The sequence below is a fragment of the Kitasatospora sp. NPDC096077 genome, assembly GCF_040303245.1.
Classification (GTDB): domain Bacteria; phylum Actinomycetota; class Actinomycetes; order Streptomycetales; family Streptomycetaceae; genus Kitasatospora.
The window spans coordinates 57,672-115,342 of record NZ_JBEOSV010000016.1; the positions used below are offsets into that span (position 1 = coordinate 57,672).

Annotated in this window: 44 protein-coding genes and 1 pseudogene (2 of these 45 cut by a window edge); 37 read left to right on the plus strand and 8 right to left on the minus strand. The window is 73.2% G+C overall.

What is annotated here, in order from left to right; translation table 11 throughout:
* Positions 1-2,099 carry the 3' portion of an ATP-dependent DNA helicase gene (locus tag ABTZ03_RS16590; protein ID WP_350513672.1) on the plus strand. It extends 43 nt beyond the left edge of the window, so 2,099 of the gene's 2,142 nt are visible here — the last part of the coding sequence; its start codon lies off the left edge, out of view; its stop codon occupies positions 2,097-2,099.
* Between the two features lie 154 nt (positions 2,100-2,253).
* Here ABTZ03_RS16590 and lexA read toward each other — a convergent pair whose 3' ends face one another.
* On the minus strand, positions 2,254-2,949 hold the full coding sequence (lexA, locus tag ABTZ03_RS16595; RefSeq protein ID WP_350513735.1) for a transcriptional repressor LexA: 696 nt from the start codon (positions 2,947-2,949) through the stop codon (positions 2,254-2,256).
* Positions 2,950-3,477: 528 nt separating this feature from the next.
* Between lexA and nrdR the strand changes: the two genes are divergently transcribed.
* The 15 genes and pseudogenes from nrdR to ABTZ03_RS16675 all read left to right on the plus strand — a co-directional run.
* Positions 3,478-3,975, plus strand: a complete 498-nt coding sequence (gene nrdR, locus ABTZ03_RS16600) for a transcriptional regulator NrdR (RefSeq protein WP_350513673.1) — start codon at positions 3,478-3,480, stop codon at positions 3,973-3,975.
* 245 nt (positions 3,976-4,220) lie between these two features.
* The gene (locus tag ABTZ03_RS16605; protein WP_350513674.1) at positions 4,221-7,103 is read left to right on the plus strand and encodes a vitamin B12-dependent ribonucleotide reductase; all 2,883 of its coding nucleotides are present in this window, start codon (positions 4,221-4,223) and stop codon (positions 7,101-7,103) included.
* Positions 7,104-8,134: 1,031 nt separating this feature from the next.
* Positions 8,135-8,896, plus strand: coding sequence for an SDR family oxidoreductase (locus tag ABTZ03_RS16610; RefSeq protein ID WP_350513736.1), 762 nt, complete (start codon positions 8,135-8,137; stop codon positions 8,894-8,896).
* 133 nt (positions 8,897-9,029) lie between these two features.
* Entirely contained in the window at positions 9,030-9,266 is a 237-nt protein-coding gene (locus ABTZ03_RS16615; protein ID WP_350513675.1) for an RNA polymerase subunit sigma-70, read from the plus strand.
* A 3-nt stretch (positions 9,267-9,269) separates the two neighbouring features.
* On the plus strand, positions 9,270-9,833 hold the full coding sequence (locus tag ABTZ03_RS44250) for a Clp protease N-terminal domain-containing protein (protein ID WP_400926063.1): 564 nt from the start codon (positions 9,270-9,272) through the stop codon (positions 9,831-9,833).
* Positions 9,834-10,127: 294 nt separating this feature from the next.
* Positions 10,128-11,939 (plus strand): ATP-binding protein, encoded by a 1,812-nt coding sequence (locus ABTZ03_RS16630; protein WP_350513676.1) that lies wholly within the window; start codon positions 10,128-10,130, stop codon positions 11,937-11,939.
* On the plus strand, positions 11,939-12,421 hold the full coding sequence (locus tag ABTZ03_RS16635; RefSeq protein WP_350513677.1) for a roadblock/LC7 domain-containing protein: 483 nt from the start codon (positions 11,939-11,941) through the stop codon (positions 12,419-12,421). The genes ABTZ03_RS16630 and ABTZ03_RS16635 overlap by 1 nt, the downstream gene beginning before the upstream one ends.
* A complete protein-coding gene (locus ABTZ03_RS16640; protein ID WP_350513678.1) occupies positions 12,418-12,786 on the plus strand; it encodes a DUF742 domain-containing protein in 369 nt (122 codons plus the stop codon). The genes ABTZ03_RS16635 and ABTZ03_RS16640 overlap by 4 nt, the downstream gene beginning before the upstream one ends.
* Entirely contained in the window at positions 12,767-13,504 is a 738-nt protein-coding gene (locus ABTZ03_RS16645; RefSeq protein ID WP_350513679.1) for a GTP-binding protein, read from the plus strand. Before ABTZ03_RS16640 ends, ABTZ03_RS16645 begins: the two co-directional genes overlap by 20 nt.
* The gene (locus ABTZ03_RS16650; protein ID WP_350513680.1) at positions 13,501-14,739 is read left to right on the plus strand and encodes a cytochrome P450; all 1,239 of its coding nucleotides are present in this window, start codon (positions 13,501-13,503) and stop codon (positions 14,737-14,739) included. Before ABTZ03_RS16645 ends, ABTZ03_RS16650 begins: the two co-directional genes overlap by 4 nt.
* A gap of 219 nt (positions 14,740-14,958) precedes the next feature.
* The gene (locus ABTZ03_RS16655; protein WP_350513681.1) at positions 14,959-16,173 is read left to right on the plus strand and encodes a cytochrome P450 family protein; all 1,215 of its coding nucleotides are present in this window, start codon (positions 14,959-14,961) and stop codon (positions 16,171-16,173) included.
* A 354-nt stretch (positions 16,174-16,527) separates the two neighbouring features.
* Positions 16,528-17,913 (plus strand): ABC transporter substrate-binding protein, encoded by a 1,386-nt coding sequence (locus ABTZ03_RS16660; protein WP_350513682.1) that lies wholly within the window; start codon positions 16,528-16,530, stop codon positions 17,911-17,913.
* A gap of 196 nt (positions 17,914-18,109) precedes the next feature.
* Positions 18,110-19,132, plus strand: a complete 1,023-nt coding sequence (locus ABTZ03_RS16665) for a carbohydrate ABC transporter permease (RefSeq protein WP_350513683.1) — start codon at positions 18,110-18,112, stop codon at positions 19,130-19,132.
* Positions 19,129-20,055, plus strand: a complete 927-nt coding sequence (locus ABTZ03_RS16670; RefSeq protein WP_350513684.1) for a carbohydrate ABC transporter permease — start codon at positions 19,129-19,131, stop codon at positions 20,053-20,055. The genes ABTZ03_RS16665 and ABTZ03_RS16670 overlap by 4 nt, the downstream gene beginning before the upstream one ends.
* 163 nt (positions 20,056-20,218) lie before the next feature.
* Positions 20,219-21,727, plus strand: a pseudogene (locus ABTZ03_RS16675) (DUF4153 domain-containing protein); the annotation flags it as partial.
* On the opposite strand, the gene ABTZ03_RS16680 reads toward ABTZ03_RS16675, so the two are convergent.
* Complete coding sequence (locus tag ABTZ03_RS16680; RefSeq protein WP_502894489.1) at positions 21,645-23,693, minus strand: MFS transporter; 2,049 nt, start codon at positions 23,691-23,693, stop codon at positions 21,645-21,647. The pseudogene ABTZ03_RS16675 and the gene ABTZ03_RS16680 sit on opposite strands and share 83 nt — an antisense overlap.
* A 499-nt stretch (positions 23,694-24,192) precedes the next feature.
* Here ABTZ03_RS16680 and ABTZ03_RS16685 point away from each other — a divergent pair, with 499 nt between their 5' ends.
* The 3 genes from ABTZ03_RS16685 (at position 24,193) to ABTZ03_RS16695 (ending at position 26,483) form a co-directional block, all read left to right on the plus strand.
* Complete coding sequence (locus ABTZ03_RS16685; protein ID WP_350513686.1) at positions 24,193-24,744, plus strand: TetR/AcrR family transcriptional regulator; 552 nt, start codon at positions 24,193-24,195, stop codon at positions 24,742-24,744.
* Positions 24,745-25,007: 263 nt separating this feature from the next.
* Complete coding sequence (gene rnhB, locus ABTZ03_RS16690; RefSeq protein WP_350513687.1) at positions 25,008-25,706, plus strand: ribonuclease HII; 699 nt, start codon at positions 25,008-25,010, stop codon at positions 25,704-25,706.
* A 99-nt stretch (positions 25,707-25,805) separates the two neighbouring features.
* Positions 25,806-26,483: a hypothetical protein gene (locus tag ABTZ03_RS16695; RefSeq protein ID WP_350513688.1), complete on the plus strand. Its 678-nt coding sequence runs from the start codon at positions 25,806-25,808 to the stop codon at positions 26,481-26,483.
* Positions 26,484-26,623: 140 nt separating this feature from the next.
* On the opposite strand, the gene ABTZ03_RS16700 is transcribed toward ABTZ03_RS16695, so the two are convergent.
* Both ABTZ03_RS16700 and ABTZ03_RS16705 read right to left on the minus strand, forming a co-directional pair.
* Positions 26,624-27,280 carry a hypothetical protein gene (locus tag ABTZ03_RS16700; protein WP_350513737.1) on the minus strand — a complete coding sequence of 219 codons (657 nt, stop codon included), beginning with the start codon at positions 27,278-27,280 and terminating at the stop codon, positions 26,624-26,626.
* Between the two features lie 443 nt (positions 27,281-27,723).
* Complete coding sequence (locus ABTZ03_RS16705) at positions 27,724-29,919, minus strand: RecQ family ATP-dependent DNA helicase (protein ID WP_350513689.1); 2,196 nt, start codon at positions 29,917-29,919, stop codon at positions 27,724-27,726.
* A gap of 229 nt (positions 29,920-30,148) precedes the next feature.
* Here ABTZ03_RS16705 and ABTZ03_RS16710 point away from each other — a divergent pair, with 229 nt between their 5' ends.
* Positions 30,149-31,648, plus strand: a complete 1,500-nt coding sequence (locus ABTZ03_RS16710; RefSeq protein ID WP_350513690.1) for a DUF4192 domain-containing protein — start codon at positions 30,149-30,151, stop codon at positions 31,646-31,648.
* A 31-nt stretch (positions 31,649-31,679) separates the two neighbouring features.
* Here the strand turns inward: ABTZ03_RS16710 and ABTZ03_RS16715 are convergent, their stop codons facing one another.
* Positions 31,680-32,993 (minus strand): alpha/beta fold hydrolase, encoded by a 1,314-nt coding sequence (locus ABTZ03_RS16715; protein ID WP_350513691.1) that lies wholly within the window; start codon positions 32,991-32,993, stop codon positions 31,680-31,682.
* A gap of 728 nt (positions 32,994-33,721) precedes the next feature.
* Between ABTZ03_RS16715 and ABTZ03_RS16720 the strand changes: the two genes are divergently transcribed.
* The 8 genes from ABTZ03_RS16720 to ABTZ03_RS16755 all read left to right on the plus strand — a co-directional run bounded on the left by ABTZ03_RS16720 (position 33,722) and on the right by ABTZ03_RS16755 (position 44,330).
* Positions 33,722-35,845: an amylo-alpha-1,6-glucosidase gene (locus tag ABTZ03_RS16720; RefSeq protein ID WP_350513738.1), complete on the plus strand. Its 2,124-nt coding sequence runs from the start codon at positions 33,722-33,724 to the stop codon at positions 35,843-35,845.
* A 137-nt stretch (positions 35,846-35,982) separates the two neighbouring features.
* Positions 35,983-36,741, plus strand: coding sequence for an NUDIX hydrolase (locus tag ABTZ03_RS16725; protein ID WP_350513692.1), 759 nt, complete (start codon positions 35,983-35,985; stop codon positions 36,739-36,741).
* Between the two features lie 140 nt (positions 36,742-36,881).
* Complete coding sequence (locus ABTZ03_RS16730; RefSeq protein ID WP_350513693.1) at positions 36,882-37,169, plus strand: hypothetical protein; 288 nt, start codon at positions 36,882-36,884, stop codon at positions 37,167-37,169.
* 198 nt (positions 37,170-37,367) lie between these two features.
* Positions 37,368-38,942 (plus strand): ATP-binding cassette domain-containing protein, encoded by a 1,575-nt coding sequence (locus ABTZ03_RS16735; RefSeq protein WP_350513694.1) that lies wholly within the window; start codon positions 37,368-37,370, stop codon positions 38,940-38,942.
* A gap of 3 nt (positions 38,943-38,945) precedes the next feature.
* Positions 38,946-39,851: a hypothetical protein gene (locus ABTZ03_RS16740; RefSeq protein WP_350513695.1), complete on the plus strand. Its 906-nt coding sequence runs from the start codon at positions 38,946-38,948 to the stop codon at positions 39,849-39,851.
* Between the two features lie 159 nt (positions 39,852-40,010).
* On the plus strand, positions 40,011-40,940 hold the full coding sequence (locus ABTZ03_RS16745) for a FadR/GntR family transcriptional regulator (protein ID WP_350513696.1): 930 nt from the start codon (positions 40,011-40,013) through the stop codon (positions 40,938-40,940).
* A 596-nt stretch (positions 40,941-41,536) separates the two neighbouring features.
* A complete protein-coding gene (locus tag ABTZ03_RS16750) occupies positions 41,537-43,186 on the plus strand; it encodes an RNA polymerase sigma factor (protein WP_350513697.1) in 1,650 nt (549 codons plus the stop codon).
* A gap of 229 nt (positions 43,187-43,415) precedes the next feature.
* Complete coding sequence (locus ABTZ03_RS16755; RefSeq protein WP_350513698.1) at positions 43,416-44,330, plus strand: S1 family peptidase; 915 nt, start codon at positions 43,416-43,418, stop codon at positions 44,328-44,330.
* Positions 44,331-44,642: 312 nt separating this feature from the next.
* Here ABTZ03_RS16755 and ABTZ03_RS16760 read toward each other — a convergent pair whose 3' ends face one another.
* Positions 44,643-44,876: a DUF7455 domain-containing protein gene (locus tag ABTZ03_RS16760; protein WP_350513699.1), complete on the minus strand. Its 234-nt coding sequence runs from the start codon at positions 44,874-44,876 to the stop codon at positions 44,643-44,645.
* A gap of 538 nt (positions 44,877-45,414) precedes the next feature.
* Between ABTZ03_RS16760 and ABTZ03_RS16765 the strand changes: the two genes are divergently transcribed.
* The 6 genes from ABTZ03_RS16765 to ABTZ03_RS16790 all read left to right on the plus strand — a co-directional run bounded on the left by ABTZ03_RS16765 (position 45,415) and on the right by ABTZ03_RS16790 (position 52,485).
* Entirely contained in the window at positions 45,415-47,526 is a 2,112-nt protein-coding gene (locus ABTZ03_RS16765; protein ID WP_350513700.1) for a DNA gyrase/topoisomerase IV subunit B, read from the plus strand.
* 163 nt (positions 47,527-47,689) lie between these two features.
* Positions 47,690-48,175: a DUF1453 domain-containing protein gene (locus tag ABTZ03_RS16770; RefSeq protein WP_350513701.1), complete on the plus strand. Its 486-nt coding sequence runs from the start codon at positions 47,690-47,692 to the stop codon at positions 48,173-48,175.
* A gap of 30 nt (positions 48,176-48,205) precedes the next feature.
* A complete protein-coding gene (locus tag ABTZ03_RS16775) occupies positions 48,206-49,381 on the plus strand; it encodes a sensor histidine kinase (RefSeq protein ID WP_350513702.1) in 1,176 nt (391 codons plus the stop codon).
* Positions 49,378-50,079, plus strand: coding sequence for a response regulator (locus ABTZ03_RS16780; protein WP_350513703.1), 702 nt, complete (start codon positions 49,378-49,380; stop codon positions 50,077-50,079). The genes ABTZ03_RS16775 and ABTZ03_RS16780 overlap by 4 nt, the downstream gene beginning before the upstream one ends.
* Positions 50,080-50,209: 130 nt before the next feature.
* Positions 50,210-50,815: a DUF485 domain-containing protein gene (locus ABTZ03_RS16785; protein WP_350513704.1), complete on the plus strand. Its 606-nt coding sequence runs from the start codon at positions 50,210-50,212 to the stop codon at positions 50,813-50,815.
* Complete coding sequence (locus ABTZ03_RS16790; protein ID WP_350513705.1) at positions 50,812-52,485, plus strand: monocarboxylic acid transporter; 1,674 nt, start codon at positions 50,812-50,814, stop codon at positions 52,483-52,485. Before ABTZ03_RS16785 ends, ABTZ03_RS16790 begins: the two co-directional genes overlap by 4 nt.
* Positions 52,486-52,549: 64 nt before the next feature.
* Here the strand turns inward: ABTZ03_RS16790 and ABTZ03_RS16795 are convergent, their stop codons facing one another.
* On the minus strand, positions 52,550-53,239 hold the full coding sequence (locus ABTZ03_RS16795) for a response regulator (RefSeq protein ID WP_350513706.1): 690 nt from the start codon (positions 53,237-53,239) through the stop codon (positions 52,550-52,552).
* The gene (locus ABTZ03_RS16800) at positions 53,239-54,825 is read right to left on the minus strand and encodes a sensor histidine kinase (RefSeq protein ID WP_350513707.1); all 1,587 of its coding nucleotides are present in this window, start codon (positions 54,823-54,825) and stop codon (positions 53,239-53,241) included. Before ABTZ03_RS16800 ends, ABTZ03_RS16795 begins: the two co-directional genes overlap by 1 nt.
* A gap of 219 nt (positions 54,826-55,044) precedes the next feature.
* Between ABTZ03_RS16800 and ABTZ03_RS16805 the strand changes: the two genes are divergently transcribed.
* From ABTZ03_RS16805 to ABTZ03_RS16815, 3 genes are all read left to right on the plus strand, one after another.
* On the plus strand, positions 55,045-55,854 hold the full coding sequence (locus ABTZ03_RS16805; RefSeq protein WP_350513708.1) for an ABC transporter ATP-binding protein: 810 nt from the start codon (positions 55,045-55,047) through the stop codon (positions 55,852-55,854).
* Positions 55,844-56,716 (plus strand): ABC transporter permease, encoded by an 873-nt coding sequence (locus ABTZ03_RS16810; protein WP_400926161.1) that lies wholly within the window; start codon positions 55,844-55,846, stop codon positions 56,714-56,716. Before ABTZ03_RS16805 ends, ABTZ03_RS16810 begins: the two co-directional genes overlap by 11 nt.
* 117 nt (positions 56,717-56,833) lie before the next feature.
* A protein-coding gene (locus ABTZ03_RS16815; protein ID WP_350513709.1) for an ABC transporter substrate-binding protein crosses the window boundary here: on the plus strand, positions 56,834-57,671 show its 5' portion. It continues 221 nt past the right edge of the window; the window shows 838 of its 1,059 coding nt (coding positions 1-838); it begins with the start codon at positions 56,834-56,836; its stop codon lies off the right edge, out of view.

The window sequence follows — 57,671 nt, forward strand, 5'->3', positions numbered from 1 at the left end:
CGACGGTCCTCGGCGACGAGGCCGAGGAAGCCGTCGCCGTCCCGCGCTCGCGGATCCCCGAGCTGCTGCACGCCGCGGTCGAGTCCGTCGGCGGCGTCGAGCGCCCCGGCCAGCTGCGGATGGCCGAGGCCGTCGCCGACGCCGTCGACCACGCCGAGCACCTGCTCGTCCAGGCCGGCACCGGCACCGGCAAGTCCCTCGCCTACCTGGTGCCCGCGCTCGCCCACGGCGACCGCGTGGTGGTCGCCACCGCCACCCTGGCGCTGCAACGCCAGCTGGTGGAGCGGGACTTGCCGCGCACGGTCGAGGCGCTGCACCCGGTGCTGCGCCGCCGCCCGCTGTACGCGATGCTCAAGGGCCGCTCCAACTACCTGTGCCTGCACCGCGCCAACGAGGGCACCCCGAGCGACGAGGGCGAGGGCCTGTTCGACCCGGTGGACGCGCTCGGCGGCCCCTCCGGCAAGCTCGGGCAGGAGGTGCTGCGGCTGCGCGACTGGGCCGACGAGACCGAGACCGGCGACCGGGACGACATGAGCCCCGGCGTCTCGGACAAGGCCTGGGCGCAGCTGTCGGTCAACTCCAAGGAGTGCCTGGGCGCGACCCGCTGCGCGTACGGGCAGGAGTGCTTCGCGGAGCAGGCGCGGGAGCGCGCCAAGCTCGCGGACGTGGTGGTCACCAACCACGCGATGCTCGCGATCGACGCGATCGAGGGCGCCCCGGTGCTGCCCGAGCACGGGCTGCTGATCGTGGACGAGGCGCACGAGCTGGTCAACCGGGTCACCGGCGCGGCCACCGCCGAGCTCACCGTCGGCGCCGTCAACCGGGCGGTGAAGCGGGCCGCCCGGCTGGCCAACGAGAAGGCCGTCGACCTGCTGCAGGCCGCCGCCGAGAACTACCACGGCCTGATGGAGACCGCCCAGCCCGGCCGGGTCGAGGAGCTGCCCGAGTACCTGGCCTACGCGGTCACCGCGATCCGGGACGCCGCCCGGCAGGTGATCAGCTCGCTCGGCGAGACCAGGGACAAGGGCCTCAGCGACGAGGACGCGGTGCGCAAGCAGGCCATGGCCTCGGCCGAGACCGTGCACGAGACCGCCGAGCGGCTGCTGGAGGACTCCGAGTACGACGTGATCTGGATCGAGCGCAGCGACCGCTACGGGCTGGGCACCGCCTCGCTGCGGGTCGCGCCGCTGAGCGTGTCCGGGCTGCTGCGCGAGGGCCTGTACAAGGAGCGCTCGGTCGTGCTCACCTCGGCCACGCTCAAGCTCGGCGGGGACTTCAACGGGGTGGCCGGCTCGCTGGGCCTGCCCAAGGAGACCAGGCTGCCGGACGGGCGCACGCCCGGCGACAACCCGGAGTCCGGCTCCGGCTCCGGCTCCGGGCTCGGCGAGGAGGCCGTGCCGTACTGGCGGGGGATCGACGTCGGCTCGCCGTTCAAGTACCCCAAGCAGGGCATCCTGTACGTCGCCAAGCACCTCGCCGACCCCGGGCGCGATCCCGAACGGCCGGACATGCTGGACGAGTTGGCCGAGCTGATCGGCGCGGCCGGCGGGCGGACGCTGGGTCTGTTCTCCTCGATGCGCGGCGCCCAGACCGCCGCCGAGGCGATGCGGGAGCGGCTGGACCACCGGATCCTGCTCCAGGGGGAGGACACCCTGGGCGAGTTGATCCGCGAGTTCGCCTCGGATGCCACCACCTGCCTGTTCGGCACGCTCTCGCTCTGGCAGGGCGTGGACGTGCCCGGTTCGGCCTGCCAGCTGGTCGTGATGGACCGGATCCCGTTCCCGCGGCCGGACGACCCGCTGATGAGCGCCCGCCAGAAGGACGTCGAACAGCACGGCGGGAACGGCTTCATGGCGGTCGCGGCGACGCACGCGGCGCTGCTGATGGCACAGGGCGCGGGCCGGCTGGTGCGCGCGGCGGACGACCGGGGCGTGGTCGCGGTGCTGGATCCGCGGGTGGAGACCAAGCGGTACGGGGGCTTCTTCCGGTCCTCGATGCCGGACTTCTGGTACACCACGGACCGCAACCAGGTGCGCCGCTCGCTGGCGGCGATCGACGCCTCGGCGTCGCCGGTGCGGCCGGTGGTGAAGCGGGGCTGAGCCGCTGCCCGGGCGGGGCCGAGGCGTCGCCCGGGAACGCCCGGAGGGGCTCCCCGCTGTCGCGGTGGAGCCCCTCTCCGGTGGTGCGGGCGGCGGTGGGTGCGGCCTGGACGCGCTGCGGAGGCCGCGCGACGGCCTCCGGCGGCCCTCGGGGTCAGAGCCGGCGCAGGACCGCGACGACCTTGCCCAGGATGGTGGCGTTGTCGCCGTTGATCGGCTCGTACGCCGGGTTGTGGGGCATCAGCCAGATCCGGCCGTCCTCGCGCTTGAGCCGCTTGACGGTGGCCTCGCCGTCGATCATCGCGGCCACGATGTCGCCGTTCTCGGCGACCGGCTGGCGGCGCACGGTGACCCAGTCGCCGTCGCAGATGGCCGCCTCGATCATCGAGTCGCCGCGCACGGTCAGGGCGAACAGCTCGCCCTCGCCGACCAGCTGGCGGGGCAGCGGGAAGACGTCCTCGACCGTCTGCTCGGCCAGGATCGGGCCGCCGGCGGCGATCCGGCCGACCAGCGGCACGTAGGAGGTGGAGGGGCGCCCGGCCGTCTCGGCGGTGTTGGGGCGGGCCACCTCGACGCCGCGGACCTCGTAGGCGCGCGGGCGGTGCGGGTCCCGGCGGAGGAACCCCTTGCGCTCCAGGGCCATCAGCTGGTGGGCGACCGAGGAGGTGCTGGACAGGCCCACGGCCTGGCCGATCTCGCGCATGGACGGCGGGTAGCCGCGGCGCTGGACGGAGTCCCGGATGACCTCGATCACCCGGCGCTGGCGCTCGGTGAGGCCGGCCTCGTCGGTCCGGATGCCGGGGGGGCGGCCGGGCAGCGAGCGGGCCGGGGAGGGGTGGGAGTCGTCCATCGTGGGGGAGTGCTCGATCGGCTGGTCGGGGACGCGGCCGGCGGTGGAGACGGCCGGGCCGGAGAGGCGGTGGTCTTCGCTACGGTCCATGCTGATGTCCACGCTCTGCTGATTCGTGGTGCGCTGCCCCACCTTGAACTGGGAGTGTTCCTGCACCGGGATGGTGTTGGTTTCGATGGTGTTCACGGCGGCCCCTCTCGACGGCTGTCCTCTCCCTTTTCCAGCCCAACGCACCTCCTATCGAAAGGTTGCGCCAAACACACGTTCGAGTGAATTATTCGGGAGTTGGCTGACTCGATCAAGGCTTTGTTGTACATCGAGTAAATGTTCGACCGGATGTCGACCCCGGAAGTCTAATCGGCACCGACACGCCAGGGGTGTCACCTCCCCCTGAGGCCTAGATGTAGTGGCTAGAGTCCTCGTCGTGCCCAGTACTAGTGGTCGCGCCCCGTGATCGGCTTGCCGAGGCGGGGGGCGCATCGCATAGACTCGACAAGTCCGCACGTCCTGCCAGGGAGGGATCCCGAGGTGCACTGCCCGTTCTGCCGGCACTCCGACAGCCGCGTTGTCGACAGCCGGACCACCGAGGACGGCAGCTGCATTCGCCGGCGTCGTCAGTGCCCGGACTGTGGCCGCCGTTTCACCACGGTGGAGACGGCCGCGCTCATGGTCGTCAAGCGCAGCGGCGTCACCGAACCCTTCTCCCGGCAGAAGGTCATCACCGGGGTCCGCAAGGCCTGCCAGGGCCGCCCGGTCACCGAGGACGCCCTCGCCCAGCTCGGCCAGCGGGTCGAGGAGTGCGTGCGCGCCAGCGGCAGTGCCGAGCTGACCACCCACGACGTGGGGCTGGCCATACTCGGCCCGCTCAAGGAGCTCGACGTGGTCGCCTACCTGCGCTTCGCCAGCGTGTACCAGGCGTACGACGGACTCGAGGACTTCGAGGCCGCCATCGCGGAACTCCGCGCCGAGCGACCCGACCCCGAGGCGGACGGCACCTGCGTGCCCGTCGCCGCCGCCGCGCCCTAGGAGGCGCGCCCGGGCCCCGAGGGCCCACCCGTACCGAAACACCACCACACGCAGAGGCCCCCCTCGGGCCTTCCGCGCCACAGCGGCCCCGCGTGGGCCCCCGCGTGCCCGGAATCCGGGCACAGAACACCACGAACCGTGCGAAAGCGGGCGGGGTCTCCGCCTGCCCGCACACCGGAAGAACGAACCAGCGGTGCCCGGACTTTTCAGGGCACTTCGGGCGTTTGCCCAGGAGGAGGAGAGAAGTGACAGACACCACGAGCGGTTCCGCACGCGGGTCGAAGTCCGAGAAGGCCGCGGCCAAGGGCGCCAAGGCGCCGAAGGGCGGCCTCCGGATGGAGCGCATCCACACCACCCCTGGCGTGCACCCGTACGACGCGGTCCGCTGGGAACGGCGCGACGTCGTCATGACCAACTGGCGCGACGGCTCGATCAACTTCGAGCAGCGCGGCGTCGAGTTCCCCGACTTCTGGTCGGTCAACGCCGTCAACATCGTCACGTCCAAGTACTTCCGCGGCGCCGTCGGCACCCCGCAGCGCGAGTGGAGCCTCAAGCAGATCATCGACCGCGTGGTGCTCACCTACCGCGCGGCCGGCGAGAAGCACGGCTACTTCGCCGGCCAGGACGACGCCGAGATCTTCGAGCACGAGCTGACCCACGCCCTCCTCCACCAGGTGTTCAGCTTCAACTCGCCGGTCTGGTTCAACGTCGGCACCAAGCAGCCCCAGCAGGTCAGCGCCTGCTTCATCCTGTCCGTCGACGACTCCATGGAGTCGATCCTCGACTGGTACAAGGAAGAGGGCATGATCTTCAAGGGCGGCTCCGGCGCCGGCCTCAACCTCTCCCGCATCCGCTCCTCCAAGGAACTGCTGTCCTCCGGCGGCAACGCCTCCGGCCCGGTCTCCTTCATGCGCGGCGCCGACGCCTCGGCCGGCACCATCAAGTCCGGCGGCGCCACCCGCCGCGCGGCCAAGATGGTCGTGCTCGACGTCGACCACCCCGACGTCGAGGCCTTCATCGAGACCAAGGTGAAGGAGGAGGAGAAGATCCGCGCCCTGCGCGACGCGGGCTTCGACATGGACCTCGGCGGCGACGACATCACGTCCGTCCAGTACCAGAACGCCAACAACTCGGTCCGCGTCAACGACGAATTCATGACCGCCGTCGAGAACGGCACCGAATTCGGCCTGCGCGCCCGGATGACCGGCGAGGTCATCGAGACCGTCGACGCCAAGAAGCTGTTCCGCAAGATGGCCGAGGCCGCCTGGGCCTGCGCCGACCCCGGCATCCAGTACGACTCGACCATCAACCACTGGCACACCTGCCCCGAGTCCGGCCGCATCAACGCGTCCAACCCGTGCTCGGAGTACATGCACCTGGACAACTCCAGCTGCAACCTCGCCTCGCTGAACCTGATGAAGTTCCTCCGCGACGACGACTCCTTCGACGCGGAGCGCTTCGCCAAGGTCGTCGAGCTGGTCATCACCGCGATGGACATCTCCATCTGCTTCGCCGACTTCCCCACCGAGAAGATCGGCGAGACCACCCGCGCCTACCGCCAGCTCGGCATCGGCTACGCCAACCTCGGCGCCCTGCTGATGGCCACCGGCCACGCCTACGACAGCGAGGGCGGCCGCGCCCTGGCCGGCGCCATCACCTCGCTGATGACCGGCACCGCCTACCGCCGCGGCGCCGAACTCGCCGGCGTGGTCGGCCCGTACGACGGCTACGCCCGCAACGCGGCCGCCCACCGGCAGGTCATGAAGCAGCACGCCGACGCCTCGCTGGACGCCGTCACCTTCGACGACCTGGACGCCCCGGTCTGGCTCGCGGCCAACAAGTCCTGGCAGGACGTGCTGCGCGTCGGCGCCCAGAACGGCTTCCGCAACGCCCAGGCCTCGGTGCTCGCCCCGACCGGCACCATCGGCCTGATGATGGACTGCGACACCACCGGCGTCGAGCCCGACCTCGCCCTGGTCAAGTTCAAGAAGCTGGTCGGCGGCGGCTCGATGCAGATCGTCAACGGCACCGTCCCGCGCGCCCTCAAGCGCCTCGGCTACCAGGACGAGCAGATCGAGGCGATCGTCGCCCACATCGCCGAGCAGGGCAACGTGGTGGACGCGCCCGGCCTGAAGGCCGAGCACTACGAGGTGTTCGACTGCGCGATGGGCGAGCGCTCCATCTCCCCGATGGGCCACGTGCGGATGATGGCGGCGATCCAGCCGTGGATCTCCGGTGCCATCTCCAAGACCGTGAACATGCCCGTCGCGGCGACCGTCGAGGACGTCGAGGAGATCTACTTCGAGGCGTGGAAGATGGGCGTCAAGGCGCTCGCCATCTACCGCGAAAACTCGAAGGTCGGCCAGCCGCTCTCGGCGAAGAAGAAGGACTCCGAGGCCAAGGCCGAGGAGGCCCCGGCCGCCGTGGTCGAGAAGGTCGTCGAGTACCGCCCGGTCCGCAAGCGCCTGCCCAAGGGCCGTCCCGGCATCACCACGTCCTTCACGGTCGGCGGCGCCGAGGGCTACATGACCGCCAACTCCTACCCGGACGACGGCCTCGGCGAGGTCTTCCTGAAGATGTCCAAGCAGGGCTCGACCCTCGCGGGCATGATGGACGCCTTCTCCATCGCCGTCTCGGTCGGCCTGCAGTACGGCGTGCCGCTGGAGACCTACGTCTCCAAGTTCACCAACATGCGCTTCGAGCCGGCCGGTCTGACCGACGACCCGGACGTGCGGATGGCCCAGTCGATCGTCGACTACATCTTCCGCCGCCTGGCGCTGGACTTCCTGCCGTTCGAGACCCGCTCGGCGCTCGGCATCCACTCCGTCGAGGAGCGCACCCGGCACCTGGAGACCGGCTCCTACGAGCCGCTGGAGGCCGAGGAGCTCGACACCGAGTCGCTCGCCCAGTCCGCCCCGGTCGCCGCCGCGAAGCCGGCGCCCGCCCCGGCGGCCGTCGAGGCCCCCAAGGCGGCCCCGAAGCAGGCCCACAACTCCACGGAGCTGATGGAGATCCAGCTCGGCCTCAACGCCGACGCGCCGCTCTGCTTCTCCTGCGGCACCAAGATGCGCCGCGCCGGCAGCTGCTACCTCTGCGAGGGCTGCGGCTCCACCAGCGGCTGCAGCTGATCAGGTTGCACGCCGGTTTCACCCGATGAGGTGAAAAGCTGAGGCGGGGCGAGGACTTCACGGTCCTCGCCCCGCCTTTTTGTCAGTCGGGGTTGTTTGGCTGCGGGTATGACGACCGGAAACATGAAGCGTGCGCCGCGTCGCCCCTCGGCGGCGGAGATCACCCCGGACACCCCGATCTGGTGCCCGGCCTGTCAGGACTTCCAGGCGGCAGCCGAGTTCCCGAGGAATGCGAGCAAGCGGAGTGGCTTGCAGGGTGAGTGCAGGCGGGCCGTCCGGGAGCGGGCGGCGAGCCCCGGGGCCCGGGAGGCCGCGAACCGTGCCCGGCGGGAGAAGTGGAAGCAGCCGGAAGTTCGGGCGGTCGCGCTGGAACGGCAGCGGGACCGCCGGAAGCGGCTCGGGTCGGGGCACGACCTCAGCCGGTCGAGGGCACGGCTGCAGTCCGTGGTGACGGAGTGGAAGGCCGGCGGGTGCGTGGATTGCGGCTACGCGGACGTGCGTGCACTTGACCCGGACCACCTGGTCCCGGCCCAGAAGGCCGGGACGGTGTCCAGGCTCGTGCAGTTGTGCGTCGCCAAGGACCGATTGCTGGCCGAGCTCGCCAAGTGTGAGGTCCGGTGCGCCCGTTGTCATCGGGCGCGGACTATGCGGCAGAGCCCGCGAGCGGCTGGTCGGCTGCCACCGTCCTGGGCGCGGGTGGTGGAGTTCCAGTCCCGGAACGATCGGCTGAAGCTTGCGCGCGGGTGTGCCGATTGCGGTTGGAACGAGTGGGCGCGGGGGCTCGACTGGGACCACGTGCGCGGCACCAAATCGGCCAATGTCGCCCAGTTGATTGCTGAGCGGAAGCCGTGGGCCGAGGTCGCGGCGGAGATCGCCAAGTGTGAGGTCGTATGTGCGAACTGCCACCGCATCCGAACAGCGGACCGGCGGGCTCGGACGGTTCGGGACGCTCCCTCGGGCTCCGATGTCACGAACGCGGGTGCTGTCCGGTCCGTAGGGGGACGGGGTCTTCCGGGAGGAGTGGTGCGGTGATGGTCGGGACGGTGCTGGTGACCGGGGCGACGGGGACGTTGGGACGGGAGGTGGTGCGGCTGCTGGTGGCGCGCGGGGTGGCGGTGCGGGGGTTGAGCCGGCGGGCGCGGGCGGCGGGGGACGGGGTCGAGTGGGTGGTGGGCGACCTGGTGACCGGGGCGGGGCTGGCGGAGGCGCTCGCCGGGGTGGGGACGGTGGTGGACTGCGCGACCACGCAGGGGAAGCAGGACGTGGCGGCGGTCGGGCGGCTGGTGGCGGAGGCCCGGCGGGCCGGGGTGGGGCACCTGGTGTACGTGTCGATCGTGGGGATCGACCGGGTGCCGCTCGCGTACTACCGGGCGAAGCTCGGCTGCGAGCGGGTGGTGCGGGAGTCCGGGCTGGGGTGGACGGTGCTGCGGGCGACGCAGTTCCACGACCTGGTGCTGAAGGCCTTCGACCTGAGCGCGCGGCTGCCGGTGTTCCCGGTGGTGAGCGGGGCCCGGATCCAGCCGGTGGAGGTGCGGGAGGTGGCGGTGCGGGTCGCCGGGCTGGTGGGGCGGGAACCGGCCGGGTTCGCGCCGGAGGTGGCCGGGCCGCGGGTGCGGTCGTACCGGGAACTGGCCGAGGCGTACCTGCGGGCGGCGGGCCGGCGGCGGGTGCTGGTGCCGCTGCCGCTGCCGGGAGCGTTGGGGCGGGCGTTGCGGGCGGGTGGGCTCACGGCGCCGGAGCGGGCGGTGGAGGAGGGGAGCTTCGAGCAGGCCTTGGCACGACGGTTCGGGTGAGCGGCCCGGCCGTTCAGTCGTCGCGCGCGTTTCCCGCCGCTCGTTCCTGCCGTTCGTTCCCGCTGGGTGTTTCCCGCCGCGGGATTGTCAACCGTGGTTGACAATCCTGTAGGTGTCAACCATGGTTGACACCATGAGCGAGAGCGGAGAGCTCGCGGCCGCCGCGAGCAGTCGTGACCCCGCCGTGGGGCTCCGGGCGGTCCGCGCCCTGCGGGACCTGGCGGACCGTCTGGAGGCCCTGCAGGTGGGCAATGCCCGGTCGCAGGGCTGGTCCTGGCAGGACATCGCGGTCTGTCTCGGGGTGACCAGGCAGGCGGTGCACAAGAAGCACGCACGACGGGGGCCCGGCAAGGGCGAGGACGGAGGCTGAGCGATGTTCGAACGATTCACCCGCGGAGCCCGGCGGGCTGTGGTGATCGCGCAGGAGGAGGCGAGGCAACTGGGGCACGACCGGGTCGGCTCCGAGCACCTCCTGCTGGGGATCCTGGAGCAGCCGGAGGACCCGGCCCTCGCCGTGCTGGCGGAGGCCGGGCTGGACCAGGAGGCCGCGCGGCAGGCCGTGCGCCGCCTGCGGGGGAAGGGGGACCAGCAGGTCCTGGCCACGATCGGGGTCGACCTCGACGCGGTGCGGGCGGCGGTCGAGGCGGCCTTCGGCGAGGGCGCGCTGGACGACCCGCCGGAGGAGGAGCGGAAGCGCTGGGGTCGGTTCCGCTCCGGCGGCTCCGTGGGCGGGCACATCCCGTTCTCGCCCCCGGCGAAGAAGACGCTGGAGCTGTCCCTGCGGGAGGCGCTGCGGCTGAAGTCGAAGGAGATCGCCGTGGGGCACCTGCTGCTCGGGCTGCTCCGTGAGGGGGAGGGGCTCGGGGTGCTGGTGATCGCCGACCACGGGCTGGACCCGTCGGCCGTACGGCGGGCGGTGGAGGCCGAACTGGCCTGAACCGCGAGGTCGGGCGGGCGTGGGACGGGGCAGGCCGGCCGGCAGGCCCAAGTGGAATGGGCCGCCGTGCGGTGTACTCGGCGTGAATGAAGGAGATTGACCGTCAACTAGCGGGTTGAGGCCAATGTCTGAATCGATATGATCGGCCGAAAGCGTGAACCGATCAGCCGCCCGGAGGCGTTTCGCGACGCCACCGGGCGGTCTGGTATGCGCCCGACCAGCTGTCGGCGGCCGCAACCGTCGCCGACCCGCCGCCCGCGCTGCCGCCCGCCGACGTTGCCGAGGACCGCCCCGATGAGAGAAGCCACCAGCCCCGACGGTCGGCCGCGCCGTCGACCCGCGCCACGCACCGCCGCCCTGACCACGGCCGCCGTCCTGCTGGCGCTGGTCGCCGCGCCGGTCGGCATCGGCCGGGCCCTGGGCGCCCACCAGCCGCTCACCGCCGTCGCGGTGGCGGCGGTCGCCGTGCTCTGGCTGATCGTGGTCGGCCTGGCCGCGAGCGGCGCCGAACGCTCCCGCCGGCTGACCGAGGACCTGGCCGCCCAGCACGAGGAGACCCGGGCCGCGCTGGTCATCGCCGGCAGCGCCCGGCAGGCCGAGACGGCCGCCCTGGACCGGGCCGTCGCCGCGTTCGCCGAACGGGACGCCGCCCGCGCCGAGCAGGTCCGGGTCGAGACCGACCTCACCGCCGCGCACGCCGAGCTGGCCCGGCTGCGCGCCGAGCTCGACACCGAGCGGGTCGGGGCCGAGGCGGAGCGGGAGCGGTCCGCCGCCGAGCGGGCCGAGCTGGACCGGATCCCCGAGGGCGTCCTGCCCGAGGTGGTGAAGAAGTTGCGCGGGGGCGCGGCCGTGGACAGCGCGCTGGCCGCTCACCGCAAGCACCCCCAGTACGCGCTGCTGCGCGCGGTCGGCGAGGAGATCGGCCGCGGCGAGCGGCTGCGGGCCGCCGCGCTGGCGGTCTGCGCGACCGCCGCCGGCCGGGTCCAGGCGCTGGCCACGAGCATGCACGCCGAACTGCGCGAGATGCAGCACCGGCACGACGAGGAGGTCCTCGGCGACCTGCTGCGCCTGGACCACTCGACCGCCCAGGCGGGCCGGATGGCCGACGGCATCGCGGTGCTCACCGGTGCCCGCTCCGGCCGCCGCTGGGCCAAGCCGATCGCGGTCGAGTCGGTGCTGCGCGGCGCGCTCGGCCGGATCGGCGCCTACCAGCGCGTCCGGCTGCACAACGCCAGCACCGCCGCGGTGGCCGGCTTCGCGGCCGAGGGCGTGATGCACGCGCTGGCCGAACTGCTGGACAACGCCACCAACTTCTCCGCCCCGCCGGCCGAGGTGCACGTCTACGTCGAGGAGGTGCCGGCCGGTCTGGCGGTCACCGTCGAGGACAGCGGGCTGGGCCTGAGCGACAGTTGGCTGCGTCGGGCCGAACGGGCCGTCTCCGCCGAGCCGTTGGACCTCGCCACGCTGTCCGCCGGTACCCGGCTCGGCCTCGCGGTGGTCGGCGTGCTGGCGCGCAAGCACGGGCTGCAGATCTCCTTCCGGCCGTCGGCGCGCGGTGGCACCGGGGTGGTGATGCTGATCCCGCAGCAGCTGGTCACCCACGCGGCCGTGGCGCCCGCCGCGGCTCCCGAGCCCGCTTCCGTCCGGGCTTCCGCGCCCGTCGTGGAGTCCGTGCGCCCGGCGCTCACCCCCGCCCGCCCGGCGCCCGCCTCCCTGCCGAGCGCCTCTCTGCCGAGCGCCTCCCTGCCGCCCGCCTTCCCGCCGCCCGCGCCGAGTGCGACCGCCGTACCGGGTACCCCCGGCGCTCCCCGCACGCCCGGTGTGACCGGTGCCCCCACCGTCCCCGCCCAGACCCCGCCGGTGCCCGCCCGGATGACCGACAGCGGCCTGCCGCAGCGCCGCCGCGGGCAGACGCTGACCACCACCACCGTGGCGGCCCCGGCCGCGAAGCCCGTACGGACCGACGCGGCGCGCGCCGCCGCCCGGTTCGGCGCCTTCCGCACGGCCGCCCAGCCGGCCCTGCCCGCGCCCGGGGCGACGCCGACCCCGGCCACGGCCCCCGACACCACGCCCGACGCTTCCCCCGTCACCGAGAAGGACTCCTGATGAGCAGCGCCACCGAACGCGACCTCGACTGGCTGTTGGAAAACCTGCTGGCGGCAACCCCCGGCACCCGGCACGCCCTGGTGCTGTCCGCCGACGGCCTCAAGCTCTGCCACACCGCCGGGCTGAGCGCCGACCAGGCCGACCAGCTGTCCGCGATCGCCTCCGGGCTGCAGAGCCTGGCGCACGGCGCCTCGATCGAGTTCGGGGACGGCACCGGCGGCGTGCGGCAGTCGATGACCGAGTTCCACGGCGGCATCCTGTGCATCGTGGCGGCCGGTGAGGGCGCGCACCTCGCGGTGGTCACCGACGACGACGCGGACGTGGGCGTGGTCGGCCACAACATGCACGGCCTGATCGAGCAGATCGGCATCCACCTCAGCGCGCCCGCCCGGGCCGCGGCAGCCGAGCCCGGTGCGGAAACGGAAGCGGAGGCGGAAGCGGACGCCGTCGGGGGCACCGGGCGAGGGAGCGCCGGGATATGACCGCCGGGCCGGTGCTGCCGGGCCGCGACGACGACCCGGACCGCCTCTACACCATCACCGGGGGCCGCAGCCGTTCCCCGGAGAACGCCTTCGACCTGGTCACCCTGATCGTCGCGGAGCGGCAGCCGGCGCCGGGGATGCAGTCGGAGCACGCCCGGATCCTGCGGATGTGCGAGGCCCCGACCGCCGTCGTGGAGGTGGCGGCGGAGCTCTCGCTGCCGGTCTCGGTGGTGAAGATCCTGCTCGGCGACCTGCTGGAGTCCGGCGCGGTCACCGCCCGCCACCCCAGGTTCGCGCCGAACAAGGCCCGGCTGCCCGACCTCGACACGCTGAAGCAGGTGCTGCATGGCCTCCAACGGCTCTGACCTCCGGGACGCCCGACCCGCGGCGCGCACCCCGCTACGGGCGACCGCCGACAACGCGCTGAAGATCGTCGTGGTCGGCGGCTTCGGGGTGGGCAAGACCACCCTGGTCGGCTCGGTCAGCGAGATCCGCCCGCTGAACACCGAGGAGGTGATGACCCGGGCGGGGGAGGGCATCGACCCGGCCGGCAGCTGGGGCAAGCGCTCCACCACGGTCGCTTTCGACTTCGGCCGGATCACGCTGTCCGAGCGGCAGGTGCTCTACCTGTTCGGCGCGCCCGGGCAGGAGCGCTTCTGGTTCCTCTGGGACCGGCTGTTCAGCGGCGCCCTGGGAGCGGTCGTCCTGGTGGACACCCGGCGGCTGGAGGAGTCCTGGTACGCGATCGACCGGCTGGAGCACCACGGCACGCCGTTCATCGTCGCCCGGAACAACTTCGGCGAGCCCGGCCACACCCTGGAGCAGGTCCGGGAGGCCCTGGACCTGCCGCCGGAGGTACCGATGGTGGACTGCGACGCCCGTGACCGGGAGTCCGGCAAGCGGGTGCTGATCGCACTGGTCCACCACCTGGCCGCCCTCGCCGGGGCCGGGCCCGAGGCGCTGGCCGGGATCGATCCGCCGGCCGGCCCCGCTGTCCCCGTCGTCCCCGCCGCCCCCGTCGAGGCCGTGCCCACCGCCCCCGCCGGCGCCCCCGACGCGATCTACGAGGAGAGCACCCCGTGACCGAGCCCGCCGTCACCCCGCCCCCGGGCTGCCCGGCGCACGCCGGCGCCACGCCGCTGTACGGGCCGCGCTTCCAGACCGACCCGGCCCAGCTCTACCGCGAGCTGCGCGCCGCGCACGGCCCGGTCGCCCCGGTCGAGCTGGCCGGCGGCGTGCCGGCCTGGCTGGTCATCGGCTACCGGGAGCTGCAGCAGGTCACCGGCCAGCCGCAGCTGTTCGGCCGGGACTCCGGCCGTTGGCACGCCTGGGAGACCCTGCCCGCCGACTGGCCGCTGAAGCCGATGATGGCCCCGGTGCCGTCGATCCTCTACGCCGAGGGCGAGGCGCACGTCCGTCGGTCCCGGGCGGTCACCGACGCGCTGGCCGGGATCGACCCGTACGAGCTGCGCAAGCACGCCGAGGAGATCGCCGACGGGCTGATCGACGAGTTCGCCGGGCGCGGTGAGGCGGACCTGGTCGCCGAGTACGCGCACCGGATGCCGCTGCTGGTGCTGTGTCGGGTGCTGGGCCTGGACGAGGAGCAGGCGCCGCAGCTGATCACGGCGCTGCTGGCGATGCTGGACGGCGGCGCGGACGCCCCGGCCGGCGCCCAGCGGCTGCTGGAGCTGATGCTCGCGCTGGTCGAGGAGAAGACCGAGCACCCGGGGGCCGACGTGGCCTCGCGGATGCTGGCGCACCCGGCGGAGCTGACCCGGGACGAGGTGATGCGCGACCTGCGGGTGCTGCTGATCGCCGGTCACCAGCCCAGTTCGTACTGGATCTCCAATGCGCTGCGGCTGATGCTGACCGACGAGCGGTTCGCCGCCTCGCTGGCCGGTGGGCGGCGCAGCATCAGCCAGGCGCTCAACGAGGCGCTCTGGGAGGACACCCCGACCCAGATCTTCGCCGGCCGTTGGGCGGTGCGGGACACCCAGCTCGGCGGTCAGCGGATCGCCGAGGGGGACATGCTGCTGCTCGGCTTCGCCGGGGCCAACGCGGACCCGGCGGTGCGGGAGGCCGACGGCCGTCCGGCGGAGGGGAACCGGGCGCACATGAGCTACTCGTACGGTGAGCACGGCTGTCCGTTCCCGGCGCAGGAGACGGCGGAGGTGATCGCCACCACGGCGATCGAGGTGCTGTTGGACCGGCTGCCGGACCTGCGGTTGGCGGTGGCCGAGCACGCGCTGGTGTGGCGGCCCTCGGCCTGGGTGCGCGGGCTTGTCGCGCTGCCGGTCGCGTTCACCCCGGGCTACTAGGGCCCGTCCTCGGACTCCCGTCGGCTGCCTGGCTGCGGGGGTTCGAGGTGTTCCACGAGCGTTCCACGAGCGTTCTACGGGGGCTCCACGAGCGCTCCGCGTCGAGAGTCGGCGCATTGTTCGCAGTGGACGTCTTGCGGATCCAGGCCGGGCCAGCCAAGATCCACAGGACGTGCACAATCGTTCGAAGTTCCGTAATTAGCAAGAGAGTTGACGCCGATGACCGCTGCCCCGGCTCCGATAGCCCTCGACCCGCTGGCCCGTGACAACGCCGCCGAGGGCGCCCTGCTGCGGGCTGCCGGCCCGGCGGTGCCGGTCGTGCTGCCCGGCGGGGTCGCCGCCTGGGCGGTCACCCGGCACGCGGCCGCGCGCGACCTGCTCACCGACGCCCGGCTGGTGAAGGACGCCCGGCACTGGGCGGCCTACCAGCGCGGCGAGGTGCCGAAGACCTGGCCGCTGATCGGCCTGGCGGTGCCCGGTCCGAGCATGGTGACCACCGACGGCGCCGAACACCGCCGACTGCGCGCGCTGGTCGCCCAGGCCTTCACCCCGCGCCGGGTCGAGCTGATGCGCCCGCGCGTGGCGGAGATCACCGGTGCGCTGCTGGACGCCCTGGCGGCGGGGGAGCCGGAGGTCGACCTGAAGTCGGCCTTCGCCTTCCCGCTGCCGATGACGGTGATCTGCTCGCTGCTGGGCGTCCCGGAGTCCGACCACGCCCTGCTGCGTGACCTGTACGAGCGGTTCTTCGGCGTCAAGCCGGACCCGGCGGGCATCCAGGCGACCGTCGCCGGGCTGAACGCCTTCGTCAACGGCCTGGTGGCACAGCGCCGTTCGGTGCCGGGCGAGGACCTGGCGAGCGTGCTGCTGGCGGCGGACACCGAGGGCGGGGCGCTCACCGACGCGGAGGCGGCGGCCACCCTGCGGGTGATCATCGCGGCCGGCCACGAGACCACGGTCAACCTGATCTGCAACGCGGTCCGGGCGCTGCTGGCGCACCCGGACCAGCTGGCGCTGGTGCGGGCGGGCGAGGTGTCCTGGGACGCGGTGGTCGAGGAGTCGCTCCGCTGGACGCCGCCGACCAGCAACTTCCTGTTCCGCTTCGCCGCCGAGGACATCGCGGTCGACGAGGTGGTGATCCCGGCGGGTGAGCCGGTGCTGGTCTCGTACAACGCGATCGGCCGGGACCCGCTGCAGCACGGGGTGACGGCGGAGCTGTTCGACATCACCCGGGACCCGAGCCGCCACCTGTCCTTCGGTCACGGTCCGCACGTCTGCCCGGGCTCGCCGCTGGCCCGGCTGGAGGCGGCGGTCGCGCTGCCGGCCCTGTTCGAGCGCTTCCCCGGCCTGTCGCCGGCGGTGCCGGACGGGGAGCTGCGGCCGAGCCCCTCGCTGGTGGTGAACAGCCTGCTGGAGCTGCCCGTCCGGCTCTGGTGACCCCCTCCCCGACCGTGCGTCGGGGTGCGGCCCCGTCCGGTTCCCGGGCGGGGCCGTGGCGTTCCCGGTGGGTGGCTGTGGCGTTTCAGGCCGGTCGTCGCGGCGTTCCCGGCCGGTGGCTGCGGCGTTCCCGGCCGGTGGCCGCCGGTTTCGGAGGCGTCCGTCGGGGCACCGGTACGGGAAGGTCGACCATGGACCTTGGCGGCGGCGGAAGGCTGCGTTAACGTCGTCGAACCGGTTCGGCCACCTGCTCGTCCAGCGATCCCGTACGCCCATCTCCGGTACAGCGCAATGTCGTTCAGCCCACCCGAGGCAGCCCGTCCGAGGCAGCACGCCCTGGCGAGGAGGACCGCATTGACCCTCAACCCGACCGCGCCGTCCACGAGTTCCCGCCGTCGACCGGTGGCCGTACCCGCCCTGCTGGCGGCGCTGGCCCTGACCGCGGCCTGCTCGAACAGCTCCGGCGGTTCGGGCGGTGGCGGCGGCGCGGCCCAGACGCTGACCGGCGACTGTGCCAAGTACCAGCCGTACGCGGGGCATTCGGGCACCACCGTGACGATGTTCGCCTCCATCCTCAGCCCGGAGTCGGACAACCTGGAGAAGTCCTGGGCCGAGTTCGACAAGTGCACCGGGATCAAGATCAGCTACGAGGGCTCCAACGACTTCGAGTCCCAGCTGCCGGTCCGGGTGGCCGGCGGCAACGCCCCGGACTTTGCGATCATCCCGCAGCCGGGCCTGCTGGGGCAGATGGTCAAAAGCGGCAAGGTGGTCAAGCCGCCCGCGCAGACCGTCGCCAACCAGGACAAGTGGAGCCCGGTCTGGAAGACCTACGGCTCGGTCGACGGCACCTTCTACGCCGCGCCGATGAGCGCCAACATGAAGTCGCTGGTCTGGTACTCGCCGAAGACCTTCCAGGCGGCCGGCTACGAGGTGCCGAAGACCTGGGCCGATCTGATGGCGCTCAGCGACCGGATCGCCAAGGCCGGCGGCGCCAAGCCCTGGTGCGGCGGCATCGCCTCCGGCACGGCCACCGGCTGGCCGGCCACCGACTGGCTGGAGGAGGTGGTGCTGGGCACGTACGGCGGTGACGTGTACGACCAGTGGGTCGGCCACCAGGTGAAGTTCTCCGACCAGAAGATCACCGCGGCGATGCAGACCGTTGCCGGCTGGATGCTCAACCCGGCCTGGGTCAACGGCGGTTACGGCGACGTCAAGTCGATCGCCACCACCACCTTCCAGGACGCGGGCGCGCCGATCCTCACCGGCAAGTGCGCGATGCTCCAGCAGGCCTCGTTCTACGAGGCGCAGTGGCCCAAGGGCACCAAGGTCGCTCCCGACGGCGACGTCTTCGCCTTCCACCTGCCCGCCGTCAACCCGGCGATCGCCAACCCGGTCGAGGGCGGCGGTGAGTTCCTGGCCGCGTTCTCCGGCCGGCCCGAGGTGCAGGCGGTGCAGAACTACCTGTCCAGCTCGGACTGGGCGAGCAGCCGGGTGAAGACCGCGAGCGGCTGGGTCTCGGCCAACCAGGGCGTGGACAAGAGCCTCTACACCGACCCGATCGACAAGCTCTCGGCGGAGGCGCTGACCGACCCGAGCGCGACCTTCCGGTTCGACGCCTCCGACATGATGCCGGCGGCGGTCGGCTCCGGGCAGGAGTGGAAGTCGCTGACCGCCTGGTTCGCCGAGGGGCAGTCGATCCAGAAGGTCGCCGGCGACATCGACGCAGCCTGGCCGAAGTAGTCCGCCGCCCGGGGGACTTGGGGACCACCTGTCGAGGGCGGTGCGGGGCCACCCACCCGCACCGCCCGCCCCCTTCCGCCCCCGTTTCCCCGCTTCCCTCCCTTCGCTTCCCCGCCTCCGCTTCCCCGTCTCCGTTTCCTCGCTTCCGCTTCCCCGTCTTCGCATCCCACCGGACGAACCGAAGGGACGTGCAGTCATGTCCGTATCCGGCTCCCCGCCGGCCGCCGCCTCCCTGGCCGTCGGCTCCTGGGGCGACGCGGCGGTCAAGTTCGGCAACAGCCTCGGCGCGATCGCGGGCTTCCTCGGCATCCTGCTGGTGGTCTTCCTGGTGGCCGGCCGGGCCCGGGGCCGACTGGCCCGACCGCTGGCCGTCCTGGTGTTCCTCGGCCCGGCCGTGGTGCTGCTGGTGGTCGGCCTGGTGGCGCCGCTGATCCGCACGGTCTACCTGAGCCTGCACAGCGCGGACGGCAGCGCCTTCGTCGGCGGGGAGAACTTCGGCTGGGCCTTCACCACCGACTCGGTGCGCCAGGTGCTGCTCACCACCCTGCTGTGGCTGGTGGTCGCCCCGCTGGCGGCGACCGGTCTCGGCCTGGTGCTGGCGCTGCTGGTGGACCGGATGCGCGGCCAGGCGGTGTACAAGTCGCTGATCTTCATGCCGATGGCGATCTCGCTGGTCGGCGCCTCGATCATCTTCAAGTTCGTCTACGAGGCCCGCGGCAAGGACCAGCCGCAGATCGGCCTGCTCAGCCAGCTCGCCCATGCGGTGGGCTGGTCGGACCCGCCGAACTGGCTGCTCAGCCAGCCGCTGAACACCTTCCTGCTGATGGCCGTGATGGTCTGGGTGCAGACCGGCTTCGCGATGGTGGTGCTGTCGGCGGCGATCAAGGCGATCCCGGACGAGGTGGTGGAGGCGGCCCGGCTGGACGGCGCGACCGGCGTGCGGCTGTTCTGGCACGTCACCGTGCCGATGATCCGTACGACGGTGATGGTCGTCCTGACCACCGTCATGATCATCACGCTGAAGGCCTTCGACATCGTCCGCACCATGACCGGGGGCAACTTCGGCACCCAGGTGCTGGCCAACGAGATGTACTCGCAGTCCTTCGTGCAGTTCAACGACGGGCGGGGCGGCGCCCTCGCGGTCCTGCTGTTCCTCGCGGTGCTGCCGTTGGTGGCCTACAACATCGTCCAGCTGCGCAGGGAGCGTGAGGTGCGGTGAGTGATGCGGTGACCGCCCGCCGGGGCAATCCGGTGCGGAAGGCCTTCAGCAGCCCGTTGGCCTCGGTGTTCGTGATCGCGATGACGGTGCTCTGGACGATCCCGACCCTCGGCCTGCTGGTGACCTCGCTGCGGCCCAAGCAGGACGTCACCACCGACGGCTGGTGGAACGCCCTGCTGCACCCGGACTTCGGCCTCGGCAACTATCACGCGGTGCTGTTCGAGGGCGGCTCCGGCGGCTCCACCGGCCTGATGCCCTTCCTGGTGAACTCGCTGGCGATCAGCATCCCGGCCACCCTCTTCCCGCTGGTGCTCGCGGCGATGGCGGCGTACGCGCTGGCCTGGGTGCGGTTCCGGGGGAGCGACACGGTGTTCTTCACCGTCTTCGCGCTCCAGGTGGTGCCGCTCCAGATGGCGCTGATCCCGCTGCTGCGACTCTTCTCCAGCGGCGCGCACCTGGGTTCGCTGACGCTGATCCCGGCGCTGGACCTGAAGGGCAGCTACGCGCCGGTCTGGCTGGCGCACACCATGTTCGCGATGCCGCTGGCGGTCTTCCTGCTGCACAACTTCATCGCCCAGCTGCCGCGGGATCTGATGGAGGCGGCGGTGGTGGACGGCGCCTCGCACTTCAAGATCTTCCGCTCGATCGTGCTGCCGCTGTGCGCCCCGGCGCTGGCCTCGTTCGCGATCTTCCAGTTCCTGTGGGTCTGGAACGACCTGCTGGTCGCCCTCACCTTCGCGGGCGGGACACCGGAGGTGGCGCCGATGACGGTCCGGCTGGCGCAGCTGTCCGGTTCGCTCGGCGGGCGCTGGGAGCTGCTGACGGCCGGGGCCTTCCTGTCGATCATCGTGCCGCTGATCGTCTTCTTCAGCCTGCAGCGGTACTTCGTCCGCGGACTGCTGGCGGGGTCGGTGAAGGGCTAGGAGGGGAGGGCGGGTGGCCGGGATGATCTGAACGCGTTCAGAAGTAACTTTTGAACCTGTTCAGAATCGTCTACAGTCGGCTGCGGCAGCGGCGTCGAGCGCGCCCGCCGCGGACCGCCCGGAGGGCGGCTTCCGCCTGCCCGCCGACCACCGAGGGGTACTCATGCCAGGCCCGTCCACGCCTGCCCCGACCGATCCGCAGCCCACGTCCGGCCCGCAGTCGCCGTCCGGGCCGCAGTCCACGCCCGGCCCGCCGTCGCCGTCCGGCGAGGGAGTGCCGTTCGGCCAAGGCGTGCCCTTCGACCCGAACCGGCCCGGCGGCCCCTACCGGTCCGGTGATCCGTACCAGCCCGGTGACCTGTACCGGCCCGGCGGCCCCTACCGGCCCTGGGCCGCGCCCCGCCCGCCGCGGGACCCCGGGCCGTCGGCCGGGGAGTGGCTGCGCGCCACCGACCCCGAGCGGCGGGCGGCGGCCACGCCCCGGGTCCTCCTGCCTGCCCTGCTCGTCGGCCTGCTGACGGCCTGGCTGCTGTACGGCGGCGTGGGGGCCAACCTGCTGATCTGCGGCGCCGCCACGGCCGTCGCGGCCGGTCTGACGGCCCGCACGGCCGGCCGCCGGATCCGGCCCTGGACGGCCGTCTGGAGCCTGCTGGCCCTCGTCCTGCTCGCCGTCCCGGCCTGCTGGGACGCGGGCTGGCCCGCCCTGCTGGCCGCCGCCGGCGCGCTCGGCCTGGCCTCGCTCGCCCTGCACGGCGGCCGCCGCTGGCCTGGGGTGCTGTTCGCGCTGCCCGCGCTCCTCTGGCAGGTGGTGCCGGGGGTGGACTGGCTCTGGGACGGCCTGCGGGGGCGGGCGCTGCCCGGTCGGGGCCGGATCGTCCCGGTGCTCAAGGCGATCGCGGTCGCGGCCGTCCTGCTGACCGTTTTCGGTCTGCTGTTCGCCAGTGCCGACGCCGCCATGGCTGATCTGCTGGCCGGGCTGACCCCCAGTCTCGACATCGGGCAACTTCCGCTGCGGACGCTGTTGTTCGCCGCCGGGGTGGTCACCGCGCTGGGCTTCGCGCGGATCGGGGCCGGTCCGCGCCGCTGGGACCGTCTGGCGGTCCGCCCGGGGCGGGAGCGGCGTCGGCTGGAGTGGGCGCTGCCACTGATCGCGCTCGACCTGATGTTCGGTGTCTTCGCGGTGATCCAGGCCGTGGTGGTGCTCGGCGGCGCGGACGCCGTGCTGAGCAGCACCGGGATGAGCCGTTCCGCGTACGCCCGGCAGGGCTTCTGGCAGCTGAGCGTGATCACCGTGCTGACCCTGGTCGTGGTGGCCGTCGCCCACCGCTGGGCTCCGCGCACCACGCCCGGCGACCGTCGGATCGCGCGGATCCTGCTCGGACTGCTCTGTCTGCTCGCGCTGGTCGTGGTCGCCTCGGCGCTCGGCCGGATGTGGTTCTACGTGGACGCCTCCGGGCTCACCAGGCTGCGACTGTGGGTGCTGGTGGTCGAGATCTGGCTGGGCGTCGTCTTCCTGCTGCTGATCACCGCCGGACTCACCCGCAGTGGTGCCGGCTGGCTGCCCCGGGCGGTCGTCCTCAGCGGCATGCTCACCGTCGCGGTGTACGGGCTGATGGGGCCGGACGCGATGATCGCGGAGCAGAACGTGGCCCGGTACGAGCGCTCGCACCTGATCGACCTGCGCAACGTCCGTGAGCTCTCGGCCGACGCGGTCCCCGCCCTGGACCGGCTCCCCGAGCCGAAGCGGTCCTGTGCGCTGCAGTTGATCCGGCGTGAGCTGGATCGGGACACCAGGCCCTGGTACGCGGCCGGCGGCTCGGTGTCCGAGGCCCGGCGGGTCCTGGCGGACCGGCCGCTGGTGGAGGTGCCGGTGTCGGGGCGGGGGCCCTGCGAGCGGGCCGGATTGGTGTCGGGGTCGAGCTGGTAGCGGTGGCACCGGTCAGGGTGGCACCGGTCGGGTCGGCGGCTGGAGTGGGGTGGCTCCGGGGCGGCTCGGGTGGGCGCCTGCCGGGGGACGGGGTGGGAAAGCGGCCGGGCCGGCCGGGGGCGCGGCGGGCCCCGCCCGCCCGGGGCGGGGGCGGGGTGGGGCGGTGGATAGCCCCGCCCGCGCGCACGCCGGGGCGGCGGGGGCCGGCCTTCGCCTTGATCGCGAAGATCGCGACCAGCAGCGCGACCGCGGCGAGCGCCGCGCCCACGATGAACCCGTGCGAAATGCCCTGGGCGAGCACCGAGTTGGCGGCGTCCGAACCCGGCGGGAAGTCGTGCTTGTCCTGCAGGTACGCCAGTTGGTCCGGTGAGGCCGAGTGCAGGAACGCGGGCATCTGCGCCTTGGCCTCGGGCACGGCGTAGTGCGCGAAGACCGTGGTGAGGATCGAGAGTCCGAGCGAACCGCCGATCTGCTGCATCGAGTTGAGCAGGCCCGAGGCGGCGCCGGTCTCCTCGCCGGGGACGCCCGCGACCGCGATCAGCATCACCGGGACGAAGATCAGGCCCATCCCGAAGCCGAAGATCACCGTGGGGGCGAGCACGCCGTCGAGGTAGCCGCTGTCCTTGTGGATCTGGGTCAGCCAGGTGAGGCCGATGGTGACCAGCAGCGCGCCGCCCGCCATGAACGGCTTCGGGCCGTACTTGGCCTGGAGGGCGGACGCGATCTGCGCGGCGATGATGATCGACACGCTGATCGGCAGGAACGACACGCCCGCCTTGAGCGGGCTGTAGCCCAGCGGTCCCTGCACGAACAGGACCACGTAGAAGAAGATGCCGAACATGGCCGCGGCCAGGCAGAGCATCATCACCAGGCCGCCGGTGCGGTTGCGGTTGGCGAACAGGTGCAGCGGGGTGATCGGTTGGCCGGTGCGCCGCTCGATCACGAAGAAGGCGACCAGCAGGACCGCGCCGCCGACGAAGGAGCCGATCGTCAGACCGTCCGACCAGCCGTAGTCCGGGTTGGCGGCCCGGATGAAGCCGTAGACCAGGCCGACCAGGCCGAGTGTCGAGGCGAAGGCCCCGGGCAGGTCGAAGCGGCCCGGGTGGCGCTCGGACTCGGCGATGTAGCGCGGCGCGGCGATCGCGATCAGGACGGCGATCGGCACATTGACGAAGAACACCCAGCGCCAGTTCAGGTACTCGGTGAGCAGACCGCCGGCCAGCAGGCCGATCGCGGCGCCCGAACCGGCCACGGCCGAGAAGACCCCGAACGCCTTGTTGCGGGCCGGTCCCTCCTCGAAGTTGGTGGCGATCAGGGCGAAGGCCGTCGGTGAACAGATCGCGCCACCGATGCCCTGGAGGGCGCGGGCGGCCAGCAGCAGCGTGCTGTCCTGGGCGAAGCCGCCCAGCAGCGAGGCCAGACCGAACAGCAGGGTGCCGAAGATGAACACCCGGCGGCGGCCGAGGATGTCACCCGCGCGACCGCCGAGCAGCAGCAGGCCGCCGAAGGTCAGGGTGTAGGCGTTGATGACCCAGGACAGGTCGGTGGTGGAGAAGTTCAGCGCGTCCTTGATGTGCGGCAGCGCGATGTTCACGATGGTCGCGTCGAGCACCACCATGAGCTGGGTGGCCGCGATGACGGTCAGGGTGATGCCCTTCCCCCGGCCCTCGCCGCCCTTCGGTGGTGAGTTCTTGCTGAGCGTGTCGGTGATAGCCACGAATGTGCCCCCTGCTGGCTACGTGCTCGGTGCTGTGGGTGCGTGGGTACGGCGGTGCGTTGGTACGGCGGTGCGTGGGTGCAGCAGTGCGTCGGTACGGCGGTGCGCAGGCATATCGGTGCGGTGATGCGTCGGCCGCGCTGTGGTTCGCGGGCCCGAAGGTGCTGCTGCGTGGCGACGCAGGCTAGGAAGGAACGGTGCCGTTCACTAATCTGGACGATAGCCTGGGCTTGATAGTGAACGCAAGCGTTCCTTAAGGATGGTGGGGATGGAGCGATTGATGCGACGCCTGTCGGTGGACCGGGCGTCCGCCCGACCGGCGGATGCGGGCCCGTCGTCACCGGTACCTGCGGAACCCGGGGCGTCGGGGGCGCCGGAGAAGTCCGGCCGGTCGGAGAAGTCTGGCGGGTCCGCCGTGGAGCCGGACCCCCGGTGTCGGGGGCGGGCCGTCCGGGAGGCGTTGGCGCGTCCGGTGCGGCGGCGGGGGAAGGAATTGGAGAACGCGATCTTCGAGGCCGCGCTCGACCAGCTCACCTCCGGCGGATACGCGCGACTGACGATGGAAGGCGTCGCCGGTGCGGCGCGGACCGGGAAGGCCGCGCTCTACCGGCGTTGGGCGTCGAAGGTCGAACTCGTCATCGACGCCCTGGACTCCACTCTGCCACGCCTCCACGGGATCCCTGATCTCGGGTCCGCCCGGGCCGAGTTGCTGCACCTCATCGAGCTGTTCACGGACGCGATCTGCTCCCGGGCGGGCGCTGCGCTGCACACGCTGATGGCGGAGCTCTCGCACCAACAGGCCGAGGTGTTCAAGGACTTCATTGCGCAGCGGGTGATCGAACCGACCAAGGACACCATCCTGGACATCCTCCGCCGGGGCGTCGAGCGCGGCGACGTCCGGCCCGGCGCGGTCGCCCCGCTGGTCGCCGACGTCGTCCCGGCCATGCTGATGTACCAGGTCAAGGTCTCCGACCAGGGGCCGGCCCCCGACTACGCGGTCCGGCTGGTGGACGACGTGCTGATCCCGATGGTCCGGCAGCCGTAAGGCCGTCGGCCGGGCGCCGTGGCTGCGGTGACCTTGATCGCCGGTCGCCGGTCGCCGGTCGCCGGTCGCCCTGGTCGCCGTCGTTGCGGCAGTGGCCGGGCTCAGGGGCCGGGCGGGACCGGGTGCCCGTCGGCGGGCTTAGGCTGGAGACCGCCCCACCGGTGCGGGCCGCCCGCCCAGCGGGTTGCCCGGCCCGACCGGGCCGCCTCGCGCCGATCGGGCTGTTCCGCCCCACGGGGCTGCTTTGCCGAACGGAGTCCGTGATGCCCATCGTCCCGCCGACGCACTCCGTCGAACGCTCCCTCCGCCGGGCCGGCGCCAAGATCGTGGTCGGGCTGGACGAGGTGGGCCGCGGTGCCTGGGCCGGACCGGTCACCGTCGGCGCGGCCGTCACCGGCCTGCGCAAGCCGCCGGAGGGGCTCACCGACTCCAAGCTGCTCACCGAACTGCGCCGCCAGGCCCTCGCACCGGTGCTCGCCGACTGGGTCACCGCGTACGCGCTCGGTCACGCCTCGCCGCAGGAGTGCGACGAACTCGGCATGACGGCGGCGCTGCGACTGGCCGCGGTCCGCGCGCTGGGGGCCCTTCCGGTCGAGCCCGACGCGGTGATCCTGGACGGCAAGCACGACTACCTAGGCGGCCCCTGGCGGGTCCGCACGGTGATCAAGGGCGATCAGTCCTGCATCTGCGTCTCCGCCGCCTCGGTGCTCGCCAAGGTCCACCGCGACGGACTGATGGCCGAATTGGGCGAGGACTGCCCGGAGTACGGCTTCGCGGACAATGCCGGCTATCCGTCCCCGGTGCACCGCGCCGCGCTGGAGGAACTCGGCCCCACCGAGCACCACCGGCTCTCCTGGTCGTACTTGGACGCGCTGCCCCGGTGGCGTCATCTGAAGCGCGGTCGGGACATTCCGGGCGCGGGCCAGGGATCCGCCGACGAACAGTTGACGCTCGGTTTCTGACGGTCCGTCTGGAATTGCCCCGGTGGGGTCGCGGATGCTTGGTGCCCAATAGGTGGGGCGCCCGTGCGCGTTCGACCGGCATTTGATAGATATCCGGGTATGCCTGTCTTCCCCGAGGAGCCGGAGATTCACGAGAGCCTCCCGGGCCCCGGCGTTCCCTTCCCCCGCGAGTCGGACGCACAAGCCCTCCACGCGCCTGCCACCGGCGGCGCGCCCACCGCACCCACCACCACTGCCGCCGCGCCGCTCCCGGTGCCCGGCCCGCGTTCGGCGCCTCGCCCGGCACCGCCGCGTGCCGACCGCTCGGGTCCGCCGCGCCTGATCCCCAAGCCCGGACCGGCACCGCGCCGCCCGGCCCCCGCCGTCCCGCAGGTCGAGGTCCGGCGCATCGCCGCCGTCCCGGCCGAGGCGCTCGAACGCGCCGATGGGACGGTCGACCTGTTGCTCGACTCGGGCCGCAACCCGGGCGAGATCCTGGTGTTGACCGTCGGCGAGGCGCACCCCTGGCAGCAGCACGAGCTCTCCTTCGGTGAGCAGCGCTACTGGGCGCAGCTCACCGAGGGCGGGGACGTGTTCTACGCGGACGCCGCACTGACCCGGCCGGCCCGCCGCGAGGTGGTCGTCCTGGTGGTCAACGGCGGTTCGCCCGCCCGGGCCGCGGAGGCGTACACCGAGGCGCTCGGCCGCGCCACCGCCCTGCTGGTGGTCTGCGGGGAGGCCGGGCCGGCCGCCGCCTCGTCGGCCGGAGTCGCGCCGGGGCGCCCGGTCAAGGCCTGACCGGAGCGCCGCCAGTCCTCGTCCACTCCGGGCCCGGCGCCGTACAGTGCCGGGCCCGGAGCCCGTCCTCGGCGTGCCGCCTCGCTGTGGCGCCAGGGGTCCTGTTCCGGGCGTGTCCTCGGACGGTCGCCCGGGGCCGCTCAGCGCGTGCCGGTGCGGCGGCCCGGTCGGACGGCGTTGACCCGGGCCGGGATCCACGGCGGCTCGGACTGCGGGGAACGCTGCGGAGCGTCGGCCCGCTTGGCCTGTTCGACGGCTTGCTGGCGGGCGCGCTGGCTGCGTGGAGCTTCGTCCAGTACCGAGCGCGGCGGCAGCTCCGTCACGGTGTGCACCGGGCCGTCCGCCCACGAACCCGCGTGCGGATTGCGCCCGCCCCGTCCGTCTCCGAGGATCTGCCAGCCCGTCGGGGTGAGCCCGACGTACGAGCCGCACCGCAGCCCGTGCAGCCCGGCCGCGTCCCGCAGTGCCCACATCCAGGCGCCGTCCTGCTCCGTCCAGCCGGGCGCGCCGTCGCGGCAGCGCAGCAGCACGGCTGTCCGGGTCGGCTCGGGCAGGCGCAGGTCGTGCGGGGTGATCCGGCGCAGGTGCGTCAGCAGCGCGTTCCGGTGCTGCCAGCCGTCGGTGTCGTGTGGCCAGGGCGTGAACGAGGCCGAGGCGGCGAGGTGGTGGAGCGCGTCCAGGACGGCCACCACGACCGTGCCGGGCTGGGGCAGGTGGCGTTGGTGCAGTTCCAGCACGAATTCGCGCGGATCGCGCAGCAACGGGATCTCCGAGGCGGTCCAGGTCTCCAGGTCCAGCTGCCGTCTCGGCGCCGACCTCCCGGAGAGGGGATGCTGACCTCGGCCGATACCGTTGATCACGATCCTCCTTCCTGACCCGTGGGCAGGCGGGTGCCTGGGTACGCCGGAGGGCGGGTCCGGTGGACCGGGTTTCGGGTACCTCCCAATTCTCGGGGCAACGAGGCCGGAGCGGCAACGATGAAATGATGAACGCCACCCGATAGCCCATGTTCTGCCGGATATGTTCCACGGCGGCCCGAGCGAGCTTCAGGTGCCGTCCGGCCTTGATCCACACCGCGTGAAGAGCATCGCGAACCGTTGTCGACATGATGGGCACTCCTTTCTCGGGTCGGGTCTCCGGTGTGATCGAAATCGCTCTGCGGGCTCCTTTCCGTTAGGCCATTCGAGTGAAGGCGGCCGGGTGGGCGGCGCTCGGCCGCCACCCGGTCACCCCTGTCCGGTCACCCCTGCACGGCCAGCACCAGCGGCAGCACCGCGCCGGCCCCGGCCCGACGCAGCAGCCGGGCGGCCACGGTGACCGTCCACCCCGAGTCCACGAGGTCGTCCACCAGCAGCACCGGCCCGCCCGCGGCCGCCACCGCCTGCTCCAACTCCGGCGGCAGGACGAGCGCTCCGGCCAGCGAGTGCAGCCGCTGGGCGCTGTTGCTGCGGGCCCCGTGCGGGGGCAGTCCACCGGCGTACTCGATCCGGCCGAGCAGCGGCATCCGCCCGATCTCGGCGATCCGTGCGCCGAGGCTGCCCACCAGCTGGGGGCGGGTCGAGGAGGCCATGGTCACCACGCCGACCGGACGCTCCAGCCGGGTGCCCTCCGTGGTGGCGGGCCCGGCCCAGCCGCCGGGGCCGCGCGCCCAGTCGGCCAGCACCGCCACCAGCGCGTTGACCGCCTCGCCGGGCACCGGCACGTCCGGCGCCTGCTCGGCGAGCAGGGTGCGCAACCGGTTGCCCCAGCCGATGTCGGACAGCCGGCCGAGCGCCCGGCCGGTCTCCGCCTGCTCGCCCACCGGGATCCGGCCCTTGAGCGGCACGCCGAGCGCCTCCATCCCGGTCGGCCAGAGCCGCCGCGGCTCGAAGCTCACGCCCGGGCGGCCGAGCGCAGCCCGGGCCGCTGCCAGGGTCTCGGCGGTGACCTCCGGGGTGTGCAGCGGCCCCACGCAGTTGTCGCACCGCCCGCACGGCACGGCCTGCTCGTCGTCCAGCTGGCGGCGCAGGAACTCCATCCGGCAGCCGGTGGACGCCGCATAGTCGCGCATCGCCCGCTGTTCCGCCTCCCGGGAGGCGGCGACCTTGGCGTACCGGGCGGTGTCGTACTCCCAGCTCTGCCCGGTGGCCGTCCACCCGCCCTTGACCCGGCGGACGGCGCCGTCCACGTCCAGCACCTTGAGCATGGTCTCCAGCCGGGCCCGGCGCAGGTCGACCCGGGGCTCCAGGGCGGCGGTGGAGAGCGGTCGGCCGGCCTCGGCCAGGGCGTCGATGGTGCGCCGCACCTGCTCCTCCGGCGGGAAGGCGAGCGAGGCGAAGTAGCGCCAGATCGCCTCGTCCTCGCGCCCGGGCAGCAGCAGCACCTCGGCCCGGTCCACCCCGCGCCCGGCGCGGCCGACCTGCTGGTAGTAGGCGATCGGCGAGCTGGGCGAGCCCAGGTGGACGACGAAGCCGAGGTCGGGCTTGTCGAAGCCCATGCCGAGCGCGGAGGTGGCGACCAGCGCCTTGACCCGGTTGGCGAGCAGGTCGGCCTCGGCGGTGCGGCGCTCGGCGTCCTCGGTGCGGCCGGAGTAGGAGGCCACCGGGAAGCCGCGCTCGCGCAGGAAGGCCGTCACCTCCTCGGCGGCGGCCACCGTCAGGGTGTAGACGATGCCCGAGCCGGGGAGCCGGTCGAGGTGGTCGGCCAGCCAGGCGAGCCGGTGCGCGGGGTCCGGCAGGGCGAGCACGCCCAGGGTGAGGCTCTCCCGGTCGAGCGGACCGCGCAGCACCAGGGCACGCTCGTCGGTGGTGCCGGTGCCGAGCTGCTCGGCGACGTCCGCGGTGACCCGGGCGTTGGCGGTCGCGGTGGTGGCCAGCACCGGGACGCCGGGCGTCAGGTCGGCGAGCATGGTGCGCAGCCGGCGGTAGTCCGGGCGGAAGTCGTGGCCCCAGTCGGAGATGCAGTGGGCCTCGTCGACCACCAGCAGGCCGGTGGAGGCGGCGAGCTTGGGCAGCACCTGGTCGCGGAAGTCCGGGTTGTTCAGCCGCTCCGGGCTGACCAGCAGGATGTCGACCTTCCCGGCGGCGACCTCGGCCTGGATCTCGTCCCACTCCTCGGTGTTGGCCGAGTTGATGGTCCGGGCGTGGATCCCGGCCCGGGCCGCCGACTCGACCTGGTTGCGCATCAGGGCGAGCAGCGGGGAGACGATCACTGTCGGTCCGGCGCCGCGGGCGCGGAGCAGTGCGGTGGCGATGAAGTAGACCGCGGACTTCCCCCAGCCGGTGCGCTGGACGACCAGGGCGCGGCGGTGGTCGACCACGAGGGCCTCGATGGCCGTCCACTGGTCCTCGCGCAGGCTGGCGGTGGGACCGGCCAGTTCGCGCAGGACGGCCTCGGCCCGCGCCCGGACCTCGGCGCGGTCGGCGGTTTCGGTGCTGTGGATGTCGGGCTGCTGCATGGCGTCGATGTAACCCCATGCCGCCGACAAGCGGCGAATGCGGCCTGGACGGCGAAGCGGAAGGTGGAGTGGATTTCATTCGCTGATCCGCTGAACGGCTGCTGAAATTCACTGACCGGAGTGGGTTTGGCGTGCTCCGAATGGGCGAACGAAAATTCGCGGGCCGAGTTATCCACAGGAAAAAAGAAAATTCCGGGGTCGGCGGCGGACGGCGTCCACGCTTGCGGCCATGAACGCGATGAACAACGAACACGTCACCCTGTCCCTCGGCCCCGCTTCCGAGCAGCGGCCGGTCGTCATGCGCGGTCCGGCCGACATGGCCGAACTGCTGCCCTACCTCCTGGGGTTCTACCCCGACGACAGCATCGTCGCGGTCGGCCTCCAGGGCCCCGACCTGCACCAGGGCGGGGTCATCCGGGCGGACCTCCCGGTCTCGCCCGCGGAGTGGCCCGCCGCGGCGGAGGAGACGGCGGCCCTGCTGCTCGCCCTCTCCGAGCGGCACGGCGGCCGGCCGCTCGAAGTGCTCCTCTACCTCTGCCAGGATCCGGTTCCGGCGCACGCCCCGCCGCCGGTGGAGGGCCTGCGTCCGCTGGCCGACCAGTTGCGCGCGGCCTTCGGGCGCAGGGGAGTGCCGGTCAAGGAGTCGCTGTGCGTCTCGGCCGGCCGCTGGTGGTCCTTCCTCTGCCGCCGGGAGGGGTGCTGCGATCCGGCGGGCAACCCGGTGCGGCGGGGGCCCGATCCGGGCCCGGCGGCCGCCGCCGCGACGGTGGCCGGCCTGGTGCCGCGCGGCAGTCGGAAGGCGATCGTCGGCGGGTTGGCCCCGGTCGGCCCGCCGGAGGACGCCGCGCAGCGCGAGGCGCTGGTGGGCGCCGAGCCGCGGGCCGGGGCCGTGACCCGGGAGCAGGGCCTCGAACTGCTGGAGCAGGCCTTCGCCGAGTTCGCGGCCGGCGCCCGGGAGCTCGACGAGGAACGGACGGCCCGGCTGCTGTTCGCCCTGCGGGACCGCCTCACCCGGGACCGCGGCGTCGAGTACGTCCGGCCCGCCGAGCTCGCCCCCGCCGAGCGGCTCTGGCGCTTCCTCGCCCGGCGCGCGGTGCCGCCGTACGAGGGGTGCGCGGTGGCCCCGCTCACCCTGCTGGCCTGGGCCTCCTGGGTCGCGGGGGACACGGCCACCGCCCGGGTGGTGCTCGGCCACGTCCTGCGGCTGTCCCCGGGCTACCTGCTGGCCGAGCTGCTGTACGAGTCCATGAACGACGGCATGGCGCCGGGGGCGTTGCTGGCCGCCGTCGAAGCCCAACGGAGGCGGCGCGAGGAGCGTGCGGCCGGGCCTGAGTCCGGTCCTGAGTCCGGCCCTGAGCCCGAGTCCGGCCCCGTGACCGACGGCGGGCCGGAGTCACCGCCGGGGCCGGGCCGGGCCCCGGGCGGCGCTCGCCGACGGCGACGGGGCGGTCGGCGGAAGGGCGCCTCCACGGGGTCGGCCCCGGCCGATCGCGGTCCCGACGCTCCCGGGCACTCCGGTGAGCCGGGTGTGGACGCGAGGGGCACCGGACCGGTCGCGGTGCTTCCGGCGCCCGGGTGCGGTCCGGCGGTGCAGGGCAGGCCCGCCCGGGGAGTTCGGCTCGGCCGGGCGGGGGCCTGTGCCTCGGCGGCAGCGGTCCGCTCCGGCACCGGGGTCCACCGGTGCCGGAGCACCCGGCGGGCGGCGAGAGGGGTTCGCGGTGCGCACTGAACCACTCGCCGCCCCACCGGCCGGAAGGCCGCTACGCCTCGCCGTGGGCCATCTTGATCAGTCGGTCCATCACCTTGCCGCCGCTCACCCGCAGGCCGTCGTGCTCCCACTCGTTGGTGACCCAGACCCGCAGGCCGCGCACCGCGCGGGCGGTCTCCAGCGAGTGGGCCGTGTCCACGCACATGTCGTCGTGGTAGACGGTCGCCACGACGGGCACGGTGTTGTCGGCCAGCCGCGCGGGGTCGTAGAGGTCCGGCCAGTCGGTGCGGGCGGCGAGCAGCTCCGCGGTCTCCTTCAGCGGGCGCAGCGCCGGGTCGGTCTCGAACATCCAGGGGTAGATCATCTCCCCGGTGAACAGCACCGGTGCGCCGGACTCCAGCGCCGCCCGGGCGTCGAACTGCGGGTACTCCTTGCGGACCCGCTCGGCGGCCCAGGCCGTGCCGCCCTGGTCCACCGAACGCTGGCCGTAGATCGATTCGTGCAGCACGGCGTACAGCGGGTTCTCGGCGAAGGAGAGCCGGGCCTGCACACCGGCCAGGAAGGTGTCGGAGAGCTCGGCACCCGCCGGGCCCTCCACCCAGGCCTCCTCCAGCAGGTGGTGCAGCGATCCGGAACCGCTGCCGCCGACGAACCCCAGCCCGAGCACCTGGAAGGCTTCGACGGTGAGCAGCCCGCCGTCGGGCAGGGTCGCGGGGGAGTCGGCGAGGTGGGCGGCGATCCGGCGCACGGCCTCGACGTCCTGCGGGAAGCGGGCGTAGTGGTCCTCGTTCTTGCGGACGACGCGCGGGTAGGCGGCGCGGTACACGTCGTCGGCCGAACGGTCCAGGCCGGAGAGGCCGCCGGTGAGGAAGACCTCGGTCAGGCCTTCGGGAGCGAAGGAGAGGTAGGTGAGGGCGCAGAAGCCGCCGAAGCTCTGGCCGAGCACGCTCCAGCGGCGGTCGGCGCCGAGCAGCCGGTGACGGATCAGTTCGGCGTCCCGCACGATCGAGTCCGCGCGGAAGTTGGCCAGGTAGTCCGCCTGCTGCTGCGGTCCGCCGCGCCGGGCGAGGGTCTGCCGGGTGGCCGGCGTGGACCGCCCGGTGCCGCGTTGGTCGAGCAGCAGCACCCGGTAGTCGTCCAGGGAGCGGTCCAGCCAGTTGTCCCGGCCGAGCGGGCGGGGGGCCTTGCCGCCGGGCCCGCCCTGGAGGAAGAGCAGCCAGGGCAAGTCGTCCTGCTCGCGGCCGGCGGCCACCACCTCGCGGGCGTAGACCTCTATCTGCTCCCCCTCCGGGGAGGTGTGGTCGAGCGGGACCTGGAAGACGTGGTCGGTCGTGACAATCCCGGGCAGCTTGCTGACGGTGGACATGCAACTCCTCGGTCTCTGCTGGTCACAGCGGTTGCGTCGCGGTTCGCGGGGTCACCGGGTACAGGCGCCGCGACCCTCGCACCGTATCCTGACCGCGGTCGAGCACAGGTTCGACCGCCTCGATTGACCGGACCGGACCGGACCGGGCCCTCGGTCGCGACCGGGCCCCGGCCCGACCGGCGCCGAGTTCCGGGGACGGACGGCCTCGGGGCCCGGCGGAGGCTTCCGTGACGGCTCGACAGGGGCGGTGCGACGGTCCGGCCCGCCGAACGCGACCAATGGGCGGTCAGGGCGGGCGTGACCTGGCGGCGGTGTGCGGCGTTCACCCCGGGGGGCCTGTGCCCGGTCGGTGTCCGGCCGCAGCCCGGTTCCCGGGCGGCCGGTCGTCCGGCGCGGTGGACCGGCCGGGTGCGGCCCATCGGCTCGTCCGATGCGGGCCGCGGGGGCGGGTCGTCGCGGGCGGAGCGTCACCGTCAGGCCGGGTTGCCGGACCTGACGGTGTGCCGGGCACCATGACGTGTCCGAAGGCGAGGGCGCGGCGCGCCGGTACCGGTCCGGTGCCGCCACCGCATGGCACGACCCACCGCCGGGTACGGCCAGACACGGCACACCCGCCGACGGGAAGGCCCCGTCGGCCAGGCACCATCAGCACGCGATCGAGCATGCTCGCGGCCCACCGGCCTGACCGGCCACCGGACCGCCGAGGGGAGGAGAGTCCGGTGACCGCCATGAGGCCACTGCAGGCCATGCCGGCCGAGAGCGTGGTCGGCGCGCCCAGACCGCCCGGCCGACCCGACCAGGTCCCGGTGGCCGCGCCCGTCGGCGCCCCCGTCGGCCCCGGACGCACCGTGCCCCCGCCGCGCCCGCAGCCCCCGGCCGTCCACCACACGCTGCTCTGCGTCAACGCCCCCGCGATGGCCGCCTCCGGCCCGGACGGCCAACTGCGCGGCCACGGCCTGCACGGCTTCTACCGCAACGGCGTCCGGGTGCTGGCCCGGATGGAACTGCGGCTGGGCGGCATGGAACCGCTGCCACTCCAGGGCACCCTGACCAGCACCGCCCAGGCCCGCTTCCTCGGCGCCGTCCGCCTCCCCGGCGACCTCGACCCGGACCCGGCGCTCACCGTCGAGCGGCTGCGCCACGCCGACGGCGTTGAGACGGTCACCGTCCGCAACACCGGGGCCCGGCCCGCCCGGCTGCCGCTGGAGATCGCCCTCGGTACGGACCTCGGCCCGGTCGCCGAGATCGCCGCCGGGCACCGCCCGCCCGACCTGCCCGGCCAGGTGCAGTCCGCCGGACTGCGCTGGTCCGGCCCGGTGCACAGCGCCGTGGTCAGCGCCAAGCCCTCGCCGCACGCCGTCCTGGCCGGGGCCGGAGTGCTTCGCTGGGACTTGGAGGTCCAGCCCGGCGCCCGCTGGTCGGTCGAGCTGCGCGCCGAACTGGAGAGCGTCCCCGGTGGCCCGCGGCCGCCCGGTGGGCGCGGCACGGGCGTCCCGCTGCCCTGGGCCGAACCGGAGGTGCGCAGCGACGACCCGCGGGCCGCGCTGCTGGTCGACCGTTCGCTGGACGCCCTCGGCGGGCTGCTGTTCGCCGACCCGGACCGCCCGACCGACCTCTACCCGGCCTCCGGCGCGCCCTGGCGCTTCGGCCTGGCCCCGGCCGACGCGCTGTGGGCCGCCCGGCTGACCCTCCCGCTCGGCACCCGGCTCGCCGCCGGCACCCTGCGCGCGCTGGCCCGCCGCCAGCAGCTCGCTCCCGCCCCCGGCCGCGCCGAGGGGCTGCTGCCCGGTGCGCTGCGGCACGGCGGCCCCGAGCTGCCGCCCACCTGCACGGCCACCGAGGCCACCCTGCTGTTCGTCACGGTGCTGGCCGAGGCCTGGCGTTGGGGCCTGCCCCGGGCGGAGGTCGCCGAGCTGCTCCCGGCCGCCGAACGGGCCCTGGCCGCCCTGCGCGAGGGCTTGGTCGACGGCTTCGTCACCGACCTCAGCCGTCCGGTGGAGGACCGGGCCGTCCAGCCGGTGGCCGCCCGCGCGGAGGTCCAGGCGCAGGCCCACCGCGCCGCCCTGCACGGTGCCGAACTGCTGGAGTCCTTCGCCAGGCCGGGGGCCGGGGACTGGCGGAGCTGGGCCGCCGACCTGCGCGGGCGCTTCCGCGAGCGGTTCTGGATCGACGACCTCTCCGGCGGCCGCCCCGCCGCCGGGCTGGCCCCGGGCGGCCAACCGCTGCCCGCCCTCGCCTCCTCGCTGGTGCACCTGCTCGACACCGGGCTCGCCGCCGACGGCGGCCGGCACGAGAGCCTGCTGGACCGCGAACAGACCAGGCTGTTCGCCCAGCGCCTGGTCACGCCCGAGCTGGACAGCGGCTGGGGCCTCCGGACGCTCAGCGCCAAGTCCCCGCGCTTCAACCCGCTGGGCCACCGGGGCGGCGCGGTGCGGATCCACGAGACGGCGCTGGCGATCGCCGGACTCGCCGAGGCGGGCCACGAGAACGAGGCCCGCGCCCTGCTGGAGGGTCTGCTCGCCGCGTCCGCCCACTTCGAGGGCCGGCTGCCGGAGATGTACGCCGGGGAGCAGCGCACCCCCGGCAGTCCACCGGTGCCCCATCCCGCCGCCTGCCGCCCGGCGGCGGTCTCCGCGGCCGGAGCCGTTCACGCGGTGTTCGCGCTCGCCGGAGTCCGGCCGGACGTTCCGGGCGGCCGTGTCCTGGTGCGCCCGGCCAGCACCGCCCCGCTCGGCGAGCTCGAACTGACCGGCCTGCGGGTGGCGGGCGAACCCTTCTCGGTCCGGGTGAGCCGGATCGGGGTGGCGATGGTCGAGGAGGCCTCCGCGGACCTGCAACTGGTCGCCCGCTGACATCCGGCCAGGCCGGCGCCCCGGCCGGTCGACTCCCGGGGCGCGAGCCCGCGCCCCGGGCGGCCCCGGTCACCGGTGCTGCGCGCTCCGTGAACGGGCCTGTGCTTATCGTCAGAGAGACGACTATGATCGTCGCCATGTCGCGCTACGATCCGTCGGCCTTCCCGCCCTTCGCTGTCACGGTTGACCTGGTGGTTCTGACGGTGCGCGACCACTTGCTCTGCGCCCTGCTGGTCAGACGGGGTGAGCCGCCCTACCAGGGGTACTGGGCGCTGCCCGGCGGCTTCGTCCGTCCGGACGAGGGCCTGGCCGAGGCGGCCTCCCGCGAGCTGGCCGAGGAGACCGGGCTGCGCGCCCACTCCGCCCCCGGCCACGAGGCGGTCGGCCCCGGTGCGGCCGGCGCCCACTTGGAGCAGCTCGCCACCTACGGTCACCCGCAGCGCGACCCCCGGATGCGCGTGGTCAGCGTCGCCTACCTGGTGCTCGCCCCCGACCTCCCGACCCCCAGGGCCGGTGGCGACGCCAGCAGCGCGCGCTGGGCCCCGGTCGGCGAGCTCCTCGGCGAGAGCCCGGCCGACGGGGTCCCGCTGGCCTTCGACCACGGCCTGATCCTCGCCGACGGCGTGGAGCGCGCCCGGTCCAAGATCGAGTACTCCTCCCTGGCCACCGCCTTCTGCCCGACCGAGTTCACCGTGGGCGAGCTGCGCCGGGTCTACGAGGCCGTCTGGGGCGTGGCTCTGGATCCGCGGAACTTCCACCGCAAGGTCACCGGCACCCCCGGTTTCCTCCTCCCCTCGGGCGGCACCACCACCCGTCAGGGCGGGCGTCCGGCTCAGCTCTTCACCGCCGGTGGCGCAACCGTCCTCAACCCGCCCATGCTCCGCCCGGATTCCTGAACACCCTGCGGCCCGGACGGCCGTCCGCGCGTGCCGTCGAACGGCCCCGGCCCGGGGGCCGACGGCCCGAGCCCGGCGCACAGTGTCGGTGGACGCTTCGGCCGCCGGGCCGAAGGCCATCGGACCCTGGGAGCCCCGTGATGACCGCGGACAACCCGTGCGCCGCCCGGCGGGACGGCATCGTGAAACTGGTGGCGGACTTCAAGAGCCTCACCATGACCACCGACCGGACCGAGGAGCAGCTGGCCGCCCTGAAGGCCGCGCACGCCGCCCCGGCGACGATCGCGTCGGTGCAGGAGACGCTGGACGCAGAGCAGGAGCAGCTCGCCCTGCTCGCGCAAGAGGGCAGGGCCGCCGCCGAGGACTTCCAGCAGCAGTGCGCCGGCCAGCCGCTCCCGGCCGGGGCCGCGGCCTTTCTGGCGACGTAGCCACCGGCCTCCGGGGCAGGCGCCGACGGCGCGTCGGACCGTCCGAGCCCGTGAATCGCAGGATCGGATTGTCCCCTGATCGGGTGAGGTGGGCAGGCGGTGGGCCCGTGGCGGTTCGGTAATGCCCGGAATCTGCGGTGCTGACCCCTAATGTGCTGGCGTCGAGCAGGTCGGCCGAGGGCACGGGAGCAGCCAGCGATGATCCAGATCACCGGACTGACCAAGGTCCATCGCAAGGGCGCGCCGCCGGCCGTCCTCGATCTGACCTTCGACGCCCGGCCCGGGATGGTGACGGTCCTGCTCGGTGACGAGGGGGCCGGGAAGTCCACCGCCCTGCGGTTGATGCTCGAACTCGAACGGGGCCAGGGCATCACCCTCTTCGACGGCCGCCCCTACCGCCGGATCCGCCGGCCCGAGCGCGAGGTCGGCGTGCTGCTGCCCGGGCCGGGGGAGGGGGCCGCGGCGGTGGCCGGCAACCCGGGGCGCAAGGCGCGCGGCCACCTGCGGATGCTGGCGGCGGCCGTCGGTGTTTCGGCGCGACGGGCCGACGAACTGCTGGAGCAGACCCGGCTGGCCGCCGTCGCCGGGCAGCGGCTGCGCACCTTCTCACCGGGCATGCACCGCCGGCTCTCGCTGGCCGCGGCGCTGCTCGGCGATCCCGGCACACTGCTGCTGGACGCGCCGACCGAGGGTCTGTCCCCGCGCAACGTCGAGTGGTTCCACTCCTTCCTGCGCTCCTTCGCCGTCGCGGGCGGAACGGTGCTGGTGACCACCCGGACCCCGCGGGAAGCAGGGCAACTCGCGGACCGGGTGGTCACCCTGGACCACGGCCGCATGATGGCCGACCAGCCGGTCGCGGAGTTCTGCCGGACCAGGCTCAGCCCCGAGGTCGCCGTCCGCGGACCCCAGATGGCGCGACTGGCGGACCTGCTGGTCGGCCAAGGCGCCGAGGTCCGCCGGGACGGTGGCGCGGGCCTCGCGGTGGCGGGCATCGACCGCACCGAGATCGGTGAACTCGCCTACCGCCACGGGATCCTGCTGCACGAGCTGGCCGACCGGGTGGTCGAACAGCCCGCGCCCCGCACCGCCCTGCCGGTCGCCTCCGGACGCTCCGGCCACCTCCGCCTCCAGCCGGAAGCCGAGCGGGGCCATGAGCAGTCCCACGAGTCGGTCCACGAGTCGGTCCACGAATCGGCGCCGGGGGCCGCACGGTCGGGCGCCGACCCGGACCGCCGGTCCAGCACTCCCGAGCCCACCGTCCCCGAGCCCACCGTCCCCGAGCCCACCGTCCCCGTGCCCGCGACGGAGGGCCGCTCCCGCGAGGAGGTGGTGGCCCGCGGCACCCGCGCGCTGCCCGTCGCCGCCGTGACGGCTGCCCTGCCCGTCCTCGCCACGGGCACCACCCCGCCGCCGGCCGCCAAGGCCGCCACGACCCGCACGACCCCCGCCGTCGTCGTCGACCGGCTCTTCCGTGACCAGCCGGCCGCCGCCACCCGTCTCACCCCGGTCGCCCGGCCCCTCCACGCCGAGCCCGCCCACGCCGAGCCCTCTCCGGCGGAGCCCCTCCAGGTCGAGCCCGTAGGCACCGATCCCGCCCACCCGGAGCCCGCCCACCCGGATCCCCACCGAACCGAGGCGCTCCGCACCGAGACCGAGCCCATGCGCCGCCGCCAGAGCGCCGCAGACCTGCTCACCGACGACACCGTCCGCCTCGGCCGCGTCAGCACCGACAAGGCCCCCGCCGCCGCCCCCGACGACCACCGGAGCGAGTGAACCGTGCGTGTCCTGGCCTATGAGCTGCGCCGCCTGCGTGGCCTGCGTTCCACCTGGCTGCTGCTCGCCGCCGTCCTGCTCTGCGACGCGGTCGTGGCCGCCGTCCTGGCGAGCCAGGCCCCGACCGGCCCGCTGGCCGCCCCGGCCGGGGTACGGCTGCTGACCGCCGCCGTCCCGCTGATCCCACTGCCGTTCGCGGCGCTCGGTGCCGGGGTGCTGGGCGCGCTCTCCTACGGACACGAGGTGCGCCACCCGGGGCTGGCGGCCTCGCAGGTGACCTACTCGCGCCGGGTGCGGCTGCTGCTGGCCAAGCTGCTGGTGGTCGGCCCGGTGGCGGCGCTGCTGGCGCTGGCCACCCTGCTGATCGACACCGTGGCCGTGCACCTCGCCCTGCCGGGCGGGGTGACGGTGGCGGCCTGGACGGATCCCGGCGCGCTCTCCGACCAGGCCTCCGGGCTGCTGGGCGCCGTCGGGCTGAGCGGACCGGCCGACCTGCCCGGGCTGTTCGCCCCGTTGGCGCTGCTGGCCGGGCACGGAGTGCCGGCCGCGCTGCTGGCCTTCGTCCTGCTGACCGTGGTGGCCGGCTGGACCGGTGTGCTGACCGCCTCGCTCACCCGCAGCGCCACCGCCGGGGTGCTGCTGCTGTGCGCGCTGCCCCCGCTGCTGGAGTCGGGCGTCGCCCTGCTGCTGCGCCGGACCGGCCACCCGTGGCCGGTCCGGGCGGCGGAACTGCTGCCGTTCCAGTCCGGCCTCGAATGGGCCTACGGCTGGGTGTACGGCGGCGTCCGCGGGACGGCGGCCGGAAGCGCGGCGCTGACGGATCCGGCCCTTCTCGTGGTGGGAGCGGCCCCCGCGGCGGCCCTGCTGCTGGCGGCCCTGTTCGTCCAGGTCCGCCGCCGCTCGCTGTAGTACCGCAGCACCGAAGTGCCTCGCGGTACCGCGACGGGCTGCCGCCGCGCGTCCGGGCCCCGCCGCCCCGAAGGACCAAGATCGACCAGCACTGACCGCAATGCGCGGTTCTTCCTGATAAGAAGTCAATTATCCAGTCACGGCCGATCACCCTTTCGTGTGCTTTTCACGAGAATTCTCAAGCTGCGCCTGCCGATCGCCGACAAAGGAGGCGTGAGTACCCTTGCGCACCCCATGACCCCCGCCCGTTCCGCCGATGGGCCCATCCACGGTCCCGGCGATCTGGACCGCTTCTCGTACGCCGACCGGCCGACCCCGCCGGCGCCCCGCTGGGAGGGCGCCGAGTCCGACATCGCCCGGGTCGGCCGCAAGACCACCAGCAGCCGCGGTCGCGGTCTGCACGGCCAGCTGGTCCAGCAGCTCGGCCAGATGATCGTCTCCGGCGACCTGGGCGCCGACCGTCCGCTCGTGCCCGAGGAGATCGGCCAGCGGTTCGAGGTGTCCCGGACCGTCGTCCGCGAGTCGCTGCGCGTGCTGGAGGCCAAGGGCCTGGTCAGCGCCCGCCCGAACGTCGGCACCCGGGTCCGCCCGGTCGGCGACTGGAACCTGCTGGACCCCGACATCATCGAGTGGCGCGCCTTCGGCCCGCAGCGCGACGAGCAGCGCCGGGAGCTGTTCGAGCTCCGCTGGGCGATCGAGCCGCTGGCCGCCCGGCTCGCGGCCGGTCACGGCCGGGAGGACGTCCAGCAGCGGCTGGTCGAGCTGGTCGAGATCATGGGCCACGCCGCCGCCCAGGCCGACCTGTCCACCTACACCCGGGCCGATGCCGAGCTGCACGCCCTGATCCTGCAGATGGCCGGCAACCGGATGCTGGAGCACCTGTCCGGGATCGTCTCCTGCGCCCTCCAGGTCTCGGGCGGTCCGACGATCTCCTGCGAGCGCCCCTCCGAGTCCTCGGTCAGCCTGCACGGCCGGCTGGTGGACGCGCTGGGCACCGGCGACGGCACCGCGGGCGAGGCCGCCATGCGGGCGCTGCTCACCGTCCACCCCGAGATGGAGCCCTCCGTCCCCGCGCCCCGGGAGCACTGAGCGGACTGTTCTCACGAGCGGGCGCGTCGGGCGCGGTCCGCTCCTCCAGGGCCCTCCGGTCGCGCCGTACGGCGCAGCCGGAGGGCTTCTGCACGACGTCGGCCGCGAGGGCCCCGCCCGAGCGGGGGCGGCGTCACCCGGCCCGAAACGATCGGCGGTCATCCCGACCCGAAACGATCGGTGCCCTCGCCCCGCTCCGGAACGATCAGCGCCGTCGCCCCGACCCGGGTCGGGCGGTGCCACCCCCGGGCGGAACGCCTCGACATCCAACGCCCCGTCCATGACAATCAGCTCGGGCGGGAGTGCGCGATGATGGATGTCGGCCCCGGGCCGCGGGCGCCGAGCGGTGTGACCCGCGACACGAAGGCCATGCGTAACACTTGACGAGTAGCAGCGATGTGTCCTGAGCGGGAGCAGCTCCGGAATACTCCAACATGTCAGAATGCTGTGTTGGTCCGCGGCGCTGCTGCCGTCCTGCAAACCCAGTCCTCAAGCCCGAGTCGGTCGGAATCGACACCGCGCGTCCGACGCGCGATCTCCTTCCCCGCCCGCTCGGGCGGCCGGTACGGGTTCGAGTCCACTCATCGTCCGAGAGGTTGTTCGTGTCGGCCAGCACATCCCGTTCGCTTCCCCCCGAGATCGCCGAGTCCGCGGCTCTGCTGGCGCTCATCGAGCGGGGCAAGGCCCAGGGGCAGATCGCCGGTGACGACGTGCGCCAGGCGTTCGAGGCGGACCAGATCCCGGTCACCAAGTGGAAGAACGTCATGCGCAGCCTCAACCAGGTGCTGATTGAGGAGGGGGTGGACCTCATGGTCAGCGCGGCCGAACCGGCCGGCGCCAAGCGCAAGAGCGTTGCTGCCAAGAGCCCCACCAAGCGCACCGCCACCAAGGCTGTCACCACCCGGACCCCGGCCGCCCCGTCGGCCCCGACCAAGCCGCCCGTGCGGATCGCTCCCGGCGCCCCCGTCGCGGCTCCGGCCGTCGCGGCCGCCGCGGCGCCCGCCCCCACCGTGTCCGCCGAGATCACCGTCGAGGAGACGACCACCGTCGTCTCCGAGATGAAGGCGGCGGTGGCCAAGAAGGCCGCTCCGGCGAAGAAGGCCGCGGCGAAGAAGACCGCCGCTCCGGCCAAGAAGACCGCCGCCAAGAAGACCGCCGCCGGCAAGGCCGGCAAGGGCGACGAGGAGCTGCTCGGCGAGGAGGAGCTGCTCGAGGACGCCGCACTGCCCGGCGACAAGGCCGAGGCCGAGAGCGGCCCGGAGGAGGAGTCGGAGGGCTTCGTCCTCTCCGACGACGACGAGGACGACGCGCCGGCCCAGCAGGTCGCCGTCGCCGGTGCCACCGCCGACCCGGTCAAGGACTACCTGAAGCAGATCGGCAAGGTCCCGCTGCTCAACGCCGAGCAGGAGGTCGAGCTCGCCAAGCGCATCGAGGCCGGTCTGTTCGCCGAGGACAAGCTCTCGGCGGCCGACAAGCTCGCCCCCAAGCTCAAGCGCGAGCTGGAGATCATCGCCGAGGACGGCCGCCGGGCCAAGAACCACCTGCTGGAGGCCAACCTCCGTCTGGTGGTCTCGCTGGCCAAGCGCTACACCGGTCGCGGCATGCTGTTCCTGGACCTGATCCAGGAGGGCAACCTCGGTCTGATCCGTGCGGTCGAGAAGTTCGACTACACCAAGGGCTACAAGTTCTCGACCTACGCCACCTGGTGGATCCGCCAGGCGATCACCCGCGCCATGGCCGACCAGGCCCGCACCATCCGCATCCCGGTGCACATGGTCGAGGTCATCAACAAGCTGGCCCGTGTCCAGCGCCAGATGCTCCAGGACCTGGGCCGCGAGCCCACCCCGGAGGAGCTGGCCAAGGAACTCGACATGACCCCCGAGAAGGTCATCGAGGTCCAGAAGTACGGCCGTGAGCCGATCTCGCTGCACACCCCGCTGGGCGAGGACGGCGACAGCGAGTTCGGTGACCTGATCGAGGACTCCGAGGCGGTCGTCCCGGCCGACGCGGTCTCCTTCACCCTGCTCCAGGAGCAGCTGCACTCCGTGCTGGACACCCTGTCCGAGCGCGAGGCGGGCGTGGTCTCGATGCGCTTCGGCCTGACCGACGGTCAGCCGAAGACCCTCGACGAGATCGGCAAGGTGTACGGGGTCACCCGTGAGCGCATCCGCCAGATCGAGTCGAAGACCATGTCGAAGCTGCGCCACCCGTCGCGCTCCCAGGTGCTGCGCGACTACCTGGACTGATCGGCCCGACCGATCGACGGGCCGGTCGGCCCGTCCGATCGGCGGCAGTACGCGACGAAGGCCCGGAACCCCGTGGTTCCGGGCCTTCGGGCTGTTCGGGGGCGGTGTGTCAGCGTCCGGGTGGCGCTTGTCGCTCGTCCGGGTGGCGGGACGCCGGTAAGTGGTCGCGCAGTGTAGTCGATCACCTACGCTGTGCCGGTTGCCTGCTGCCGAGCCTTGTGGAGACACGGTGCTGACCGACCCGGACCGAGCCGACCTGCCGAACCCCGTCCCGTGCCGGGCCGACCAGCGCCGGGCCGACCCGGCCGCCGCCCGGGCGGGCCGCCGCAGGCGGCGGGGCGCCCTGCTGGCGCTGCTCGCCGCCGTGCCCGTGCCGCTGGTGGCCCTCGGCACGGCCGGGCCGGCCGAGGCGCAGCGCCGGGTGGTCGGGGGCGACGCCGTGACCACCGCGGACCACCCGTGGATCGTGGCGCTGGCCAGCCGCCAGCAGTTCGGCGGCGGCCGTTCCGGCCAGTTCTGCGGGGGCGCGCTGGTCACCCCGACCAAGGTGGTCACGGCCGCGCACTGCTTCTACGACGAGGCCAAGGGCCGGGTGGACCGGCCGGGCCTCAAGGTGATCGTCGGCCGGGACGACATGCGCGGCTCGTCCGGCCGGGAGGTGGCCGTCCAGCGGATCTGGGTCCACCCCGACTACAACTACGCCGCGAACATGAACGACGTCGCGGTGCTCACCCTCGCCGAGTCCCAGGGTTCCCGGCCGGTGCTGGAGCTGGTCGGCCAGGGTGAGACCGGGCCGTACGCGGCAGGGACGGCGGCGCGGGTCTACGGCTGGGGCGACACCAGCGGGCGGGGCGACTACTCACCGCTGCTGCGCGGGGTGGACGTGTCGATGGTCGCGGACCAGACCTGTGCGCACGCCTACCCGGGCGGGCAGGACGGAAAGTTCGACGCCCGGGGCATGGTCTGCGCGGGCGAGGAGAAAGGCGGCAAGGACGCCTGCCAGGGCGACAGCGGCGGCCCGCTGGTGGTGGCCGGTCGACTGGTGGGGCTGGTGTCCTGGGGAACGGGCTGTGCCGAGGCGGCCCACCCGGGGGTCTACACCCGGGTGTCCTCGGTCACGGACGCGGTGCGCTCCGTGCTGTGAGTCGGGCGGAGTGGGTCCGGCGGGGCGGGTCCGGCAGGGTGGTCCCGGCGCCGTAGGTTCCGCCGCCGCCCGGGGTGTTGCCGCGGGTGATGGTGCGGTGACGTTCTGACGTCGTGTCGGCACCCGGCGGCCCGGGGTCGGCCCGGCGCGCGGCCCGGGAGGGGCGGCCCCGGGCGAACGCGGGGGAACCGTCGGGAGAACAGCAGAGCCGGGCGGTCGGCCCCCGAAGGGATCGACCACCCGGCTCCCCGGTCGCGCGCGGTGCGCGGCCGGACACAGCTCGACGCTGGCTGCTGGTGGTGGCGCCTGTGATCAGCGCTCGTCGTCGACGGCCGTCGCGGTGGTGCTGGTGCTGAGACGGCCGCTCTCGTCCTGTATCTCCACGGCGATCTTCTTGAGCTCCGGCTCGAACTTCCGGCCGTGATGGGCGCAGAAGAGCAGCTCTCCGCCGCTGGCGAGTACGACGCGCAGGTAGGCCTGGGCGCCGCAGCGGTCGCAGCGGTCAGCCGCGGTCAGCGGGCTCGCAGGTGTCAGAACAGTAGTCACGTCGCCTCTTCTCTAGCTCGACGAGCTGTCGTACCAGGGTCAACATCCAACCAGGCCGAAAACGTTCCCGCTCGTGGCTTTTCTTCTCTGAGGATTCTGCTGTGTTGATGAGGACGTGCCCCGGGCGCCGGTGGTTCATGCCTGCCGGATGCCGGGATCCGCCCGTGCCTCGAACGCCCGATCGGGACCGGGTTCGAGGTCCGCGTAGCATAATCCTCTGCCGGGTTGGAGCATAAGCCCCGCCCCGGGCCCCGGTAGCCTGCATAACGGCAGTTCCGGAGCCTGTGCCGGACCCCACGATCCGCCAGGACCGGTGGTACCGGGAGGAGATGGCGCCCCCGGGGCCCACACCCGGGTGCGGTCCTTGTTCGCGCAGCGCGTACAAGCTGCGCGGGACCGGCCCGTCGTGCTGTGCACCCGTCGCAGGGGCGCGAGCACACAGAGCAACGACTGTCGGTGCGGCGTGCTGCACTGGCGGTTGGTCCGGATGCGTCCGGATGTGACCGATGAGACAGATCTTGACCGAGGAGAGTGCCGCGTGAGTGCCGAAACGACCGTGCCGTCCGCGCTGCTGGCCGGCGACGACGGTTCCAACTACACCGCGCGGCACCTGCTCGTCCTGGAGGGCCTGGAGGCGGTCCGCAAGCGCCCCGGCATGTACATCGGCTCCACCGACAGCCGCGGTCTGATGCACTGCCTCTGGGAGATCATCGACAACTCGGTCGACGAGGCGCTGGGCGGCTACTGCGACCGCATCGAGGTCCTCCTGCACCCGGACTCCTCGGTGGAGGTCCGCGACAACGGCCGCGGCATCCCGGTGGACGTCGAGCCGAAGACCGGGCTGTCCGGCGTCGAGGTCGTGATGACCAAGCTGCACGCGGGCGGCAAGTTCGGCGGCGGCTCGTACGCGGCCTCCGGCGGTCTGCACGGCGTCGGCGCCTCGGTGGTCAACGCGCTCTCCGCCCGCCTCGACGTCGAGGTCGACCGCAGCGGCCACACCCACGCGATCAGCTTCCGCCGCGGCACCCCCGGCATCTTCACCGAGACCAGCCCGGACGCGCCCTTCGAGCCCGCCAACGGTACGACCCGGACCCGCAAGGTGCCCAAGACCCGCACCGGCACCCGGATCCGCTACTGGGCCGACCGGCAGATCTTCCTCAAGGACGCCAAGCTCTCCCTGGAGAACCTGCACAACCGCGCTCGGCAGACCGCCTTCCTGGTCCCCGGCCTGACCATCGTGGTGCGTGACGAGCGGCTCACCGAGAGCGAGCAGGTCGAGGAGTCGGTCTTCCGCTACGACGGCGGCATCGCCGAATTCTGCGAGTTCCTGGCCCCCGACAAGCCGGTCAGCGACGTGGTCCGGCTGCGCGGCGAGGGCACCTTCAAGGAGACCGTGCCGGTCCTGGACGACCTCGGCCACATGACCCCCACCGAGGTCACCCGGCACCTCGGCGTGGACATCGCGCTGCGCTGGGGCACCGGCTACGACACCACCCTGCGCTCCTTCGTCAACATCATCGCCACCCCCAAGGGCGGCACCCACGTCACCGGCTTCGAGCGCTCGCTGGCCAAGACCGTCAACGAGGTGCTGCGCTCCAGCAAGCTGCTGCGCGTGGCCGAGGACGACATCACCAAGGACGACGCCACCGAGGGCCTCACCGCCGTGGTCACCGTCCGGCTCGCCGAGCCGCAGTTCGAGGGCCAGACCAAGGAGGTGCTCGGCACCTCGGCGGCCAACCGGATCGTCGCGGCCGTCGTCGCCAAGGAGCTCAAGGCCTTCCTCACCTCGGCCAAGAAGGACGAGAAGCTGCAGGCCCGGTCCGTGCTGGAGAAGGTCGTCGCGGCCGCCCGCACCCGGGTCGCCGCCCGCCAGCACAAGGAGGCCCAGCGCCGCAAGACCGCGCTGGAGACCAGCTCGCTGCCCGCCAAGCTGGCCGACTGCCGCAGCGACGACGTCGAGCGCAGCGAACTGTTCATCGTCGAGGGCGACTCCGCGCTCGGCACCGCCAAGCTGGCCCGCAACTCCGAGTTCCAGGCGCTGCTGCCGATCCGCGGCAAGATCCTCAACGTGCAGAAGGCCTCGGTGAGCGACATGCTCAAGAACGCCGAGTGCGCCGCGATCATCCAGGTGATAGGGGCCGGCTCGGGCCGCACCTTCGACATCGACCAGGCCCGCTACGGCCGGGTCATCTTCATGGCCGACGCCGACGTCGACGGCTCGCACATCCGCACCCTGCTGCTGACCCTCTTCCACCGCTACATGCGGCCGATGGTCGAGCAGGGCCGGGTCTTCGCCGCCGTTCCCCCGCTGCACCGGATCGAGCTCACCAACCCCAAGCGCGGCCAGGAGAAGTACCACTACACCTACTCCGACGCCGAGCTGCGCTCCACCCTGCTGGAGTTCCAGCGCAAGGGGCAGCGCTGGAAGGAGCCGGTGCAGCGCTACAAGGGCCTCGGCGAGATGGACGCCGACCAGCTGGCCGAGACCACCATGGACCCGCGCCACCGCACCCTGCGCCGGATCAACCTGGGCGACCTGGAGCAGGCCGAGAGGATCTTCGACCTGCTGATGGGCAACGACGTCGCCCCGCGCAAGGAGTTCATCGTGGACTCGGCGGCCACCCTGGACCGCTCGCGCATCGACGCCTGACCGCCGTAGCGGCGCGGCACGACCAGGGCCCTCCACCCACGGGTGGAGGGCCCTGGTGCTGAGGGTTCCACCCGGGGTCCACCCCGGCTCCGATCAGCGCGGGGCGCCGGATCCGTAGCGTCGGAGAGGTCAGAACAAGCCTCTCCTCGGACGGAGAAATCCGATGGTCTCCCTCGCCAACCTCCTCGTGATCGTCGCGGTGGTGGCCGTGGTGGTCACCCGCCAGATGCGTGTCCAGCGTCTGGACACCGAGCGCCGCTTCTGGCTGCTGCCGCTGATCCTGGGCGCGCTCGCCCTGCGCGACCCGCAGATCATCGACCACCAGCACGCCGCGCTGTCCGCCACCCTGCTGGTCGCCGGACTGGTCGCCGTGGTCGCGATGGGATCGGTCTGGGGCTGGACCGTCCGGATCTGGCGGGCCGCCGACGGCGCCGTCCTGGTCAAGGGCACCAAGGCCACCCTGGCCGCCTGGGGCGGGATGATCGCCATCCGGATCGGCCTGTACGCGGTCGGCTCGGCCCTGGGCGTGCACCAGGCGGGCAGCTCGCTGATGCTCGGCATGGCGGTCCTGCTGCTGGTCCGCTCGCTCGTGGTCAACTGGAGGGCCCGGACGCTGGAGCCCGCGCGGGCGACCGCGATCCTGCACTGACCCGCCGCCGTGAGCACCGAGGAGGCACCCTTGTCCGGGTGGTACTGGACCCGCTGGCCCGCCCGGGAGGGGCTGGAGCGCGAGGCCGAGAGCCTGCCGCGGCGGGTCCTCACCGTGCTCGGCCGGATCGTCCTGCTGGCCGTGGTCGGCTGGGGGACCTTCGCCGGCGGCCGGTACGAGGGCTGGGCGGTGGGGGTGGCGGCGGCCGGGCTGGCCGTCGCCGTCGTACTCGTCACCGGGTACCTGCGGGCCACCCGGGGGCAGCGCCCGGCGGCCTCGTACCTGCTGGCCGCCGCCCTGGTCGGCGGCGCCTGGCTGGCCAACTGGGGCCGGGCCTACACGCTCGCCGACCTGCTCTGGGTCGGGCTGGCGGTGTTCTCCGTGGTCCGGCTGCCGCCCGCTCCGGCGCTGCTCACCATGGCGGCCGCGCTGGGCTCGTACGCGGCGGCCAGTTGGGCGAGTTGGCTCAGCGTCCTGGCCACCGTCGGCGGGGTCACCCTGCTCGGGTTCCTGCTCCGGCTGGACATCGAGGCGCGCGGCGCCGCCCGCCGGCTGCTGGTCCAGGAACGGGCCGCCCGGGCCGCCGAGGCGGAGAGCGCGGCGCTCGCCGAACGGGCCAGGATCGCCCGGGAGATCCACGACGTGCTCGCCCACAGCCTGTCCGCGCAGCTGGTCCACCTGGAGGCGGCCCGGCTGATGCTGGATGCCGGGACGGACCGGGAGCAGATCCGCGAACGGGTCGTCGCCGCACGGCGGATGGCGCAGGACGGGCTGGCCGAGACCCGGCAGGCGCTGTCCGCGCTGCGCGGGGAGTTCACCCCGGTCGGGGAGTTCCTGGTGGAGCTGACCGAGCGCGAGCGGGCCCCGCTGACCGTCACCGGTACGCCCCGGCCGCTGCCCGCCGAGGCCGGGTTGGCGGTGCGGCGGACGGCGCAGGAGGCGGTCACCAATGTGCGCAAGCACGCTCCGGGCGCCCGCTGTTCGGTCGAACTGCGCTACCTGGAGGGCGCGGTGGAGCTGGAGGTGCGCAACACCCGGGCGCCGCGCGGTCCGTCGACGGGCGGGGCGTCCGCCGCGGAACTGGCCGACAGCGGCAGCGGGTACGGTCTGCTGGGGATGCGCGAACGCGCGGAACTGCTCGGCGGCACCCTGCTGGCGGGCCCGGAGGACGGAGGGTGGCGGGTGTTCCTGCGGGTGCCGGCATGAACGAGGCGGTCACCAGGGTGCTGGTGGCGGACGACCAGACGGTGGTGCGCGAGGGCATCGTGATGCTGCTGGGGCTGCTGCCCGGCATCGAGGTGGTCGGTGCGGCGGCGGACGGAGAGGAGGCGGTCACCCTGGTGGCCCGCCATCACCCGGACGTGGTGCTGATGGATCTGCGGATGCCGCGGGTGGACGGCGTCGAGGCGACCCGACGGATCCGGGCCGCGCATCCGGAGACCGAGGTTGTGGTGCTGACCACCTACGCCGACGACGAGTCGCTGTTCCCGGCGCTGCAGGCCGGGGCGCGCGGCTACCTCACCAAGGACGCCGGCGGCGAGGAGATCGCCAAGGCCATCGCGGACGTCCGAGCGGGTGCGGCCGGGCTCTCACCGCAGATCCAACTCCGTTTGCTGGAAAGGCTTTCGGAGCCGCCGGCGAAGGCCGATCCGACGGCCGGGACGGGCCCGGAGCGGTCGGCCGGGCGGGGCGGGGAGCTGCCGGACGGGTTGACGGTGCGGGAGGCGGAGGTGCTCGCGTTGATCGCCGAGGGGCTCTCCAACGCCGAGATCGCCCAGCGGCTGTTCGTCAGCCAGGCGACCGTGAAGACCCACATCAACAACCTGTTCGCCAAGACCGCGGTGCGGGACCGTGCGCAGGCCGTCGCGTACGCCTTCCGGCATGGAATCACCGGTACGCAGTAGTAGTCGGATGAGCGTCCGTCAGATGATCGATCACCTCATTGAGTGAACGTATCTGCGATGGTCGGGGACGGTGTCCGGGGGCCTCCATGATGGTTCGGGTCAGAACGCCCGGCCCGGCCCAGGAGCAGCAGTGCCACAGCAGCAGACCAGCAGTCCCGGCCAGGGGCAGCGATTCGACTGGTGGGCCGCTCCGGCCGCCGCCACCGCCTCCGAGCCTGCTGCCGTGCCCCGCCGAACGGCCGTACCGGCCCAGCCGGTGCCCACCCGTCCGGCCGCCGCCCACCCGGCCGCCACCGGGGCCGAGCCGGTGGCCGCGCCCGTCGTCCCGCCGGCCGCGCCGCCCGTGGTGCCGCCGCCCGCCCCGGCCGCCGCCCCGCCGGTCGCGCCGCAGGCGCCGGCGCCGACACCGGCGAGCGGCACCGACAGCACCGAGGTCTACCGGAGCGTCCAGGCCAGCGCGGCCTTCCAGGACATCCGCCGCAGCTACCGGGCGTTCGTCTTCCCGACCAGCGGCGCCTTCCTCGGCTGGTACCTGATGTACGTCGCCGCCGAGGCCGCCGCGCCCGGCGTGATGCGCAGCCGGGTGGCCGGCCCGCTCAACGTGGCCTGGGTGCTCGGGCTGCTGCAGTTCGCCACCACCTTCCTGCTCACCTGGCTCTACGCCCGCAACGCCCGGACCAAGCGCGACCGCGCCGCCCTGGGCCTGCGCTGGGACACCCAGGACCAGCTGCGATGACGACCACCAGCGGCGTGCTGAGCACCGCCACCCCGCCCCCCGTCGCCCCCACCGGCCAGCACCACGGCCTGGCGATCGTGCTGTTCGCCGTCATCGTCCTGGTCACCCTGGGCATCACCCTCTGGGTGGGCCGCCAGGGCAGCGCCGCCGAGGACTTCTACACCGGCGGGCGCGACTTCACCCCGCTGCAGAACGGCTTCGCCCTCTCCGGCGACTACCTCTCCGCTGCCTCCTTCCTCGGCGTCGCCGGGCTGATCGCCCTGTACGGCTACGACGGCGTGCTCTACAGCATCGGCTTCCTGGTCGCCTGGCTGGTCGTGCTGATGCTGGTCGCCGAACTCGTCCGCAACGCGGGCCGGTACACCCTCGCCGACGTGCTCGAACTGCGGCTGCGCCACCGCAAGGTGCGGGCGGCGGCGGGCGGCGCCAGCGTCGTGGTCACCCTGCTCTACCTGGTCGCCCAGATGGTCGGCGCCGGCTCGCTGGTCGCCCTGCTGCTCGGCACCAACAGCGCCCAGGCCCGGACCTGGACCATCATCGCGGTCGGCGCCCTGATGATCGTCTACGTCACGATCGGCGGGATGCGGGCCACCACCTGGATCCAGATCGTCAAGGCCTTCCTGCTGATCGCGGGTTCGGTGCTGCTCACCGTGCTGCTGGTGGTCCGCTTCCACGGCGACCTCTTCGACCTGATGCGCCAGGCGGCCCGGCACAGCGGCGCCGGACAGCGCTACCTCGAACCGGGGCTCAAGTACGGCGCCACCTTCACCAGCCGGCTGGACTTCTTCAGCCTCGGCCTGGCGCTGGTGCTCGGCACCGCCGGCCTGCCGCACATCCTGTCCCGCTTCTACACCGTGCCCACCGCCCGGGCCGCCCGGCGCTCCACGATGTGGGCGATCGGCCTGGTCGGCGGCTTCTACCTGATGGCCATCGCGCTCGGCCTGGGCGCCACCGCGCTGGTCGGCTCCGCCGAGGTGCGGCACGCCAACTCGGCCGGGAACACCGCAGTCCCGCTGCTCGCCCTGGTGCTCGGCGGCGGCAACGGCAGCACCGGCGGGGTGGTGCTGTTCGCGCTGATCTCCGCGATCGCCTTCGCCACCATCCTGGCCGTGGTCGCCGGGCTGACCCTGGCCTCCTCGGCCGCCTTCGCCCACGACATCTGGGCCGGCGCCTGGCGGGTCCGCCCGCGCCGTGACGGGGGAGCGGCCGCCGGGAAGCCGACCGAGCAGCAGGAGGTGGTGGTCGCCCGGTTCGCGGCCGGCGGGATCGGCGCGGTCGCGATCGTGATCAGCCTGTACGCCCAGCAGCTGAACGTCGCCTTCCTGGTCGGCCTGGCCTTCGCGGTGGCGGCCTCCTCCAACCTGCCGGTGCTGCTGTACAGCCTGTTCTGGTCGCGGTTCACCGCCCGGGGCGCGGTCTGGGCGGTGTACGGCGGGCTGGTGCCGGCGATCGTGCTGGTGTTCTTCTCACCGGTGGTCTCCGGCTCCAAGGTGGCGCTGTTCCCCGGCGTCGACTTCCACTGGTTCCCGTTGGAGAACCCCGGGATCGTCTCCATCCCGCTCGGCTTCCTGGCCGGCTGGATCGGGACGCTCACCTCGCCCGAGCCCGCCGACGCGGACCGCTTCGCCGAGCTGGAGGTCCGCGCCCTCACCGGCGCGGGCGCCGCCTAGGGCCTGTCCCCGTCGTGCTCCGGGGAACCCCGGTGGGCCCGCGCCCGCCGGGGTTCCGCCGTTTCTAGGCGCTCCGGGCCGCCAGCCCGTAGCGGTGCTCCGGGCGGCCGGTGTCGCCGTAGCGCAGGGTCAGCCGCAGCCGGCTGTCCCGCTCCAGCTGTTTGAGGTAGCGCTGGGCGGTCGAGCGGCTCAGCCCGGTGGCGTCGGCGACCTCCTGGGCGGACAGCGGCCGGCCGGCCCGGCGCAGCACGCCGAGCACCAGGTCGGTGGTGGGCGCCGAGTGGCCCTTCGGCAGCGCCCCGGTGGGCGGGCCGGCGCTGCGCAGGGTCGCGAACAGCCGGTCGACCTCGTCCTGGCCGGCCTCCCGGGCCGGGGCGGCCAGGGCGTGCCGCAGCTGCGCGTACGCGACCAGCTTGTCCCGCAGTCCGGCGAAGGTGAACGGTTTGACCAGGTACTGCAGGGCGCCGTGCTGCATCGCGGCGTGCACCGTGGAGACGTCCCGGGCGGCGGTCACCATCATCACGTCGCAGGCCACCTGGCGCTCCCGCAGCCGGCGGACCAGGGCCAGGCCGGTCTCGTCCGGCAGGTGGTGGTCGAGCAGCAGCAGGTCCACCGGGCGGCGCTCCAGCGCGGCCAGCGCCTCCCCGGCCGAGTGGGCGGTGCCGGTGACCCGGAAGCCCGGCACCTTGGCCACGTAGGCGGCGTGCACGTCCGCGACCCGGAAGTCGTCGTCCACCACGAGTACGTCGATCATCACGCCTCCACGAGCTGAGCGGTGAGCAGGGCCTCGGGCAGTTCGACGGTGAACCGGGCGCCGCCGAGCGGGCCGGTGTCGAGCACGATCCGGCCGCCGGTCCGTTCGACCAGCCGCCGCACCATCGCCAGGCCCAGCCCGCGCGGACGGTGCGCGGGCGCGTCCTTGCTGGTCCACCCCTCCTCGAAGATCTGCTCGCGCAGTTCCTCCGGCACGCCCGGGCCGCTGTCCACGACCTGCAGCAGCAGGGTGGAGCCGGCCGCGGCCAGGGTCACCTCCAGCCGGCCGCTCCCCGCCAGGGCGTCCATCGCGTTGTCGATCAGGTTGCCGAGCACCGTCACCAGGGCCCGGGGGTCCACCACCGCGTCCGGCAGGTGCGCGGCCGGGGCCAGCACCAGCCGCACCCCGCGCTCGCCCGCCACCGCGGTCTTGCCCGCCAGCAGCGCCGCCACGTGCGGGTCCTGCACCTGTTCGGCGATCCGGGCGGCGACCACCGCGTGCGAGCCGGACTGCTCCGAGATGAAGGCCACCGCCTGTTCGTGGCGGCCGAGTTCGAGCAGGCCGAGCAGGGTGTGCATCCGGTTGGCGTGCTCGTGGTCCTGGGCCCGCAGCGCCTCGGTCAGGCTGCGGGTGGTGTCCAGCTCGCGGACCAGCGACTCCAGCTCGGTGCGGTCGCGCAGCGTCACCACCGCGCCCTCGGTGGTGGCCGTCCGGTTGACCACCAGCACCCGGTCGTCCCGGACGGCCGGCAGGTCGGTGCCGGTGATCCGCCCGGTCAGCACGTCGGCCAGCCGGCCCGGCGGCAGCACCGCGGCGATCGGGCGCCCGGTGCAGTCCCCGGGCAGGCCGAGCAGCCGCAGGGCCTCGTCGTTGGCCAGCCGGATGCCGCCCCGCTCGTCCAGCGCCACCATGCCCTCGCGGATGCCGTGCAGCATCGCCTCGCGCTCGACCAGCAGCGCGGAGATGTCGGCCAGCGCGATGTTGTGGGTACGGCGCTTGAGCCGGCGGGCCAGCACCAGGGTGGCGACCGTGCCGGCGGTCAGGCCGGCGGCGGCGCACAGCAGGATGCCGGTGAGCATCTTCAGCAGGCGGCGGCGGATCGAGTCGTCGCTGATGCCGACCGACACCTCGCCGACGATCCGGCCGTCGGCGGTGCGCAGCGGCACCTTGCCGCGGGCGGTGCGGCCCAGCGTGCCCTGCTGGATCGCGGTGACGCTGCGGCCGCTGAGCGCGGGCTCGGGGTCGGTGCTGACCCGCTGGCCGATCCGGCCCGGGTCGGTGTGCGAGAGCCGGATCCCGTCCAGGTCGGTGACCACGACGAAGCTGGCGCCGGTGGCCAGCCGGATCTGTTCGGCGTTGCGCTGCGCGGTGGCGGTGTCCCGGGCGTCGGCGGCCCGGGCGATGGTCTCGTCGGTGGCGGTGGCCTGGGCGATGGACAGCGCCCGCTGCATCGCGTCGTGGTCCAGTTCGCTGCTGACCGGGGCCAGGAACAGCCCGGCGGTCACGGCGGTGACGCCGACGGTGACGACGGTCTGGCTCAGCAGGAGCTGGGCGAAGACCCGGCGGGGCCAGTGGGGGAGCTTCATCCGGGCCTCCTCTCGGTGGCGTCGGTGCTGCGGGGGTGGGGTCGGGACACCCTATGTTTCCGGGGTGTTTCTGTCAGCCCGCGTCCCCGCAGTTGTAGCGGAAGCAAAACGAGCAGAACACCCCTCAATGCGGAGAAGTCGCACTACGCGCAGATGGCTCCCGTCGGAGCGGGGCCCGCTCCTACCTTTCCGGGGCAAGCACTGACCCGGGAGGAATGAATGACCACTGCCCCGGCGATCGAGCTGACCGGCGCGACGAAACGCTTCCGGACCCCCTCCGGGGCCCTGCACACCGCCGTCCGCGATCTCGATCTGACCGTCGCCCAGGGCGAGTTCGTCGCCGTCGTCGGCCCCACCGGCTGCGGCAAGTCCACCACGCTGACCCTGGTCAGCGGCCTGGAGGAGCCCACCGAGGGCGAGGTCCGGGTGTACGGCGAGCCCGTGCGCGGGATCGACCCGAAGGTCGGGTTCGTCTTCCAGCAGGACGCCGTCTTCCCCTGGCGCACCGTGCTGTCCAACGTGATGGCCGGGCCGCGCTTCCGCGGCGTGCCCGCCGCCGAGGCCCGGGAACGGGCTCGGGACTGGCTGGGCCGGGTCGGCCTGGCCGCCTTCGAGGACCGCTACCCGCACCAGCTGTCCGGTGGCATGCGCAAGCGCGTCGCGCTCGCCCAGACCTTCGTCAACGACCCGACCATCCTGCTGATGGACGAGCCGTTCTCGGCGCTGGACGTGCAGACCCGGGCGCTGATGTCCGACCAGCTGCTGGAGCTGTGGGCGGGGACCGGCTCGTCGGTCGTCTTCGTCACCCACGACCTGGACGAGGCCATCGCCCTCGCCGACCGGGTCGTGGTGATGACGGCCGGGCCCGCCACCGTCAAGGAGGTCTTCACCGTCGACCTGCCACGACCGCGCACCGTGGAGGCCGTCCGACTGGAACCGAGGTTCGTCGAGCTGTACCGCGAGATCTGGGCCTCGCTCGGCGAAGAGGTGCGCATCACCCGGGAGAGAGGAGCGGGTCGTGCCGCTTGAGACCGTGTCCGCCGTCACCGCGGAGACCCCTGCCGCCCCGAGCAGCAGGACCGAGGCCCGCGAACGGGCCGCCCGCAACCGCAGGTTGACCGTCTACGCGGCCCGGGCCGCGGTGCTGGTCGCCTTCCTCGGCCTGTGGGAGGTGTGCGCCCGCACCGAGGTGATCGACCCGTTCAACTTCTCCCAGCCGTCCAGGATCTGGGACCAGATCTGGCAGTGGATCACCCACGGCACCGCCCAGGGCTCGCTCGGCGAGCAGATCGGCTACACCCTGTACGAGGCCCTCAGCGGCTGGGTGATCGGCGTGGTCGGCGGCGTGCTGCTGGGCATCGCGCTCGGCCGGATCCGCTTCCTGGCCGACGTGTTCGGCCCGTACATCAAGGTGCTGAACGCCATCCCGCGGATCGTGCTCGCCCCGATCTTCCTGATCTGGTTCGGCCTCGGACCGGCCTCCAAGGTCGCCTCCGCGGTGGTGCTGGTGTTCTTCCCGGTGTTCTTCAACGCCTTCCAGGGCGCCCGCGAGGTGGACCGCAACCTGGTCGCCAACGCCCGCATCCTGGGCGCCGACAACCGCAGGGTCACCCTCCAGGTGGTCATCCCCGCCGCCACCACCTGGATCTTCACCAGCCTGCACGTCAGCTTCGGCTTCGCGCTGATCGGCGCGATCGTCGGAGAGTACATCGGCGCCACCAAGGGCCTCGGCCTGCTGGTCGCCGCCGCCCAGGGCACCTTCAACTCGGCCGGGGTGTACGCCGCCATGACCATCCTCGCGGTGGTCGCGCTGCTCACCGAGGGACTGCTGACCTTCGCCGAGAAGAAGCTGTTCCGCTGGAAGCCCGCCGACTCGGGCGACGGCCGCTGAACTCCCGCTGCCCGTAGGGCCCATGAGGCCTGTACGGCCCATGAGGCCTGTACGGCCCATGAGGCCGATGCGGCCCGTAAGACGTCAAGACTTCCGAGAAGAGAGGCACCCCCACCCATGCGCCGCTCAGCCGCCGCCGCCCTCGCCGCCGTCCTGCTGTTCCCGCTCGCCGCCTGCGCCAACGACGCCGCCACCGCCGGCCACGGCGCCGCCGCCCCGGCCGGGCAGCAGGTCGACGGACCCAAGGTCAAGATCATGGTCGGCGGCCTGGACAAGGTCATCTACCTGCCCGCGATGCTCACCCAGCGGCTCGGCTACTTCGCCGAGGCCGGCGTCAACGTCGAGCTGCTGACCGAGCCGGCCGGCGTCAACGCCACCACCGCGCTGCTGGCCGGCGACGTCCAGGGCGCCGTCGGCTTCTACGACCACACCATCGATCTGCAGGCCAAGGGCAAGCACGTGGAGTCCGTGGTGCAGTTCGCCCAGGCCCCCGGCGAGGTCGAACTCGTCTCCACCAAGCAGGCCGACGCCATCAAGTCCGGCGCCGACTTCAAGGGCAAGAAGCTCGGTGTCACCGGTCTCGGCTCCTCCACCGACTTCCTGACCAAGTACCTCGCGGTCAAGAACGGCGCGTCCGCCAGCGAGTTCAGCCCGATCGCGGTCGGCGCCGGGCAGACCTTCATCGCCGCGCTCCAGCAGGGCAGCATCGACGCCGGGATGACCACCGACCCCACCGTCGCCACCGTCCTGGACAAGGGCCTCGGCAAGATCCTCTACGACCTGCGCACCCCCGAGGGCTCCCGCCAGGCGCTCGGCGGCCTCTACCCGTCCTCCTCGCTCTACATGAACACCGAGTGGGTGGAGAAGAACAAGGACACCACCCAGAAGCTCGCCAACGCCTTCGTGAAGACCCTCAAGTGGATGTCCACCCACAGCCCCGAGGAGATCGCCGCGA

What these genes read in the sequence shown, in the direction of transcription:
- ABTZ03_RS16630 (WP_350513676.1), top strand. Translation starts at nt 10,128, where the DNA reads ATGAGAGAAGCCACCAGCCCCGACGGTCGGCCGCGCCGTCGACCCGCG.
- ABTZ03_RS16725 (WP_350513692.1), top strand. Translation starts at nt 35,983, where the DNA reads ATGTCGCGCTACGATCCGTCGGCCTTCCCGCCCTTCGCTGTCACGGTT.
- ABTZ03_RS16805 (WP_350513708.1), top strand. Translation starts at nt 55,045, where the DNA reads ATGACCACTGCCCCGGCGATCGAGCTGACCGGCGCGACGAAACGCTTC.
- ABTZ03_RS16795 (WP_350513706.1), bottom strand. Translation starts at nt 53,239, where the DNA reads ATGATCGACGTACTCGTGGTGGACGACGACTTCCGGGTCGCGGACGTG.
- ABTZ03_RS16610 (WP_350513736.1), top strand. Translation starts at nt 8,135, where the DNA reads ATGGTCGGGACGGTGCTGGTGACCGGGGCGACGGGGACGTTGGGACGG.
- ABTZ03_RS16640 (WP_350513678.1), top strand. Translation starts at nt 12,418, where the DNA reads ATGACCGCCGGGCCGGTGCTGCCGGGCCGCGACGACGACCCGGACCGC.
- ABTZ03_RS16710 (WP_350513690.1), top strand. Translation starts at nt 30,149, where the DNA reads ATGAACGCGATGAACAACGAACACGTCACCCTGTCCCTCGGCCCCGCT.
- ABTZ03_RS16735 (WP_350513694.1), top strand. Translation starts at nt 37,368, where the DNA reads ATGATCCAGATCACCGGACTGACCAAGGTCCATCGCAAGGGCGCGCCG.
- ABTZ03_RS16655 (WP_350513681.1), top strand. Translation starts at nt 14,959, where the DNA reads ATGACCGCTGCCCCGGCTCCGATAGCCCTCGACCCGCTGGCCCGTGAC.
- ABTZ03_RS16635 (WP_350513677.1), top strand. Translation starts at nt 11,939, where the DNA reads ATGAGCAGCGCCACCGAACGCGACCTCGACTGGCTGTTGGAAAACCTG.
- ABTZ03_RS16665 (WP_350513683.1), top strand. Translation starts at nt 18,110, where the DNA reads ATGTCCGTATCCGGCTCCCCGCCGGCCGCCGCCTCCCTGGCCGTCGGC.
- ABTZ03_RS16615 (WP_350513675.1), top strand. Translation starts at nt 9,030, where the DNA reads ATGAGCGAGAGCGGAGAGCTCGCGGCCGCCGCGAGCAGTCGTGACCCC.
- ABTZ03_RS16645 (WP_350513679.1), top strand. Translation starts at nt 12,767, where the DNA reads ATGGCCTCCAACGGCTCTGACCTCCGGGACGCCCGACCCGCGGCGCGC.
- ABTZ03_RS44250 (WP_400926063.1), top strand. Translation starts at nt 9,270, where the DNA reads ATGTTCGAACGATTCACCCGCGGAGCCCGGCGGGCTGTGGTGATCGCG.
- ABTZ03_RS16695 (WP_350513688.1), top strand. Translation starts at nt 25,806, where the DNA reads ATGCCTGTCTTCCCCGAGGAGCCGGAGATTCACGAGAGCCTCCCGGGC.
- lexA (WP_350513735.1), bottom strand. Translation starts at nt 2,949, where the DNA reads ATGGACGACTCCCACCCCTCCCCGGCCCGCTCGCTGCCCGGCCGCCCC.
- ABTZ03_RS16790 (WP_350513705.1), top strand. Translation starts at nt 50,812, where the DNA reads ATGACGACCACCAGCGGCGTGCTGAGCACCGCCACCCCGCCCCCCGTC.
- ABTZ03_RS16800 (WP_350513707.1), bottom strand. Translation starts at nt 54,825, where the DNA reads ATGAAGCTCCCCCACTGGCCCCGCCGGGTCTTCGCCCAGCTCCTGCTG.
- ABTZ03_RS16715 (WP_350513691.1), bottom strand. Translation starts at nt 32,993, where the DNA reads ATGTCCACCGTCAGCAAGCTGCCCGGGATTGTCACGACCGACCACGTC.
- ABTZ03_RS16770 (WP_350513701.1), top strand. Translation starts at nt 47,690, where the DNA reads ATGGTCTCCCTCGCCAACCTCCTCGTGATCGTCGCGGTGGTGGCCGTG.
- ABTZ03_RS16780 (WP_350513703.1), top strand. Translation starts at nt 49,378, where the DNA reads ATGAACGAGGCGGTCACCAGGGTGCTGGTGGCGGACGACCAGACGGTG.
- rnhB (WP_350513687.1), top strand. Translation starts at nt 25,008, where the DNA reads ATGCCCATCGTCCCGCCGACGCACTCCGTCGAACGCTCCCTCCGCCGG.
- ABTZ03_RS16705 (WP_350513689.1), bottom strand. Translation starts at nt 29,919, where the DNA reads ATGCAGCAGCCCGACATCCACAGCACCGAAACCGCCGACCGCGCCGAG.
- ABTZ03_RS16720 (WP_350513738.1), top strand. Translation starts at nt 33,722, where the DNA reads ATGAGGCCACTGCAGGCCATGCCGGCCGAGAGCGTGGTCGGCGCGCCC.
- ABTZ03_RS16730 (WP_350513693.1), top strand. Translation starts at nt 36,882, where the DNA reads ATGACCGCGGACAACCCGTGCGCCGCCCGGCGGGACGGCATCGTGAAA.